This window comes from Janthinobacterium sp. BJB426 (genome assembly GCF_002735705.1).
Classification (GTDB): domain Bacteria; phylum Pseudomonadota; class Gammaproteobacteria; order Burkholderiales; family Burkholderiaceae_D; genus Janthinobacterium.
Genome location: NZ_PDZL01000006.1, coordinates 168,021 through 224,824, shown reverse-complemented (window position 1 = coordinate 224,824; position 56,804 = coordinate 168,021). Strand labels below are relative to the sequence as shown.

At 63.0% G+C, this 56,804-nt stretch carries 49 protein-coding genes and 1 riboswitch (2 of these 50 cut by a window edge); of the genes, 18 read left to right on the top strand and 31 right to left on the bottom strand.

Translation table 11 applies throughout. From position 1 onward, the window contains the following. Positions 1 to 1,617 carry the 5' portion of a DUF4153 domain-containing protein gene (locus CSQ93_RS12715; RefSeq protein WP_233516163.1) on the bottom strand. It extends 228 nt beyond the left edge of the window, so 1,617 of the gene's 1,845 nt are visible here — the first part of the coding sequence; its start codon is at positions 1,615 to 1,617; its stop codon lies off the left edge, out of view. A gap of 74 nt (positions 1,618 to 1,691) precedes the next feature. Continuing rightward, positions 1,692 to 2,129: a hypothetical protein gene (locus CSQ93_RS12710; protein WP_099378361.1), complete on the bottom strand. Its 438-nt coding sequence runs from the start codon at positions 2,127 to 2,129 to the stop codon at positions 1,692 to 1,694. 82 nt (positions 2,130 to 2,211) lie between these two features. On the opposite strand from CSQ93_RS12710, the gene CSQ93_RS12705 reads away from it, so the two are divergent. Continuing rightward, on the top strand, positions 2,212 to 2,601 hold the full coding sequence (locus CSQ93_RS12705; RefSeq protein ID WP_099378360.1) for a MerR family transcriptional regulator: 390 nt from the start codon (positions 2,212 to 2,214) through the stop codon (positions 2,599 to 2,601). Positions 2,602 to 2,660: 59 nt separating this feature from the next. Here CSQ93_RS12705 and CSQ93_RS12700 read toward each other — a convergent pair whose 3' ends face one another. The 3 genes from CSQ93_RS12700 to CSQ93_RS12690 form a co-directional block, all read right to left on the bottom strand. Beyond that, complete coding sequence (locus CSQ93_RS12700; RefSeq protein ID WP_233516162.1) at positions 2,661 to 3,302, bottom strand: choice-of-anchor C family PEP-CTERM protein; 642 nt, start codon at positions 3,300 to 3,302, stop codon at positions 2,661 to 2,663. A gap of 136 nt (positions 3,303 to 3,438) precedes the next feature. Then, positions 3,439 to 3,933: a ribonuclease E activity regulator RraA gene (gene rraA / locus CSQ93_RS12695; protein ID WP_099378358.1), complete on the bottom strand. Its 495-nt coding sequence runs from the start codon at positions 3,931 to 3,933 to the stop codon at positions 3,439 to 3,441. Between the two features lie 32 nt (positions 3,934 to 3,965). Then, the gene (locus tag CSQ93_RS12690; protein ID WP_099378357.1) at positions 3,966 to 5,201 is read right to left on the bottom strand and encodes an MFS transporter; all 1,236 of its coding nucleotides are present in this window, start codon (positions 5,199 to 5,201) and stop codon (positions 3,966 to 3,968) included. Positions 5,202 to 5,301: 100 nt separating this feature from the next. Between CSQ93_RS12690 and CSQ93_RS12685 the strand changes: the two genes are divergently transcribed. Beyond that, entirely contained in the window at positions 5,302 to 6,102 is an 801-nt protein-coding gene (locus CSQ93_RS12685) for an AraC family transcriptional regulator (RefSeq protein WP_199534385.1), read from the top strand. 103 nt (positions 6,103 to 6,205) lie between these two features. Here the strand turns inward: CSQ93_RS12685 and fliD are convergent, their stop codons facing one another. From fliD to alr, 4 genes are all read right to left on the bottom strand, one after another. Further along, the gene (gene fliD / locus CSQ93_RS12680) at positions 6,206 to 7,591 is read right to left on the bottom strand and encodes a flagellar filament capping protein FliD (RefSeq protein ID WP_099378356.1); all 1,386 of its coding nucleotides are present in this window, start codon (positions 7,589 to 7,591) and stop codon (positions 6,206 to 6,208) included. Positions 7,592 to 7,820: 229 nt separating this feature from the next. After that, positions 7,821 to 8,141 carry a PilZ domain-containing protein gene (locus CSQ93_RS12675; RefSeq protein WP_267891651.1) on the bottom strand — a complete coding sequence of 107 codons (321 nt, stop codon included), beginning with the start codon at positions 8,139 to 8,141 and terminating at the stop codon, positions 7,821 to 7,823. A 131-nt stretch (positions 8,142 to 8,272) separates the two neighbouring features. Then, positions 8,273 to 9,649, bottom strand: coding sequence for a DNA repair protein RadA (gene radA / locus CSQ93_RS12670; RefSeq protein ID WP_099378354.1), 1,377 nt, complete (start codon positions 9,647 to 9,649; stop codon positions 8,273 to 8,275). A 69-nt stretch (positions 9,650 to 9,718) separates the two neighbouring features. Beyond that, entirely contained in the window at positions 9,719 to 10,816 is a 1,098-nt protein-coding gene (gene alr, locus CSQ93_RS12665) for an alanine racemase (RefSeq protein WP_099378353.1), read from the bottom strand. Between the two features lie 246 nt (positions 10,817 to 11,062). Between alr and lplT the strand changes: the two genes are divergently transcribed. Beyond that, positions 11,063 to 12,325, top strand: coding sequence for a lysophospholipid transporter LplT (gene lplT / locus CSQ93_RS12660; protein ID WP_035820370.1), 1,263 nt, complete (start codon positions 11,063 to 11,065; stop codon positions 12,323 to 12,325). Positions 12,326 to 12,413: 88 nt separating this feature from the next. On the opposite strand, the gene CSQ93_RS12655 is transcribed toward lplT, so the two are convergent. The 4 genes from CSQ93_RS12655 to tsaB are packed head-to-tail and all read right to left on the bottom strand — an operon-like array spanning position 12,414 to position 15,433. Further along, on the bottom strand, positions 12,414 to 13,349 hold the full coding sequence (locus CSQ93_RS12655) for a DUF1853 family protein (protein ID WP_233516167.1): 936 nt from the start codon (positions 13,347 to 13,349) through the stop codon (positions 12,414 to 12,416). Beyond that, positions 13,345 to 14,223: a uracil-DNA glycosylase gene (locus CSQ93_RS12650; RefSeq protein ID WP_099378351.1), complete on the bottom strand. Its 879-nt coding sequence runs from the start codon at positions 14,221 to 14,223 to the stop codon at positions 13,345 to 13,347. The genes CSQ93_RS12655 and CSQ93_RS12650 overlap by 5 nt, the downstream gene beginning before the upstream one ends. Beyond that, complete coding sequence (rimI, locus tag CSQ93_RS12645; RefSeq protein ID WP_099378350.1) at positions 14,220 to 14,711, bottom strand: ribosomal protein S18-alanine N-acetyltransferase; 492 nt, start codon at positions 14,709 to 14,711, stop codon at positions 14,220 to 14,222. The genes CSQ93_RS12650 and rimI overlap by 4 nt, the downstream gene beginning before the upstream one ends. Then, complete coding sequence (tsaB, locus tag CSQ93_RS12640; RefSeq protein WP_099378349.1) at positions 14,708 to 15,433, bottom strand: tRNA (adenosine(37)-N6)-threonylcarbamoyltransferase complex dimerization subunit type 1 TsaB; 726 nt, start codon at positions 15,431 to 15,433, stop codon at positions 14,708 to 14,710. The genes rimI and tsaB overlap by 4 nt, the downstream gene beginning before the upstream one ends. 186 nt (positions 15,434 to 15,619) lie before the next feature. On the opposite strand from tsaB, the gene dapC reads away from it, so the two are divergent. From dapC to CSQ93_RS12600, 8 genes are all read left to right on the top strand, one after another. Next, positions 15,620 to 16,849, top strand: a complete 1,230-nt coding sequence (gene dapC / locus CSQ93_RS12635; RefSeq protein WP_099378348.1) for a succinyldiaminopimelate transaminase — start codon at positions 15,620 to 15,622, stop codon at positions 16,847 to 16,849. A gap of 17 nt (positions 16,850 to 16,866) precedes the next feature. Then, on the top strand, positions 16,867 to 17,694 hold the full coding sequence (gene dapD / locus CSQ93_RS12630) for a 2,3,4,5-tetrahydropyridine-2,6-dicarboxylate N-succinyltransferase (protein ID WP_035820379.1): 828 nt from the start codon (positions 16,867 to 16,869) through the stop codon (positions 17,692 to 17,694). A 99-nt stretch (positions 17,695 to 17,793) separates the two neighbouring features. Further along, entirely contained in the window at positions 17,794 to 18,234 is a 441-nt protein-coding gene (locus CSQ93_RS28830) for a toxin-antitoxin system YwqK family antitoxin (protein ID WP_158301211.1), read from the top strand. Between the two features lie 55 nt (positions 18,235 to 18,289). Further along, positions 18,290 to 19,837: an FAD-dependent oxidoreductase gene (locus CSQ93_RS12620; protein ID WP_099378346.1), complete on the top strand. Its 1,548-nt coding sequence runs from the start codon at positions 18,290 to 18,292 to the stop codon at positions 19,835 to 19,837. 133 nt (positions 19,838 to 19,970) lie between these two features. Further along, positions 19,971 to 20,327: an ArsC family reductase gene (locus CSQ93_RS12615; protein ID WP_035820383.1), complete on the top strand. Its 357-nt coding sequence runs from the start codon at positions 19,971 to 19,973 to the stop codon at positions 20,325 to 20,327. A 40-nt stretch (positions 20,328 to 20,367) separates the two neighbouring features. Continuing rightward, positions 20,368 to 21,504, top strand: coding sequence for a succinyl-diaminopimelate desuccinylase (dapE, locus tag CSQ93_RS12610; protein ID WP_099378345.1), 1,137 nt, complete (start codon positions 20,368 to 20,370; stop codon positions 21,502 to 21,504). A 56-nt stretch (positions 21,505 to 21,560) separates the two neighbouring features. Next, complete coding sequence (prmB, locus tag CSQ93_RS12605) at positions 21,561 to 22,451, top strand: 50S ribosomal protein L3 N(5)-glutamine methyltransferase (protein WP_099378344.1); 891 nt, start codon at positions 21,561 to 21,563, stop codon at positions 22,449 to 22,451. A 48-nt stretch (positions 22,452 to 22,499) separates the two neighbouring features. Then, entirely contained in the window at positions 22,500 to 24,491 is a 1,992-nt protein-coding gene (locus CSQ93_RS12600; RefSeq protein ID WP_035820391.1) for an ATP-binding cassette domain-containing protein, read from the top strand. A gap of 35 nt (positions 24,492 to 24,526) precedes the next feature. On the opposite strand, the gene CSQ93_RS12595 is transcribed toward CSQ93_RS12600, so the two are convergent. Continuing rightward, positions 24,527 to 25,009: a chemotaxis protein CheW gene (locus tag CSQ93_RS12595; RefSeq protein WP_099378343.1), complete on the bottom strand. Its 483-nt coding sequence runs from the start codon at positions 25,007 to 25,009 to the stop codon at positions 24,527 to 24,529. Between the two features lie 196 nt (positions 25,010 to 25,205). On the opposite strand from CSQ93_RS12595, the gene arfB reads away from it, so the two are divergent. Next, positions 25,206 to 25,604: an alternative ribosome rescue aminoacyl-tRNA hydrolase ArfB gene (gene arfB, locus CSQ93_RS12590; protein WP_034749850.1), complete on the top strand. Its 399-nt coding sequence runs from the start codon at positions 25,206 to 25,208 to the stop codon at positions 25,602 to 25,604. On the opposite strand, the gene CSQ93_RS12585 is transcribed toward arfB, so the two are convergent. Further along, the gene (locus CSQ93_RS12585; protein WP_233516160.1) at positions 25,605 to 27,464 is read right to left on the bottom strand and encodes a flagellar assembly protein A; all 1,860 of its coding nucleotides are present in this window, start codon (positions 27,462 to 27,464) and stop codon (positions 25,605 to 25,607) included. A gap of 152 nt (positions 27,465 to 27,616) precedes the next feature. Then, positions 27,617 to 28,006 carry a hypothetical protein gene (locus CSQ93_RS12580; RefSeq protein ID WP_099378341.1) on the bottom strand — a complete coding sequence of 130 codons (390 nt, stop codon included), beginning with the start codon at positions 28,004 to 28,006 and terminating at the stop codon, positions 27,617 to 27,619. A gap of 264 nt (positions 28,007 to 28,270) precedes the next feature. Between CSQ93_RS12580 and ompR the strand changes: the two genes are divergently transcribed. Further along, positions 28,271 to 28,972, top strand: coding sequence for an osmolarity response regulator transcription factor OmpR (ompR, locus tag CSQ93_RS12575; RefSeq protein ID WP_223278807.1), 702 nt, complete (start codon positions 28,271 to 28,273; stop codon positions 28,970 to 28,972). A 13-nt stretch (positions 28,973 to 28,985) separates the two neighbouring features. Beyond that, the gene (locus CSQ93_RS12570) at positions 28,986 to 30,344 is read left to right on the top strand and encodes a sensor histidine kinase (RefSeq protein ID WP_099378340.1); all 1,359 of its coding nucleotides are present in this window, start codon (positions 28,986 to 28,988) and stop codon (positions 30,342 to 30,344) included. Between the two features lie 44 nt (positions 30,345 to 30,388). Here CSQ93_RS12570 and CSQ93_RS12565 read toward each other — a convergent pair whose 3' ends face one another. After that, the gene (locus tag CSQ93_RS12565; protein WP_099378339.1) at positions 30,389 to 30,868 is read right to left on the bottom strand and encodes an Imm26 family immunity protein; all 480 of its coding nucleotides are present in this window, start codon (positions 30,866 to 30,868) and stop codon (positions 30,389 to 30,391) included. A 125-nt stretch (positions 30,869 to 30,993) separates the two neighbouring features. Next, positions 30,994 to 31,299 carry a ferritin family protein gene (locus tag CSQ93_RS12560; RefSeq protein ID WP_035827789.1) on the bottom strand — a complete coding sequence of 102 codons (306 nt, stop codon included), beginning with the start codon at positions 31,297 to 31,299 and terminating at the stop codon, positions 30,994 to 30,996. A 142-nt stretch (positions 31,300 to 31,441) separates the two neighbouring features. Between CSQ93_RS12560 and CSQ93_RS12555 the strand changes: the two genes are divergently transcribed. Both CSQ93_RS12555 and CSQ93_RS12550 read left to right on the top strand, forming a co-directional pair. Next, complete coding sequence (locus CSQ93_RS12555; protein WP_099378338.1) at positions 31,442 to 32,599, top strand: iron-containing alcohol dehydrogenase; 1,158 nt, start codon at positions 31,442 to 31,444, stop codon at positions 32,597 to 32,599. 66 nt (positions 32,600 to 32,665) lie between these two features. After that, a riboswitch (TPP riboswitch) is annotated at positions 32,666 to 32,763 on the top strand. Between the two features lie 85 nt (positions 32,764 to 32,848). Next, entirely contained in the window at positions 32,849 to 35,014 is a 2,166-nt protein-coding gene (locus CSQ93_RS12550) for a TonB-dependent siderophore receptor (protein WP_099378337.1), read from the top strand. Here the strand turns inward: CSQ93_RS12550 and CSQ93_RS12545 are convergent. The 3 genes from CSQ93_RS12545 to CSQ93_RS12535 all read right to left on the bottom strand — a co-directional run bounded on the left by CSQ93_RS12545 (position 35,011) and on the right by CSQ93_RS12535 (position 36,763). Then, a complete protein-coding gene (locus tag CSQ93_RS12545; RefSeq protein WP_099378336.1) occupies positions 35,011 to 35,559 on the bottom strand; it encodes an AAA family ATPase in 549 nt (182 codons plus the stop codon). The genes CSQ93_RS12550 and CSQ93_RS12545 overlap by 4 nt on opposite strands. Beyond that, positions 35,559 to 36,170, bottom strand: a complete 612-nt coding sequence (gene pnuC / locus CSQ93_RS12540; protein WP_099378335.1) for a nicotinamide riboside transporter PnuC — start codon at positions 36,168 to 36,170, stop codon at positions 35,559 to 35,561. The genes CSQ93_RS12545 and pnuC overlap by 1 nt, the downstream gene beginning before the upstream one ends. Before the next feature lie 74 nt (positions 36,171 to 36,244). Next, positions 36,245 to 36,763, bottom strand: coding sequence for a DUF2867 domain-containing protein (locus CSQ93_RS12535; RefSeq protein WP_099378334.1), 519 nt, complete (start codon positions 36,761 to 36,763; stop codon positions 36,245 to 36,247). A 67-nt stretch (positions 36,764 to 36,830) separates the two neighbouring features. On the opposite strand from CSQ93_RS12535, the gene CSQ93_RS12530 reads away from it, so the two are divergent. Continuing rightward, a complete protein-coding gene (locus CSQ93_RS12530) occupies positions 36,831 to 37,463 on the top strand; it encodes a TetR/AcrR family transcriptional regulator (protein WP_099378333.1) in 633 nt (210 codons plus the stop codon). Between the two features lie 64 nt (positions 37,464 to 37,527). Here the strand turns inward: CSQ93_RS12530 and CSQ93_RS12525 are convergent, their stop codons facing one another. Then, a complete protein-coding gene (locus CSQ93_RS12525; RefSeq protein ID WP_099378332.1) occupies positions 37,528 to 38,787 on the bottom strand; it encodes a hypothetical protein in 1,260 nt (419 codons plus the stop codon). 90 nt (positions 38,788 to 38,877) lie between these two features. Here CSQ93_RS12525 and CSQ93_RS12520 point away from each other — a divergent pair, with 90 nt between their 5' ends. Further along, positions 38,878 to 39,369 carry a hypothetical protein gene (locus CSQ93_RS12520; RefSeq protein WP_158301210.1) on the top strand — a complete coding sequence of 164 codons (492 nt, stop codon included), beginning with the start codon at positions 38,878 to 38,880 and terminating at the stop codon, positions 39,367 to 39,369. Positions 39,370 to 39,380: 11 nt separating this feature from the next. On the opposite strand, the gene CSQ93_RS12515 is transcribed toward CSQ93_RS12520, so the two are convergent. The 9 genes from CSQ93_RS12515 to CSQ93_RS12475 all read right to left on the bottom strand — a co-directional run. Next, on the bottom strand, positions 39,381 to 39,923 hold the full coding sequence (locus CSQ93_RS12515) for a hypothetical protein (protein WP_099378330.1): 543 nt from the start codon (positions 39,921 to 39,923) through the stop codon (positions 39,381 to 39,383). Between the two features lie 113 nt (positions 39,924 to 40,036). After that, positions 40,037 to 42,193, bottom strand: a complete 2,157-nt coding sequence (locus CSQ93_RS12510) for a S46 family peptidase (RefSeq protein WP_442778315.1) — start codon at positions 42,191 to 42,193, stop codon at positions 40,037 to 40,039. A gap of 87 nt (positions 42,194 to 42,280) precedes the next feature. Beyond that, positions 42,281 to 44,395 carry a sensor histidine kinase gene (locus CSQ93_RS12505; RefSeq protein ID WP_233516159.1) on the bottom strand — a complete coding sequence of 705 codons (2,115 nt, stop codon included), beginning with the start codon at positions 44,393 to 44,395 and terminating at the stop codon, positions 42,281 to 42,283. Then, complete coding sequence (locus CSQ93_RS12500) at positions 44,392 to 47,064, bottom strand: chemotaxis protein CheB (RefSeq protein WP_233516158.1); 2,673 nt, start codon at positions 47,062 to 47,064, stop codon at positions 44,392 to 44,394. The genes CSQ93_RS12505 and CSQ93_RS12500 overlap by 4 nt, the downstream gene beginning before the upstream one ends. 68 nt (positions 47,065 to 47,132) lie before the next feature. Continuing rightward, positions 47,133 to 48,563 carry an efflux transporter outer membrane subunit gene (locus CSQ93_RS12495; protein WP_233516157.1) on the bottom strand — a complete coding sequence of 477 codons (1,431 nt, stop codon included), beginning with the start codon at positions 48,561 to 48,563 and terminating at the stop codon, positions 47,133 to 47,135. Next, on the bottom strand, positions 48,560 to 51,805 hold the full coding sequence (locus CSQ93_RS12490) for an efflux RND transporter permease subunit (RefSeq protein WP_099378328.1): 3,246 nt from the start codon (positions 51,803 to 51,805) through the stop codon (positions 48,560 to 48,562). Before CSQ93_RS12490 ends, CSQ93_RS12495 begins: the two co-directional genes overlap by 4 nt. Next, a complete protein-coding gene (locus CSQ93_RS12485) occupies positions 51,802 to 54,921 on the bottom strand; it encodes an efflux RND transporter permease subunit (protein WP_099378327.1) in 3,120 nt (1,039 codons plus the stop codon). Before CSQ93_RS12485 ends, CSQ93_RS12490 begins: the two co-directional genes overlap by 4 nt. Continuing rightward, positions 54,918 to 56,273: an efflux RND transporter periplasmic adaptor subunit gene (locus CSQ93_RS12480; RefSeq protein WP_099378326.1), complete on the bottom strand. Its 1,356-nt coding sequence runs from the start codon at positions 56,271 to 56,273 to the stop codon at positions 54,918 to 54,920. Before CSQ93_RS12480 ends, CSQ93_RS12485 begins: the two co-directional genes overlap by 4 nt. 407 nt (positions 56,274 to 56,680) lie before the next feature. Then, a protein-coding gene (locus CSQ93_RS12475; RefSeq protein WP_099378422.1) for a GNAT family N-acetyltransferase crosses the window boundary here: on the bottom strand, positions 56,681 to 56,804 show its final stretch. It continues 416 nt past the right edge of the window; only the last 124 of its 540 coding nucleotides appear in the window; its start codon lies off the right edge, out of view; it ends in the stop codon at positions 56,681 to 56,683.

Sequence of the window (56,804 nt, the reverse complement as noted above, 5' to 3'; positions counted from 1 at the left end):
CGAGGCACGCGGGTCATTGCTGATCAGCAGCACGTCCTGCTTGCCATCGCCATCGAAATCGAGCAGGTAGGCATCGCACTGCGGCCCTGCCCGCTTCAGGCAGGCGGGCAGGCGCCAGGCCGGGCCCACTTGCGTCCAGTCCTGGCGCAGGAAGCTGTCCGGCAACTTCGCCGTGGCCGGGCGCAGGGTCAGGTTGATCGACACGTCGCTCAGCGCGCCCGTCTCGTCGAGGCGGTTCTGGCGCTTGAGCATGGCGTCGGCGCGGGCACGCACGATGGCCGCATCCGGCCCCGTCGTGCGTTTCGTCAATTCCTGCAGGGCCGCCTGGCCGTAGCGGGCGCCCTGGAAGCGCAGGTATTCGAAATCGAACTTGTCCACGCCGACCTTGCCGCTGTCCAGGCGCGCCATCTGGCTGGCCACGGAAATGCGCGCCGGGTCCGCCAGCGGAGAAAACAGGGCGAACAGCACCAGCAGGGTAACAAAGGCGGTGGCCACATTGACGTTGGCGATCAGGTGCAGCCAGTCGCCATACTTGCTGGCCGCCCAGGCATAGCCGGCGGCGTAGCAGGTGGCGATCAACAGACAGGCGGCAGCGATCAGACGGTCGGACGTCCAGCCATGCGACATCACGCGCAGGGTCAGCGCATAGATGGCGATGCCCACCACCCACGGCAGCAACAGGCAAGCCAGGCGCGTGCCGAGGCGGATGCCGCGCGCCACGCCATGGCCCACTTCGCCATTCTGGAAGGCGGCATTGATCAGCACCACCAGCACGCCGGCCATGCCCAGCAGCACGGACGCCGCATGGCGCGTGGCCCACAGGCGCTCGAAACCGATGAAGGGCAAGGTCAGCAGGAAACCGGAAACGAGCACAGCGGCGATCGGCATCAGCCACGACAGCAGCACCAGCAGCAAGGTACGGATGCCACGCACGATGGATGGGCGCACGTCCGTGATGTGGATGGCAAACGAAAACGCGAAACAGATGACGGGAATCACGAACCAGGCCTGGCCCAGCAGTTTTTTCAGGAAACTCAGCTTGATGAGCAGGAACAGCTGCCCGCCCAGCCACAGCACCAGCCACAGGCCCAGCACGAACAGCAGGGAAAACAGCAGCTGGATGCCGAGCTTCCAGGCGATTTCAAAGTAGGTGGGATAGCGGGCGATGCGCTGGCCATCCTGGGCGCTGGCCAGCACCAGCGCGTGGGCGATATAGAAGCCCACCACACAAAAACCGAACAGCTGGGCGGAAATGACGCGCAGGGGCGCGCCCGGCTTGTAGTTGCCCCAGATTACGTGCTCGGCGCCGCGCGCCACGTCATGCCAGGCCAGCACGGCCAGTACGACGGCGGCGCCCGCCATCCACAGCACGATGCGCTTCGCCGACATATGGCCCAGGCTGGATACCAGCAGGATCGGTAGCAGCAAGCTGATCAACATCAACGGACCCAGCAGATAGGCTTCCGTGGCGGGCCACACCTTGTCCTGGGCCGTGCTGTACAGCCAGTACAGCAGCAAGCCTTGCAGCAGGCCCGTCACCAGGCGCGTCACCGCGATGCGCGGCGCCACCACCGGATCGAGCAACGCCATGTTTTTTCCAGCGGCATCCTGCTGCATATTCATTCCCTTAGAGTCGTTCATTGCAGTCATTGTTGCACTGCGAGCACGGCCATTATTGCATTTCGTTATCGTCATCTCAACAGCGATTCGCGTGGATGCCCTTCCCGCACACCTTCGCTGCGGCGCAATGGCAAGCTTTGCGCGAGGCCCCAGGCCAGTTCCGGCACGAGGAACAGCCACAGCAGGGGCTGGCCCGTCATCAGCAAGGCCCACGCCATCCAGGTGGAAAACAGGTAGCGGGCCACCGCGTCGTAGCGGCCGAAGCGCGGCTGCGGATCGAGCATGCGCAGCACCGACCAGACCATCACCACGCTGCCCATCATGCTGCTGATGAGCAAATGCAAGGGTTCGAACACTGGCAGTGGCGCGCCGCCCAGGGCCAGGTTGAGGGCGTTCAAGTGCTCGCGCATGAGCAGGAACGTCCACGGCGTGACAAACGCGGCCGTCATGAGGACATCGTAAATGGCGCTGGCGCGCACCAGGCGGCGGAAAGCAACAACAGATAACATGGGAACTCCTGTGTATGGAAAGCGCCCATTCTCAAGGCTGGAGTACACTCCATGGTCAAGCATTTTATGAAGGAATATTTCCATGCAGATCGGCGAGATGGCGCAGGCGACGGGCTTGAGCCGCGATACCCTGCGCTTCTATGAAAAGCGGGGCTTGCTGCGCGCGCGGCGCGGCGCGAATGGCTACCGCGACTATCCGCCCGAGGCGGCGGACTGGCTGCGCTACTTGCGCACGGCGCAGCAGCTGGGTTTTACGCTGGCGGAAATCGAGGCCGACATGCCGCTGCTGGCCGGCGCAGGCGATCCGGCCATGGCGGACCTGCTGCGCGCGGCGCTGGCGCGCAAGCTGGCCGACATCGATGCGCGCATCGCGGGATTGACGCAGTTGCGCGGCGAGTTGGCGCGGCGGCTGGAACCGCAGGCGGCCGCCTGTCCGTTGCGGGGAGATGCCGAGGCAGCACCAGCCCCCTGAAAAACAAAAAACCGCCTGTGCAATGCAGCAGGCGGTTCTGACGTGGGGCGGAGCCGGGATTACCTGGCGGCCTTGCGGCGGCGCAGGAAACCCATCAGGCCCAGGCCGGCCAGCAGCATGGCGTAGGTTTCCGGTTCCGGCACGGCGGCCATCACGGAAACATTGTCGATCACGGCGCCCGAGTAATTGTCGAACGGCGTGCCGGCCTTGGCGGCGCTGGCAAACGACAGGGTTGCCAGGCCGGTGGAAGCGGCCGTGAAGCTCAGGGTATTGTTGTACAAGGTGTTCGAGGCGGCAGCCGTCGAGTAGAAATCCCCGACCACGCCGCCAAAATTGACGGCCACGCCCTGGCCTGCCGGGCCGCCGGAATTGCGCGCCATGTCAAAGCTCAGGCTGTAGGTCTGGCCAGCAACGACATTGAAACTTTGCGACAAGAAACCCGGACCTGGCGTACCCAGCAAATCGATGCTGTAGCCGTTGATGGCGTTATACGCGTTGCGGATCAGGTCGACGGAACTGGCGCCAACGGTCCAGCCTGTAATGGCCGACGAACCGCTGTTGACGACCTTAAAGCCGCTGTCGAAGGTGTAGCCGGCAGCGACCGTTTCAAAATTGCCATTCGTGATCAGGTTGACGGGACTGGCGCTGGCGGTGCCTGCAGCAAACAGGGCGACAACTGCGGCGATGGTGGCGATTTTCATGAGCTGATTTCCTTGCCTTATAGGCATTAAAGTTACCTTAAGTGAAATCATATCCCAGCCATGATAAAAATCAAAGAACTTTACAAAAATATATTTAATGTGGAAAATTTGTAACGCTCTTCCTGAGAGGGGCGGCTCAATCAAGTTCCTGGCGCGCCACCAGGATGCCATCCGCATCGGCGTAGATCCAGTCGCCCGGATGCACGGCCACGCCGCTGATCTGCACGCGCACGTCGCGCTGGCCGGCGCCCGTCTTGTTGCTCTTGCGCGGATGCGTGGCCAGGGCGCGCACGCCGATCTGGCAGACATTGATTTCCTCGCTGTCGCGGATGCAGCCATCGACGATGATGCCGGCCCAGCCGTTGTTTTCAGCCAGCACACCCAGCTGGCCGCCCACCAGCGCGCGGCGCAGGCTGCCGCCGCCATCGATCACCAGCACATGACCCTGGCCCGGCGTTTCCAGCGTGCTGCGCACCAGCGCGTTGTCTTCGAACACGTGCAAGGTGGTGGCGGGGCCGCTGAAACGCACGCGTTGGCCAAAGGCGCGGTACACGGGCGGCAGCACGGCCAGGGTGCCATCGTCCAGCATGGCTGCATAGTCGTCGCACAGGTCGGTGGTCGCAAAGGTCATGGGAATTCCTTTCGTGGCAGATGGCAACGATTCTATGCCTTTTGCAGCGCCGCAGCACGTGTTTTGCCGCCCACGCCCACGGCCGTGGCAATCGCCAGCGCCTGGAACACGCCGATGAAGACGAACAGCAGGGCCGGATGGTTGCCATCCATCAGCGCGCCAAAGAACAGGGGACCGACGGCCAGGCCGCTGTCGAGGCCCGAATACACGACGCCATACACGCGCCCGGTGGCATTCTTCGGTGCCGCCGCGCGTATCATCAGGTCGCGCGAAGGCCCCGCCACGCCCGACATCAGGCCGATGGCGCCCATCAGCACCACCGCGCCCCAGGCCGGCACGACGGCCATGGCCAGCAGCACGGCCAGCAGCGCGGCGGCGGAAAAAGCGATCGCCACGTTGCGGTCCGGCTGCTTGCTGCGCGCACCCACCACGCCGCCGGCCAGCATGCCCACGGCCGAGGCCAGCATATAGGCCGTGTAGGCGCTGGTAGCCAGCGCCAGGCTCATGCCGTACAGCTTGACGAGGGCCACGCTGGCAAAGCTCTGGATGCCGCCCAGGGCGATGGCGGTAATGAAAAAGAAGGCAAAGCACATCCACACGGCAGGCAGGCGCAGGAAGTCCAGCGTGCCTTCGCCGCCAGCCGCCTGGCCCGGCGCGGCCTTTTTCACGGGTTCGGGGCGGATGGCGTGGCGGTTCAGGAACAGGATCAGCAGCACGCCAAACGGCAGCACGGCCGCGCATTGCAGCGCCACCCGCCAGTCATAATGGGTGGCAACATACGTCATGAACAGGGGCGCCAGCGCCCAGCCGATATTGCCGCTGATGCCATGCACGGAAAAGCCGTAGGCCACGCGGGCCGCCGAGACGCGCTGGTTGAGGATGGTGTAGTCGGCCGGATGAAACACGCTGTTGCCCATGCCGGCCAGCATGGCGCCCAGCATCAGCGCCGCATAGCTGTGTGCGGTAGACAGGGCCAGCGCCGACACGCCCAGCAAGAAAATGCCGGAAAACAACACGGCACGGGCGCCGAAACGGTCGACGACAAAGCCGGCCAGCGCCTGTCCCACGCCCGAAATGATGAAGAACACCGTCATCAGCAGGCCCAGTTCCGCATACGACAGGTCGAAGGCGGGTTTCAGCCAGACGAACAGGGCCGCGAGGATCAGGTGATAGAAGTGCGACACGCCATGCGCCAGCCCCACCAGGCCGATGACGCGGGCGTCGCTGCGCAAGGTGGGAATTTCGGATGCCGAGTTAGTTGTTATCATGTCATACCCTGTCTTATACTGGTGAAGCTCAAGTGTATGCAAAATACCATCGTCTGTTTTCCGACAGAACGACATAATTTATCGAATGAAGGCCAAGCTGATGGGTGTACCTATCCTCCACCATACCCGCATGTGTCCGCCACGGGAAGCGCCGAGCGCGACCATCCCCGTGACCATGATCGCGCGCGACCTGCAACCCGATGAATTTCTCTCGCCACACACGCATCCCTGGGGCCAGGTCACCATGGCGCTCGAGGGCGTGCTGCGCATCACCGCCAACAACAGCAGCTGGGTACTGCCGCCCATGCGCGCCATCTGGATCGCGCCCAACGTGGAGCATGCCGTCACGATACTGGAAAAAACCCGTTTGCGCCCGCTGTGCATCCATGCCGCACGCGCACCGTTCGCCGGCCAGGACTGCAAGGTGCTGGAAGTATCGAACCTGCTGCGCCAGCTGATCATGGCGCTGGAACAGCTGGACCCTGGCCAGGAACCGGCGCGCGAGGCGCTGCTGGCCGAACTGATCCTCGATGAATTGAAACGCTCGGCCACGCGCCCCATCCGCGTGCCCTTGCCTGGCGATAAGCGCCTGAAGACCCTGTGCGACAGCCTGATCGAGAAACCGGGCTTGAACCAGACCCTGGAACACTGGGCGCAGCAAGTCGGCGCCTCGGAGCGTACCCTGGCGCGGCTGTTCGAACGGGAATTGGGCATGAGTTTTGGCCAGTGGCGCCAGCAAGTGCGCCTGGCGCACGCGGCGCCCCTGATCGCGCGCGGCGTGCCGCTGTCGCAGGTGGCCGAAGAACTGGGCTACGCCAGCCAGTCGGCCTTTTCCGCCATGTTCAAGAAGACTTTCGGCAGCTCGCCGTCAGCCTTCTTTGCCCAGGGCGACCGCATGTAACAAGCGCGCCGATACAGCGCTCAGGGCAAGGCGTAGCGCCGCAGACAGTACGCTATACGGCAAGGCGATGCAACGCCGCCATGGGCGCTTTAGCGGTGCGTCCTTAGGCCATGAAGTCGAAGAGCGAATTCTTGCCCGTATAACCCGGCAAGGCCGAGTTCGTTCCCATCTGTTCCTGCGCCGAATACGCTTTCACCAGCGCCTGCGCCTGGGCCGTCAGCGCCTTGGCCAGCACGGCTTTCTTGTTGGTCAGGGTGGTGATGTCCTTGCCGACCGTCTGCACTTCCTTGCGGATGATGCTCGTTTCGCCCGTCAGCTCGCCGATCTTGCTGGCGAACTGGTCCGCCACACCCTTGCCGTTATTCGTAAACATCTTGCTGACGGCTTCAGGATCGGCCGCGATGGCCGCCTTGAGCTTTTTATCGTCGAGCACCAGCTCGCCGCTCTTGCCCAGGGTGACGCCGGCGCTGCCCAGCACCGACGATGGCACGCCCGTGCTGGCCGTGCGCAGTACTTGCTCCATCTGCGAACGCACCTGGCCCAGGGCCGTATCGGACTTCAAATCGCCCTGCTGCAGGCTCTGCAGCTTGCTGTTGAGTTCATTGTAGGCCGTGACGAAGCTGGCCACGTTGGTCGCGATCTGGCTGCTGTCCTTGGCGATGACGAGGTCGGTCACACCCTTTTTCTTCAATTCAATGGTGGCGCCCTCGACAGCCGTCGTCAGGGTATTCGTGGCGCTCTTGATTTCCTTGCCGTCGACGGTCAGCAGCGCATCCTGCGCGGCGGCCGTCTGCTGCATGCCCTTGCCGGCGCCAGGCGCATAGCTGAGCAGATTGCTGACGGCCGCGTCGCCGGACACGCTGATGCGCATGCTGCTGTCGGCGCCGCTCTTGCCGTTCAAGGCCAGCGAGTAGCCGTCAGCGCCCTTCACCACGCTGGCGTCGATTCCCTGCTGCTTGAGCGCGGCGGCGATGCCGTCGAGGCTATTGTTGCTGCTGTCGATGGTCAGCGAAATGATCTTGCCGCTGCCGGGCGTAAATTGCTTGCCGTCGGCCGAGCCTACTTCGATCTTCACCAGCGCGGGCGCCCCCGTGCCGATCGCCGCGCTCGAGGATTTCTGCGCGCCGCTGAGCAAAGTCTGTCCCTGCGCCAGTTGCTTGACATTCAGTTCATGACTGCCGCTGACAGCCTTGTCGGTGGTGGTGGCGCTCAGCACATCCTTGCTGCTGGACGTGGCCGACGTGGCCAGGCCGCTGCCGGCCATGTTCTTGGCCACGGTCTGGAATTTCGCCAGCGCCGATTGCAGCTGGCCCAGGCCCGAGAACTTGGCCTGGTCGCGCGCCAGGCTGGCGTTGAGTTTGACGACGCCCGTGTTCTGCGACTGCATCTGGCGCTCCACCTTCGCATACACATCGGCCGAAATATTGCCCTGCGTCGTTTGCTGCGTGTTGTTGGTGTAGGCCCTGCTGTTGATGGTCGAATTAAACATGGTAGGCGTTCCCGTCGGGTGTAAGGTCATGGCACACGGTTCAGGTCGTGACCGTGCTGCGCTGGAAACGGACGGCAGGCGCGCGTAGCGCGGCAAGGTCCCTCTTCTGGTTGATAATTATGCAGTATTACTGGAATATCAAAACAGCGAACAGAACAGGTTTTTCCTGACTGCAAACCCATATGCACCATTTTAGCGCATTTCACCTGTCGCGCCCTCCAGGCTTGCCTCAGCGCATGAATTTCGAGATGGCGCTGCTGACGGCCATGTCCAACTGCAGGAAAGTGAGTCCCACCTTGAAACCTGCGCTGCTGAAAATGCAATGCGAGACGGACACGCGCGCCTCGATGATGTGCGCCGAGCCATCGTAAAACAATTCGAACAGCACCTTGCCCTTCTTACCTGTCGGCACCGGTTCCGCGATGACGGCTGCCATGCCGCCCGGCCCCACATCGAGGGTGCGCGCCGCCACGGGGCCCGCGCCATCCATTACCAACATTGCCTTGGCACGCAATATCTTGCGTGCGCCCTGCCTTTGCTCAACTGACACTATATTCCGCTTCTCTAACTATGCATTGTCGATGCGGATTCACTGGGTGAATCCATCGGACAAATATTATAGTTCTAAACGGAAATTTTGTTTGACTTGTCTCAAGCTTGGCATTTAAACCATACCAACTCTTACTCCAGGTCGCGCAGCTTATTGAATGCTTCGTCGATACGCTCGACGCCGATGACCTTGAGGCCTTCGATGACTTGCTTGGGCAAGTTCGACTTGGGCACCACAGCCAGGATAAAGCCCAGCTTGGCCGCTTCGCGCAAGCGCTCCTGGCCCCGTGGCGCGGGACGGATTTCGCCCGCCAGACCCACCTCGCCAAACACGACCAATCCCCGTGGCAGCGGCTTGTTGCGCATCGACGAGTTAATCGCCAGCAACACGGCCAGGTCGGCCGCCGGTTCCGTAATCTTGACGCCGCCGACGGCGTTGATGAACACATCCTGGTCGAACGCGGCGATGCCCGCGTGGCGGTGCGCCACGGCCAGCAGCATGGCCAGGCGGTTCTGCTCCAGGCCGACGGACAGGCGGCGCGCATTCGGCAAGTGGCTCGTGTCGACCAGGGCCTGGATTTCCACCAGCAAGGGGCGTGTGCCCTCCTGCGTCACCATCACGCAGGAACCGGGTACCTGGTTGTCGTGCTGCGACAGGAACAGCGCGGACGGGTTCGACACACCCTTCAGCCCCTTTTCCGTCATGGCGAACACGCCCAGTTCGTTGACGGCGCCGAAACGGTTCTTGATGGCGCGCACGAGACGGAAGCTGGAATGGGCGTCACCCTCGAAATACAGCACCGTGTCGACGATGTGCTCGAGCACGCGGGGACCGGCCAGCGCGCCCTCTTTCGTCACGTGCCCCACTAGAATGATGGTCACGCCCGTCTGCTTGGCCGCGCGCGTCAGCTGGGCCGCGCATTCGCGCACTTGCGCCACTGAACCGGGCGCCGAGCTGAGGGCGTCCGAATACACGGTCTGGATCGAATCGATCACCACCACTTCCGGTTTCAGGTCGTTCAAGGTGGAGAGTATCTTTTCCAGCTGGATCTCGGCCTGCAATTTGAGTTCCTTGGCGTCGATGACGAGACGCTTGGCGCGCAGGGCAATCTGCGCGCCCGATTCCTCGCCGCTGACATACAGCACGCGCTTGTGGTGCGACATGTTCGCCAGCGCCTGCAGCAGCAGGGTCGACTTGCCGATGCCGGGGTCGCCGCCGATCAGCACGACGCCGCCCGCGACCATGCCGCCGCCCAGCACGCGGTCGAATTCCTCGATGCCCGTGCCGAAACGGGGCACGTCGATGGCGTCGATATCGTCGAGCGACAGCACGGGCGCCGTCTGCGCCAGCGACATGTGCTGCGGATTCGAATAACGGTTGTTGCCGCCCGTTTCGGGCAGGGTTTCCACCATGGTATTCCACTGGTTGCACGAGGTGCATTGCCCCATCCATTTGTTGCTGATGGCGCCGCAGTCGCTGCAGGTGTAGATGGTCTTGACTTTTGCCATGGTGTACTTTGCCCGGGTAAGGTGAAACTGCTGTCTATATATACAGTATATACAAACAGCGGGCCGCCGTCACTGTGTCGCTTCGACCACGGGCACACGCGGCGCCAGTGCGCACATCAGCTCGTAGCCGATGGTGCCGGCAGCCAGGGCCACCTCGTCGATCGGCATGCCCTGGCCCCACAAGGTCACGGCGCTGCCAACTTTAGCGCCCGGCACGTGCGTCAGGTCGACCATCAGCATGTCCATCGACACCCTGCCGATGAGGCCCGTGCGCACGCCATCGACCAGCACGGGCGTGCCTTCGGGCGCGTGGCGCGGGTAGCCATCCGCATAACCGCACGCCACCACGCCCACCTTGATATTGCCGGCCGCTTCATAACGGCTGCCATAGCCGACCACTTCGCCAGCGGCGATATCCTGGATGCCGATGATACTGCTGCGCAAGGTCATGGTGGGCAGCAAGCCGAACGCCTGGGCGGACGTGCCGCCGGGAGCGCCGCTGGGCGTGCCGCCGTACAGCATGATGCCGGGGCGCACCCAGTCACTGTCCAGATGATGCAGCAGCACGCCGGCCGAATTGCACAGGCTGCGCGGCAAGGCAGCACCAATGCTGGCCGCGCCCGCTTCGAAACGCAGCATCTGCTGGGCCAAAGGCAAGCGCGTGGCCCCCGCCTCGTCCGCATTGGCGAAATGCGTCATCAAGGTGATCGTGCCGACATGCGGGATGGCCCGCAGGCGCGCATACGCGGCGGCCACGGCGCCCGGCGTGAAACCCAAGCGATTCATGCCCGTATTCATTTTCAGGTGCACATCGATGGCGTGCGGCAGGCGCGCCGCTTCCAGCAGGGCGATCTGTTCTTCGCAATGCACGCTGCCGTTCAAGCCATGTTGCGCCATGACAGGCAAATCGCTGGCGTCGAAAAAACCTTCCAGCAGCAAGATGGGCTTGGTCCAGCCCAGTTCGCGCAGACGCACGGCGTAGTCGACCTCGACCAGTGCCAGACCATCGGCCTCGGCAAAGCCCCGCATGGCCCGTTCCAGGCCGTGGCCATAGGCATTTGCCTTGACGACGGCCCACACGTTGGCGCCGCGGGCGCCGGCACGGGCGCGCGCCAGATTGTGTTGCATGGCATCGAGATGGATGGTGGCGATGAGGGGCCTGGGCATATGCGTCGTTCACGGCGGGTGGGAAAGCCGTATTTTACCGGATGGGTCGCAAGCTGGTCCGTCGCCGCGCACCAGACCGGCGCACAGGACACCATGTATAAAATGCTCACATGTGATGTATTTTTCTACGGCAGAAAAATTAAGCTTCGCTTAGACAAGACTATGCAAAGCAGCCCCTTCCAAACTTGGGGTTTGCCGTTTTTTCGTGGTATAAAGCAAGCCAGATATGATTTCAGGCATTCCAGAATGAATCGTGGTTTTTATACCATCATGGCGGCGCAGTTCTTTTCCTCGCTGGCAGATAACGCCCTCTTTTTTGTCGCCGTCGATTTATTGGTGTCCATGAAATCACCGGCGTGGATCACGCCGCTGCTCAAACTGTCATTCGTCCTGTTTTACGTGCTGTTAGCCGCTTTTGTCGGCGCCTTCGCAGATGCATTGCCAAAAGGCAAGGTCATGTTCATCGCCAACATGGTCAAGATTTTCGGCTGCGCCCTCGTCTTCTTCCACGTACACCCGCTGCTGGCTTACGCCGTCGTCGGTTTTGGCGCGGCCGTGTACTCGCCCGCCAAGTACGGCATCCTGACGGAACTGCTGCCGCCGGAAAAACTCGTGGCGGCGAATGGCTGGATCGAAGGCTTGACCGTCACCTCCATCATCCTCGGCACCGTCATGGGCGGCGCACTCGTCAGCGGCCACGTGTCCGACATGCTGCTGTCCTTCGACTTCCCCCTGATCGACACGGGCATCACCAACAAGACGGAAGCGGCCCTGTGCGTGGTGGTCGGCATCTATGTGCTGGCAACCCTGGCCAACCTGAAGATTCCCGACACGGGCTGCGTGTATCCGCACCAGGAACGCAATCCTATCAAACTGATTACCGATTTTGCCAATTGCTATTCCATCCTGTGGAAAGACAAGCTGGGCCAGATCACCCTGGCCGTGACGACCCTGTTCTGGGGCGCTGGCGCCACCTTGCAACTGATCGTGCTGGAATGGGCCAAGCAATCCTTGAACATGCCATTCGACAAGGCGACCAGCCTGGTGGGCGTGGTCGCCATCGGCGTGGCCGCCGGCGCCGTGCTGTCGGCCCGCTTCATTCCGCTGCGCAAATCGCTGACTGTCATTCCGCTGGGCATCGCCATGGGCGTGATCGTCATGATGATGACGCAAGTGCATTCTGTGTGGATCGCCTACCCGCTGCTGATACTGATCGGCGCCCTGTCCGGCTTTTTCGTCGTGCCAATGAATGCTCTGCTGCAACACCGCGGCCACGTGCTGATGAGCGCAGGCCATTCCATCGCCGTGCAGAACTTCAATGAGAACCTGTCGATTCTCACCATGCTGGCCGTGTATTCCATCATGATCCGTCTGCACCTGCCGCTGAACATCATCATCACCCTGTTCGGCCTGTTCGTCGCCGGCACCATGTACATGATCATGCGCAGGCACAAGCTGAACCAGGCGGAGCACGACAATCTGTCCTTGATTGGCGAGCAGAAACATTAATTTTGGGGTCAGACGGGGACGCCGAGTCCCGGCGGGGGAACGTATCCCAATGGGATACATTCCGATCGCAAAGCGACTGACCCCAGCATTACGCTGGCAGCGTACCTAACAGCCGCCGCGCGGCAGCCTGCTCCGTCCAGTCATGCGGCACGACAAAACCGCGCGTACGCTCCACTTCCCAACCTTCGACAGTATCCACCGTGGCCACCATCACCGGTTGCGCCAGATCAAACAACTTCGCGCACAAGGCCTCCACGTCCAGCACCTCCACCTCGCAGCCCTTGAACGGCGCCAGCCATTGCAGGCGCGGCAGCACGACATAGCGCTGCTGCGGTAATTGTGTTGGCGTGCACCAGAAGCCGTGTCCATGTTCAGGGGAAATACCGTCCAGGGCAGGCGTGGCGCCTGCCGCATAAAACAGCCAGCCCTTGACCAGCGCCTGCGCCGCGCGCACGGGCTGTGCCAGCAGGGTTTGCGCGGCCGGGTGGCGGGACAGGGCCAGTTGTTTGTCGAGAATCTTGCGCATCTTCAAGCCCAGAGTGTCGGCCAGGTTGGGGCCGATCAAGTGGTTGAAGACGCCCGGATCGGGCGCGCCTTCGAGCAGGTAGAACTTGGTGGCGAATTCCCAGTGCAGCAAGTCGTTACCGTCACGCAGCAGAAAATCGAACTCGCCTACCGTGTCGTTGCGGTTCACCTGCACTTGCAAACCATGCGCCTGCAATACCCCGTGCTGTTCAAAATAAAAGGCCAGCAGCTTTTCAGCGTACAGGCCCAGGCGGGAATAGAATTTCGGCCCCAGCGCCGCATCGAGCGGTGAGGGGTCTGCCTGCAGCCCTTCCAGCCAGGCAGCCACGGCAGGCGTGACGGGCGCGAGACTTGCAATGCGCCCGCCCCAGTGGCGGCTGGACGGATCGAGCAGATCGGGCGAGTCGAGCAGCCAGGCCAGCGCCCGCACGCGCGGGTGCGTCAGATGCCCCCAGCGCTGCTCGAAACGGGCCTGGAAGGTGCCGACGGCAGTCTCAATCACCGTGCGTGCTTTTCGCCAGGCACAGGTCGGCCCAGGCGCGCGCCTTGGCCTTGCCCGTCCCATCCTGCAGCAGCATTTCCGGGTGGAAGGTGGCCACGACGGACGCATTGCCCAACTGGCGCACCGTGCCGCGCACGGGTTTTTCACCGGGATTGATGCCGGCGGCTGCCATCGAACCGAGGGTGACGATGGTGCGCGGCTGCAGCAGGGCCAGTTCGCGGTCAAAATAGGGACGGCAGGCGGCCGACTCCGATTCGGTGGGCAAGCGTTCCTGCCCCGCCTCGTCGAGCGGACGGCATTTCAGCAAGTGCGTGATGTACACGCCGCTGCCCGCATCGATATCGATGGCTTTCAGCATATTGTCGAGCAACTTGCCCTGCTCGCCCGGCAAGGCACGCCCTTCGCGCTCTTCCAGCCGCGACGGGCTGCTGGCCAGCATCAGCCAATTACCCTGGCGGTCGCCACGGCCCATGACGACGCCCTTGCGCGTCTTGCACAAGTCGCAGCGCGCGCACTTGGCCACGGCGGCCGTCAAGCCATCCCAGTCGAGGGCGGCGATATCGGCATCGCTCAGCTGTTTGGCCGGTGGCGGTGGCGGCGCATCATCGAACCAGGCCGTGTCGTCCGGCTCGGCGGCAGGAGCTGGCGTAGCGGCAACAGCAACGGGCGCTTCGACCTGCACCTCGGCGACCGCCTCAGCAACCACCTCGATCACGGCTTCTATGGCTTCTGCCACAGGCGCCGCCACGACGGCTTCCATCTCCACGGGGGCCTCGGCGGCGACGTCAACCGGTTCGGGTGCAACACCCTGGCGCAAGCGCCACAGGGGGCCGACGCCCATTTCATCGAGGAAAACGGCGCTGCGGCTCATAAGGTATAACGCATCACGATGGCGTCCTCACGTTGCGAGTTACTGGCCGGATAATATCCCTTGCGCCGGCCGATCTGTTCAAATCCATAGCGCTGGTAGATGTCGAGCGCGCGCACGTTCGACGGGCGCACTTCCAGCAGCATCGATTCCATGCCCAGCTGGCGCGCGCAGGCGCAGGACTGGTTCAGCAGGAAGCGGCCCAATCCCTGACCCTGGATGGCACCCTCGACGGCCACGTTGAGCAAGTGCGCCTCGTCGACGACCAGCATCAGCAAGAAGTAACCAAGCAAGGTGCCATCCACGTCGCGCAGCACCCAGGCCGGATAGCCGCTCTTGAGCGAATCGACAAAGTTGCCATGCGTCCAGGGATGCGGATACACGCACTGCTCCAGCGCCAGCACCTCCAACAGATCCGCTTCCTGCATCGGCTGATAGTCGAGGCGCAGCAAGTCCCAGCCGGCAGCACGATCTTGGCCCGCTACACTCATTGTGCTGGCTCCGCAGCGGCCTTGGCCAGTTGCATCTGCTGCCGTTCCGCGCTCGTGTAAGCGATCTTGTTGCGCAAGTACAAAGGCTGCGCCTCGGCCGCCGTCACGAACTGACCGGCCGCAAAGGCGATGCGCGCCAGCTGCGCCACTTGCACGGCGTGCGGCATGATGGCGGCGTCAGCCTTGGCGGCGCACGGCAGCGCTGCCAGCGCCTCGGCATACGCCGTAAAGCCGTTGCCACAGCCGGCAACGTCGCCTTGCGGCGCCACGCCGGCCGGCGCGCTCAGGGCCGGTGGCGAAACAATCTGCAAGCCATCCTGGTAATCGTATTGCGCCCAGTACACTTCGCCCATGCGGGCGTCGAGCACGGTCACGATGCGTGGCGCGCCATGCTGCTGGTGGCACGCGAGGGCCATGGCGTCAAGCGTCACGACGGGCACGACGGGCAAATTGGCGCCGTAGGCCAGGCCTTGCGCGATGCCGCAAGCCGTGCGCACGCCCGTAAACGAGCCGGGACCGGAGCCGTAGGCGATGGCATCGACGTCGGCCAGGGTCACGCCCGCTTCAGCCAGCAATTCCTGCACCATCGGCAAGATGGACTGGGAATGGGTGCGCACGCCCGACGAGGCGCGCGACAGGACGACATCGCCGCGCAACAAGGCGCAGGAGGCGAGTTCGGACGAGGTTTCAATAGCAAGCAGGGTGGGAAGTAAGGTAGACATAGCGTATTTTACCTTGCCAGGCCCGGAAGCGGCATGCCGTGCAGGTCGACAACAGCCTACTTGCACAGCCCGTGCGCGAGGACGGCTATAATAAAAGGCTAAGCTGATTGCTTGACCGGCGTCATTGCGCCATGCCCGGCAATCCATACGCGACACTATCACCCCACTCTTGCCCTGGTCCGCTCCGTGAATCCACTTCTTGCCAAACTGCAACCATATCCATTCGAAAAGCTGCGCCAGCTGTTTGCCGGCGTGACGGTCAATCCCGAGTATGCGCCCATCAGCTTGGGCATGGGCGAACCCAAGCACCCGACGCCGCCGTTCATCGAGCAGGCATTGGTCGACAATATCCATGGCCTGGCCAGCTATCCGACCACCATCGGTTCGGAAGCCTTGCGTACCGCCATCGCCGGCTGGCTCGAACGCCGCTACGACATCCCAAAGCTCAATCCTGCCACGCAAATCCTGCCCGTGAACGGTTCGCGCGAAGCGCTGTTTGCGCTGGCGCAAACGGTGATCGATCCGTCGGCCGGTTCGCTCGTGATCAGCCCGAATCCGTTTTACCAGATCTATGAAGGCGCGGCCTATCTGGCCGGCGCCGAACCGTATTTCGTCAATTCCGACCCGGCGCGCAATTTCGGCTGCGACTACGACAGCGTGCCTGCGTCCGTGTGGGAAAAGGTCAAGCTGCTGTTCCTGTGTTCGCCCGGCAACCCGACTGGCGCCGTGCTGACTCTGACGGACTGGGAACACCTGTTCGCCCTGTCCGAACGCTATGACTTCGTCATCGCCGCCGACGAGTGCTATTCCGAGATTTACCACGGCGACACGCCGCCGCTTGGCACGCTGCAGGCGGCGCACATGCTGGGCCTGTCCACCATCGAGCGCCCGTATGCGCGCCTGGTGGTGTTTTCCAGCCTGTCGAAGCGCTCGAACGTGCCGGGCATGCGCTCGGGCTTTGTTGCCGGCGATGCCGAAGTATTGAAAAAATTCCTGCTCTACCGAACCTACCACGGCGGCGCCATGAGCCCCGCCGTGCAGGCGGCCTCCGTCGCGGCCTGGAACGACGAAACCCATGTCGAGGAAAATCGCGCCAAGTACCGCGCCAAGTTCGACGCCATCACGCCGCTGCTGCAATCGGTGATGGACGTGCAGTTGCCGGACGCCGGCTTCTACCTGTGGGCCGACGTCAGCCGCACGGGACTGTCCGACACCGAATTCGCGCAACGCCTGTACGCCGAATATAATGTGACGGTATTGCCTGGCAGTTACCTGGCGCGCGACGCACACGGCATCAATCCGGGCCGCAACCGCATCCGCATGGCCCTGGTGGCCGAAACGGCCGAAGGGCTGGAAGCCGCACTGCGCATAGTAAAATTCTGCCAGCAGCTTTCCGCATCCGCATCAACCAACTAAATAAACAAGACATCATCATGAGCCAACAACTGCAAACCATCATCGACCAGGCCTGGGAAAACCGCGCCGAGATCAATCCGGGCAACGGCACGGCCGAACTGCGCGATGCCGTTTCCCACGTCATCAATGGCCTGGACAACGGCAGCATCCGCGTGGCGGAAAAAACCACGGGCGACTGGGTGGTCAACCAGTGGGTCAAGAAAGCCGTGCTGCTGTCGTTCCGCCTGGAAGACAATGTCGTCCTGCCGTCCGACGGCACGATGCAGTTCTACGACAAGGTGCCGACCAAGTTCGCCAACTACACCAAGGAAGACTTCGTCAAAGGCGGTTTCCGCGTGGTGCCGCCAGCCGTCGCCCGCCGCGGCAGCTTCATCGCCAAGAACGTCGTGCTGATGCCGTCCTACGTCAACATCGGCGCCTACGTCGATGAAGGCGCCATGGTCGACACCTGGGCCACCGTCGGCTCCTGCGCGCAGATCGGCAAGAACGTCCACCTGTCCGGCGGCGTCGGCATCGGCGGCGTGCTGGAGCCTATGCAAGCGAACCCGACCATCATCGAAGACAACTGCTTCATCGGCGCCCGTTCGGAAATCGTCGAAGGCGTGATCGTCGAAGAAAACTCCGTCATCTCGATGGGTGTGTACATCGGCCAGTCGACCAAGATCTACGACCGCGCCACGGGCGAAGTCACCTACGGCCGCGTGCCTGCCGGTTCCGTCGTGGTCTCGGGCAACCTGCCTTCGGAAGACGGCAAGTACTCGCTGTACTGCGCCGTGATCGTCAAGCGCGTGGATGCAAAAACCCGCGCCAAGACCGGCATCAACGAGTTGCTGCGCGGCATTTGATCACTGCGCTGTGAAGCATCAGTAACATCCGAATGTCCCGCCCCGGCGGGACATTGTCGTTTCTGTCCACGCCAGTGCAACACTTGTTGAAGGTAAAGCATGTCCAGAGTCGATTACGAAGCGTTGGAGCCATCAGAGGATTACCTGCTAATGTGCTACGCAGGCATACCGTTTAGCGGCATAGCATTTGAAAACGATACGGATGGCGTATTGATAACAGAAACGAGTTTTATTGATGGCCAGAAAAACGGTATTTCCCGGCAATGGTCGGTTGCGAGCAGACTTATTCGCGAAGAATGGTTTGCCCTGAACGCGTTACATGGCCCGGCGCATGAATGGCACGACAATGGCGCGCGCAAATCCGATGGACGCTATGAACTCGGAATATGCATCCTGGAACAAGTGTGGGACGCGCAGGGCACTCTGCTCAAAGACTATCGGATAGATGAAGACGGTGCGCAATTTGCCACACTGAAAAAACTGCGCAACAGTCAAATTGGCACAATGGCCAGCACCGCACATCTCCCGCACCGCATCTGAATACCATCTTCAATTGTCCCGTTGTCCGCTCCCATCCTGCCCTATACTGGATGGCATGAATACTCCTCCCGTCCTGATCGTCGGCGCCGGTCCTACCGGCCTCATGTTGGCCTTGCGCCTGGCGCGCCATGGTGTCGATTGCCGCATCATCGACAAGAACAGCGGCCCGGGCCAGGCGTCGCGGGCCATGGCCGTGCATGCGCGCACCCTGGAGTTTTACCAGCAACTGGGCTTTGCCGACGAGCTCGTCAGCCTGGGCATCAAGATCAATGCCATGCACATCCACGAGGGCGGCGAGGAGCTGGTGAAACTGGCGCTGGGCGAGATCGGCGAAGGGCTGAGCCCCTACCCTTTCGTGCTGAGCCTGCCGCAGGACGAGCATGAGCGCTTCCTGATCAGCAAGCTGGCGGCGGCCGGCGTGCATGTGGAATGGAACGTCGCGCTGGATCTGTGGACGCAGGACGATAGCGAAGTGCAAGCCATCCTGCTCAACCATGGCGAACGACAATATTGCACGTTTAACTATATCTGCGGCTGCGACGGCGCCCGCAGCAAGGTGCGCGAGATCGCCGGTTTCGACTTTTCCGGCGGCACCTACGATCACCTGTACTACGTGGCAGATGCGCAAGTGGCCGGCAAGAATACGGATTTGCATGCCCATCTGGGCGCGAACTCGTTTGCGCTGATGTTGCCCGTGCGCACCAGTGGCATGCAGCGCCTGATCGGCATCCTGCCCGACCGCCCGGAAGGCGCGCCCGCGCCCGTCTTCGACGACGTGCGGGAACAGGTGGAAAGTTTGCTGAATATCCAGGTCGAGCACGTGAACTGGTTTTCCACGTATAAAGTGCACCACCGGGTGGCCGCGCAATTTCGCGAACGGCGCTGCTTCATCCTCGGCGATGCCGCGCACCTGCACAGCCCCGTGGGCGGCCAAGGCATGAACACGGGCCTGGGCGACGCCGTCAACCTGGCCTGGAAACTGGCGCAAAAGCTGCGGGGACAAAGCAACGACGCCCTGCTCGACACCTATGAAAGCGAGCGCATCGTGTTTGCCCGCAAGCTCGTCGCCACCACCGACCGCGCCTTCCAGGCCATCGTCGCGCAAGGCATGGCCGGGCAATTCCTGCGCCGCTGGCTGGTGCCGCACGCGCTGCCCTTCCTCTCCGGCTTCGGGCGGGCACGCCGTTTGCTGTTCCAGACCGTTTCGCAAATCCGGATCAGCTATGAAGACAGCGCCCTCTCCGCGGGCCACGCGGAATACCTGCGCGGCGGCGACCGCCTGCCGTGGTTCTCGGACGGCACGCAAGACAATTTCACAACCTTGCGCAGCATGGATTGGCAATTGCACATCTATGGCGAGCCTGCGCCCGAACTGCTCGACGAAGCGCGCGTGCTGAAACTGCCCGTGCATTGCTACACCTTCAATGTCGCCGCCAAACTGGCCGGCCTGGGCCGCGACGCGGCCTATCTGGTGCGCCCCGACGGCCATATCGCGCTGGCCCTGCACCAGCAGGAAAGCGGCGCCCTGCGCGCCCTGGCCTTGCGGCTGGGCCTGCATTTCGGTCCGGCGGAGTCGGGCAAGGCGGCGCCGCGGCCTGTGTAGGGGAAATCACCGGGCCGTGTTGCACTGCCGCATCGACAGCGCATCGACTGTATAATGTCGGCTACCATCGCATTTTTCCCTGGCGCAAGCGCCGCGATCAAGCGAACCGCATTCATTCCCCTTTGCCCTACCCATGACGACCATTACACTCTACGGTATCCCCAACTGCGATACCGTCAAAAAGGCCCGCACCTGGCTGGCCGCGCAGCAACTCGATTTCACCTTCCACGACTTCAAGAAGCAGGGCCTGGAACGCGCCACCGTGGAAGCGTGGCTGCAGCAATTGCCGTGGGATGTGCTGGTCAACAAGAAAGGCACGACCTGGCGCGCCCTGTCCGACGAGCGCAAGGCGTCCACCGTCGACGCGGCCAGCGCCCTGGAGCTGATGCTGGAAAACCCGTCCATCATCAAGCGCCCTGTGCTGGACAAGGATGGCCAGTTCAGCGTGGCGTTTTCGGATGCGCAGTACAAGACCATTTTCTCGCTGTAACCCCCTAGTTGACCACGATGTTGCCGGCACGACCATACCCATGACCACCTCCAAAACCCTCGCCCTGACCGAAAAACTGATCGCCCTGTCCTCGGTCACGCCCGACGACAAGGGCTGCCAGCAGCACCTGATCGACCTCCTCACGCCGCTGGGCTTTGTCTGCGAAACGATACAGTCGAACGACGTCACCAATCTGTGGGCGCGCCGCGGCACCACGTCGCCCGTGTTCGTCTTTGCCGGCCATACGGACGTGGTGCCCACCGGTCCCGTCGAACAATGGCGTTCGCTGCCCTTCATTCCCACGCACCGCGACGGCAAGCTGTATGGCCGTGGCGCGGCCGACATGAAGACCTCGATCGCCGCCATGGTGGTCGCCTGCGAGGAGTTCATCGCCGCCACGCCCGGGCACACGGGTTCGATCGCCTTTTTGATCACCAGCGACGAAGAAGGCCCGGCCACGGACGGCACCGTCATCGTGTGCGATAAATTGAAAGAGCGCGGCGAGCAGATCGACTATTGCCTGGTGGGCGAGCCGACGTCGAGCGCGCAGCTGGGCGACATGATCAAGAACGGCCGCCGCGGTTCGCTGTCGGGCCGGCTGACGATCAAGGGCGTGCAAGGCCATATCGCCTACCCGCACCTGGCAAAGAATCCGATTCACGAAGCGGCGCAGGCGCTGGCCGACCTGGTCGAGGAAAAATGGGATGCCGGCAACGAGTACTATTTGCCGACCTCGTGGCAAATGTCGAATATCAACGCGGGCACGGGCGCGAATAACGTGATTCCGGGCGACATGGTGATCGATTTCAATTTCCGCTTTTCCACGGCCAGCACGGCGGAAAACCTGCAGGAGCGGGTGCACGCCATCCTCGACAAGCATGATTTGCAATACGCTTTGCAATGGACCCTGAGCGGCCTGCCCTTCCTCACGCCGCGCGGCACCTTGAGCGATGCGCTGTCCGCCGCGATCCTCGAAGAAACGGGTATCGCGACGGAGCTGTCGACCACGGGCGGCACCTCGGATGGCCGGTTTATCGCGCAAATCTGCCCCCAAGTGATAGAATTCGGGCCGCCCAATGCCAGTATTCACAAGATCGACGAGCACATCGAACTGCGCCACATCGATCCTCTGAAGAATATTTACCGGCGCACGCTGGAGCATTTGCTGCCCGTCTGAACCAGAATACCGAGGCCCGTCACGGCGGGCCAGAACACCGTCTTTTCGAGAATGCCATGACCCCGAACCCGTTTTCCACGCCACGCGACCTGCTGCGCTACGCCGTTACCCGTTTCAATACCGCCAAGCTGTTTTTCGGCCACGGCAGCGCCGAAGCGTTCGACGAAGCGGCCTACCTGATCCTGCACACCTTGAAGTTGCCGCTCGACAAGCTCGAACCCTTCCTCGACGCCAAGCTGCTGCCGTCGGAAGTGGCCAGCGTGATGAGCGTCATCGACCGCCGCAGCATCGACCGCGTGCCGGCCGCCTACATCACCAAGGAAGGCTGGCTGGGCACGTATAACTTCTACGTCGACGAGCGCGTGATCGTGCCCCGCTCCTTCATCGCAGAACTGATCCCTGAATACTTCTCGCCATGGGTGGCGGAACCGGAAGCCGTGGAAAACATCCTGGAACTGTGCACCGGCTCGGGCTGCCTATCCATCATGATGGCCGATGCCTTCCCGAACGCCGCCGTCGATGCCGTGGACATTTCCGCCGACGCGCTGGCCGTGGCCAAGCGCAACGTCGACACCTACAAATTGCAGGACCGCGTCACCCTGATCGAATCGGACCTGTACGCCAACGTGCCGGCCAAGAAATATGATTTGATCATCAGCAATCCGCCATACGTGAATTCCGCCTCGATGGGCGCCCTGCCCCAGGAATACCTGGCGGAACCGCAAATCGCCCTCGACGGGGGCAGCGACGGCATGGACCTGGTGCGCAAGATCATCGCCGGCGCGGCCGAGCGCCTGACGGACGACGGCATCCTGATGATTGAAATCGGCAACGAACGCGCATATGCCGAAGCGGCCTTCGGCGAGCTGGGCCTGACCTGGCTGACGACGAGCGCCGGCGACGACATGGTCTTCCTGCTGACGGCCGAGCAGCTCAAGCTGGCGTAAGCGCAGGCTTCAGCACGCAGCGCCTTAATTTACAACACAAAGAAAAAAATGATACGTTTCCTACAAGTAAGCCTGATGCGCGGCATCAAACCGTTGCTCGAACAAGTCGATGTCACCCTCAATCCGGGCGACAAGATCGGCCTGATCGGCGCCAATGGCGCGGGCAAATCGAGCCTGTTCGCCATGATGCGTGGCGAATTGCACCCTGACCAGGGCGAGATCGATTTCCCGGCCAAGTGGCGCGTGGCTTACGTGGCGCAGGAAACGCCGCCGCTGGACCGTGCCGCGCTCGACTACGCGATCGATGGCGACATCACCCTGCGCAAACTGGAAGCGGAACTGGCGCGCCTGGAATCGGAGCCGGCCACGTCGGAAAACGGTATCGCCATCGGCGAAATCTACAGCGCCATGGCCGATGCGGACGCGTACACGGTGCAGTCGCGCGGCGAGCAATTGCTGCTGGGCCTGGGTTTCACCCTGGACCAGATGCAGCAACCGGTGGCCAGTTTCTCCGGCGGCTGGCGCATGCGTCTGAACCTGGCGCAAGCGCTGATGTGCCCGTCCGACCTGCTGCTGCTCGATGAACCGACCAATCACTTGGATCTGGACGCCATCATCTGGCTGGAAGACTGGCTCAAGCGCTACGCCGGCACCTTGCTGATCATTTCCCATGACCGCGACTTCCTCGATGAAGTGGTCAACGTGGTCGTGCATATCGACGAGCGCAAGCTGAAACGCTACTCGGGCAACTATTCGAGCTTCGAACGCCAACGCGCGGCGCAGATGATCCTGGCCGCAGGCGCGCTGGAAAAGCAGCAGCGCAAGCGTGCCCACCTGGAATCGTTCGTCAACCGCTTCAAGGCGCAAGCATCGAAGGCCCGCCAGGCGCAAAGCCGCATGAAGGCGCTGGCGAAGATGGAAGAACTGGCGCCGTTGCGCGCCGCCGCCGAATTCTCGTTCGAATTCCGCGAGCCGCTGTCGGCTCCAAATCCGCTGCTGGTGATGGAAGACGTCGATGCGGGCTACAAGATCGAGAACGAAGCGACGGGCGAAATCACGCATAAAACCATCGTCAACGGCATCAAGTTTTCGCTGCAGATCGGCCAGCGCATCGGCCTGCTGGGCCAGAACGGCGCCGGCAAATCGACCCTGATCAAGACCATCGCCGGCGAACTGATGCCGCTGACAGGCGACGCCACCATGGGCAAGGGCCTCAACATCGGCTACTTCGCCCAGCACCAGGTGGAAATGCTGCGCCACGACGAATCGCCGCTGTGGCATCTGGCGAAGATCGCCCCGACTGTGCGCGAGCAGGAACTGCGCAACTTCCTGGGCGGCTTCAACTTCCCCGGCAACATGGTGACCGCGTCCATCGCCCCGTTCTCGGGCGGTGAAAAAGCCCGTCTGGCGCTGGCCCTGATCGTCTGGCAGCGTCCGAACCTGCTGCTGCTCGATGAACCGACCAACCACTTGGATCTGGAAACGCGCGAAGCACTGACGGAAGCGCTGGCCCAGTTCGAAGGCACCTTGGTCGTCGTGTCCCATGATCGCCACTTGCTGCGCGCCACCACCGACGAATTCATCATCGTTGCCGACGGCAAGCTGCAACCGTTCGACGGCGACCTGGACGACTACAAGGACTGGCTGTTCAAGACCAAGCTGGGCAAAGGTACCGATGTGCTGCCAGCCGCCGGCAAGGCCAACAAGACCGATTTCCCCGTGGTCTCGCCCGTCGTTGCCGCAGCAGCCCCTGCCGCGCCCGTGCGCGACAAGCGCAAGGAAGCGGAGGAGCGCCAGAAAACGGCCGCCCTGCGCAAGCCGATCGAAAACAAGATCAAGCGCCAGGAAGAGCAGATCGCCAAGCGCAATGCGCAAAAGGCGGAAACCGACGCCAAGCTGGGCGAGCCGACCATCTATGACGCCGCCAACAAGGCGAAATTGAAGCAATTGCTGGCCGACCAGACCTTCTTTACCAAGGACCTGGCGCAGCTGGAAGCGGAATGGCTGGACTTGCAGGATCAGTTAGAGAAACTCGGCTAACGCAAGACACAAGACGACCTTCGGGTCGTCTTTTTTTATGCCGCCTGCATGGGGCTGGGGCTGCGGATCGCCATCAGGCGGTCGATATCGACGAGGATCAGGCGGCGCCCCGCCACCGTGCCCAGGCCCAGCAGGTAATCGGCTTCCGCCTCGCCCAGGCCGGGCACGGCGGCGATGTCGCCGGGCGCCAGGCTGACGATATCGGTGACGCCATCGACCACCATGCCCATCACGCCATTGCTCAACTGCAAGATGATCACGTCGGTGGCCGGATCGGGCGCGCCGTGGGCGCTGCCGAACGCGGCGCGCATGTCGACGATGGGGATGATCACGCCGCGCGAGACGGCCACGCTGTGCAGCACTTCCCCTTCCGAGGAAAAACGGTCGAGTTCCTTCAGCGGACGCAATTCCCGCACGCAGCGGTAGTCGAGGCCGTATTCCAGGCCGCCCAGCCGGAAGCTCAAGTACCGCGTCAGGTATTGCGCGGTTGCGGCGCCAGGCGTGGTCGTGGGCTGCATGGTGTTCCTTTCATCCGGTAAGCGCTGCCAGGATGCGCAGTGGCGCAATGTTGGCCCCATGCTAACCAGCATCGCCGCGAACGGCGTTGAGAAACATCAACTTTCCCGGAAGACATCATCGGCTGACCGCCCCGGCATTGCGCCGGCGCAGCCATCTTCCCTTACAATACCCCCATCATTCCCCAACAGGCAGGCCATGCAACACCTCGTCAATCCCGCTGAAGTTGAATTTTCCGCCATCCGCGCCCAGGGCCCGGGCGGGCAGAACGTCAACAAGGTGTCCAGCGCCATCCATTTGCGCTTTCCCATCGCCGCCTCGTCGCTGCCGGAAGCGTATAAGGAGCGGTTGCTGGCCCTGCGCGACAGCCGCATCAGCAAGGATGGCGTGCTGGTGCTCAAGGCGCAGCAGTCGCGCAGCCAGGAGCAGAACAAGGAAGAAGCGTTGCGGCGCTTGCAGGAAATCATCGACAGCGTGACCTTCCTGCCCGCCGTGCGCCGCGCCACCAAGCCCACGCGCAGCTCGCAGCGGCGCCGCCTCGACAGCAAGAGCACGCACAGCGTGCTGAAACAATCACGCGGCAAAGTTACCGACTGATTAAGGCGGTGGCTGGTACGTCCAGTCCAGGCTGCCCGTGCTGTCCGCGAACACGGGCTGGGTGGCCGGCGTGGCGCTGCGCAGCAAGGCCTTGATTTCCTTCGGCGGCCGGTCGTAGACCTTGGCCGGTCCGGGCGGCACGACCAGGGCGCGCACCGTCGTCTCGCCATCGATCAGGCCCAGGGTGCAGCGCGACTGGCCCGCCGTTGCCTGCCGTTCCTGGCGCAGCTGCGCCACCAGCGCCAGCATCTGCGCATGCAGGATTTCCGACTGTTTCACCTCCACGCGCAGGCGCGCCACCTCTTTCAGGACGGGAGCGATGCGCGCGGCCAGCTTGTCGTACTGCACCTGCTGCGTTGCTTGCAGTTGCAATTCGCCGCGCCGCAGCTGGCCCGCCAGGGTCAGGTAATTGCGCACCTCGGGCAATTGCGCGATGGCATCGATTTCCTGCTGGCGCTTGTGCTGCACTTGCTGATACTGCGTTGCCTTCGCCAGGCTCTCGGCAATCTTTTGCTCCAGCGCGCTGAGGTCGGGCACGAGGGGAAACAGCAGCATTTCCACCTGCCTGCGGGGGCCGGCGCTGCCGATGCGGATGGTGCGCGCCGCCACGGCGCAGCCTTCGGCCAGTTCGATGACGACCTCGTCGGCGATGATCTCGCAATTGCTGGCGCTGTCGATCACCACGCGCGTGCCGGCGATGACGCAGCTTTCGGCCCGCTTCACATGCACTTCGCCGCTCAGCGCCTGCAGCACGGAGCCGGACGCGACGCCCTCGACGCGCACGTCGCCGTGTTCATTGAAGGCCGTGCCGCCCACCAGATTGCGCCGTAGCCATATTAATCCGCCATGCGAGTGCAAATGGCCATACACATCGCCATGGATGGTGATGTCGCTGCCGTCGAGCTGGCGCTGCTCCTGCACTTCACCGTACTCCTCGTAGGCGGCGCGCAGCTTCAGATTGCCCGTCGTGCGGCTGCTGACGCCTTCGCGGCTGACGATCTTGTTTTCGATCGACATCTTGCCGTGCTCGTCGACATTCACGTAGCCATCCTGGGTGGCGACGAGGAAAGCGCCATCGCTGAAATACTCGACCGCCGTGCCTGGCCCCGCCACCGTGGCCAAGTCCAGTTCCAGCGGCGCGGGCGGCGGCAGCGCCTTGCCGGCCAGGTCGTAGCCGGGCAAGCCGGGCGTACCAGGCAGCAGGCGCAGCAGGCGCGCATGTTTTTTCACTTGCGGAAAGCGGTTCTTGAAGCTGAGCAAATCCAGGCGGCCATCGGAGCGTTCGCGCGGCGCATCGTCGCGGTGGATGCCTTGCGACACTTCCACCAGCTGGGCGTCGCGCCCCGGCTGCGGCGGCAGCACCCGCGCCACCGTGATGCGCTCGGCCTTGCCGCTGGCGAGCATGGCGCGCACGGCCGTGCCATCGATGCCGTAGTGCACGCCCTTGCACCACAAGTCCGCCACCAGCTCGTCAAACTCGCGGCGCGCCGGCACCTGGCCATCAGTGTCAGCCGGCAAGGTTTCAAAGTAAAACTCGGCGCTGTCGCCACGGATCTTGATTTGTTTATACAGCGCGCGGCGCGGCGGCGGGAATGGCGCCACGCGCACGGCGATGCGCAGCAAGGCGTCGCCCTTGGGCGCGGCGCGGGGTGCGGGGGCATGGAACAGGGTCAGCAGGAACAAACCGTAATCGAGACCGGCCAGCAACTGGCCCGACTGGAACAGCTGGTCGACGGCGGCGCGCAGTTGCGCCGGCGCCAGCGACAGATCCAGGAACACGCCCTCGTCGCGCTGGACCAGGCCGTGCGGCAAGCCGCCTGCGGGGGCCGCATCCGGAACGGGTGTGTCGTCGTCGCTCACCTCTTGCCTCCCCAAAAACCGAGAATTGCCTCATTGCGTTAGAACAATATCACGGGGCGGGGCCGTGTGCCTGACTGAGCAACAATGTTGGCGGCCAGATGCAAACAGGGCCATGTCTTGCGAGATGGCCCTGTCGGAGGGGGGACGGCTGCCTAGCGGCGCGGCGGATTCGAGTAAATGTCCTGGCCCACTTCGTTGATCTGGCGGCGCAGGTCGCGCCGTTCGTCGGGCGTCATGCGGCCCGTGCGGCGCGAAGCATCCGCGCCTTCGTTGGCGCGGCGCTGCTCTTCGGCACGCGTGTCGAAACTGCGTGCGTCACGCTGTTCGCGCAGTCGCGTATCATTGCTGCTGGTGCGCTGTACCTGTTCATACCGCTGGGCCTGCATTTGCTGCTGGTCGTCACGGCGTGGCGGCGGCTGGTTTTGCGCTGACGCCAGGCTGGCGGCAAACACGGAGCAAACGGCAAATGCGGACAGCACAGTCGTACGTGCGGCAATAGCTGCGCTGGGAGCGGCGTGAATTTTTTTAGTAAAGATATTCATTGAGTTCCTCTTCCGCGATGCCGTATAAACTTAAAGCTGATTTCCACTGTGGCCCCAGTGTATGATGCTTTACACGGTGCAGTAAGAGTAATTGGGTAAAGTTTGTAACACTTTGTAATGGGTCGCCACAGCCCCTTGCCGACGCCGCGCGAGGCGTTACTATAGCAACTAATATAAGATAACACGACACCCTAAATGACCACAACCTCCACTTCCGGCAGCAATACAACAACGCAATCGATCCACGGCCACCAGGCAAAAATCATGGTGGTCGATGACGATGTGCGCCTGCGCGACCTGCTGCGCCGCTACCTGACCGAACAGGGCTTCAATGTCTTCACGGCAGAGAGCGCAACGGCCATGAACAAGCTGTGGCTGCGCGAACGCTACGACCTGCTGGTGCTCGACCTGATGCTGCCGGGCGAAGACGGCCTGTCGATCTGCCGCCGCCTGCGCGGCGCGGGCGACCAGACGCCGATCATCATGCTGACGGCAAAGGGCGAGGACGTGGACCGCATCGTGGGCCTGGAAATGGGTGCCGACGATTACCTGCCGAAACCGTTCAATCCGCGCGAGCTGGTGGCCCGCATCGGCGCCGTGCTGCGCCGCAAGGGTCCCGATGAAATCCCGGGCGCGCCGTCGGAAACGCCGCAAACCTTCGAGTTCGGCGACTTCGTGCTGGACCTGGGCACGCGTACCCTGAAAAAGAATGGCGAAACGGTGCCGCTGACCACGGGCGAGTTTTCTGTGCTGAAAGTGTTTGCCCGCCATGCGCGCCAGCCGCTGTCACGCGAGAAACTGATGGAACTGGCGCGCGGCCGCGAATACGAAGTGTTCGACCGCAGCCTGGACGTGCAAATTTCGCGCCTGCGTAAACTCATCGAGCCAGATCCGTCGAGTCCGCTGTTCATCCAGACCGTGTGGGGCCTCGGCTACGTCTTCATCCCGGACGGACAGCCGCGCTGATCGCTGGCGAGGCATGATGAAGCTTTTTCCCGATATCAGCCTGGCGCGGCTGAAAAGCGGCTTGTTCTGGCGCACCTTTTTGCTGCTCGGCACCTTGACCACGGTCAGCATGATCGCCTGGTTCAGCATGATTTCCTTCATCCAGCGCGAGCCGCAGGCGCAGCAGATTTCCGCCCAGATCATTTCCGTCGTCACCATCACGCATGCGGCACTGACGCACTCGGCTCCCGAGCTGCGGCGCGAGCTGCTGTTCGACCTTGTCAGCAATGAAGGCATCCGCATCTTCTCGCTGGAAGAGGACGACCGCATCGAGCCGCCGCCCGACAACTACCTGATGCCCGACATTGAGGCGCTGGTGAAGGCCAAGCTGGGCAAGGACACGCGCTTTTCCGCGCGCGTCAACGGCGTGGCCGGCTTCTGGGTCAGCTTCAAGATCGACGACGACGAGTACTGGCTGATGCTGGACCGCGAGCGCCTGCGCGGCCTGACGGGCTTCCAATGGCTGGGCTGGGCCAGCCTGGTATCCCTGCTGTCCCTGCTGGGCGCGGCCATCATTTCCAGCCTGATCAATCTGCCGCTGTCGCGTCTGACGGCGGCCGCGCGCGACATCGCCAAGGGCAAGCAGCCGGCACCGCTGCCGGAAAAGGGCCCGATCGAAATCATCGAGGCGAACCGCAGCTTCAACCAGATGGTCGATGATCTGAAACAGGTGGAATCGGACCGCGCCGTGATTTTGGCCGGTATCTCGCACGATTTGCGCACGCCGCTGGCGCGCATGCAGCTGGAAGTGGAAATGGCGAACCTGTCGGACGAGGCGCGTGAAGGCATCCAGTCCGACATCGGGCAAATGGACGCCATCATCAGCCAGTTCCTCGACTATGCCAAGCCGACGGAAGCGTCGAGCTTTACGGACGTCGACCTCAGTGGCTTGCTGACTGACATGACGCGCGAAGCGATGCGCCTGCCGGACGTGAAGATCAACGCCAGCATCGCCGACGGCGCGCATGCGATGGGCAACCCCACCGACCTGCGCCGCGTGCTGAACAACCTGATCGAAAATGCGCGCCGCTATGGCAAGACGCCGGGCAGCGACGTGACGGAAATCGACATCGCCTGCCAGGTGCGCACCAGCCACGGCGCGAAAAAGGTCATCATCGAGGTACAGGACCATGGCACGGGCGTGCCGGCGGAAAAAATCGAGCAGCTGATGAAGCCGTTCACCCGCCTCGACACGGCGCGCGGGCAGGCAAACGGCGCCGGCCTGGGCCTGGCCATCGTCGACCGCGTTCTGCTGCGCCATGGCGCCGAATTGCAAGTGCGCAACCGCGAAGGCGGCGGCCTGGCATTCCAGATCAGCTTGCCAGCGGCGTGACTTGACATGCCGGGGTCAGTCCCGTCGGGACTGGCCCCGTGTCATCAGGCCGACGCCTGCTCCTGCGCCAGCAATTTATTCATCAGCAATTCCGTCGCCCCGTAGCCGTACAGGGAATCGCTTTCCATGCCCGGCGTATCGAAGGGGATCGATTCCTCACGGTTCAGCTTGGCAGGGTCGGCGTCCGCATAGCTGGCGCGCCAAGCGCGCTGCAGGGATTCGTTGCGGCGGATAAAGGCCGGCATGGGCCAGGCGTCGCGCTCCCAGTGGAGGCTATCACCCAGCAGGGGCCAGCGCTCGTTGAGCAGGGCCATGTCGCCCGTGCGCAGGCGGCGCACGGCCTGTTCCGGCCGCAAGCCTTCCAGCTCGTCCAGCGTGGGCAAGCTGTCGCGCTTCGGCCCGAACATATACGCCAGCATGATGCGCCCGGCAGGCGCCCTGCGCGCCACCACGCCGACGGCATAGCCGCCGCCCGGCAAGGGCACGGCAAACCAGCTGCCTTCTCGGTATGGTAATGATTTCATTTCTTAAAGCCCCCTGGAATACACCGGACAGCCGCTGCTATCCGACGTTAAATTTAATTAGGGGCACAGTCTACGCGAAGCAAGGCGAAAGTGGCGCATGGTACGCCACAGCAACAAACCAATAGTTACAATATTTTCTCGTCATAGTGATACTGGGCAACTATCGGCCCCGCCTTGAACAGCGCTTCCTTCATGGCCGTGTCCAGGCGCGCATCGCGGCGGCGCATCCATTCGAGCAGCATGGCCGCTTCCTTGCGGCTGGTGTCGCCCGCATGCGCCAGCACGCGGCGCAGTTCCGGGTCCGTGCACGCCTCGAAGCGCTGGCTGTTCAAATCCAGCGCCTGCAGTGCGGCGATGGTGGCGCCGATGGCGCGGTGCATGTCGAGCGCGGTGGCCGGCAAGCCGGATTCTTCCAGTGGGACGTTGGTCATGCGCATTCCTTTTCGCGTGGTGGTGACATCGGCTGCATTCTCCACCGCGCGGACGAAAAGCTCAAGCGTCCACGACACGTTTCCACCTGTTCGGCCATAATCATGGCTCAGCAACAGCCTAAACCCCAGCGGCAGGAGCCCCATGTTCAATTTCGACTTTTACAATCCGACGCAAATCCTTTTCGGCCAGGGCCAGATCGCCGCCATCGCCAGCCTGATCCCGCCGCAGGCGCGGGTCCTGATGACCTACGGCGGCGGCAGCATCAAGCAGAACGGCGTCTACGATGAAGTCAAGGCGGCGCTGGTCGGCCATACGGTGCTGGAATTTGCCGGCATCGAACCCAATCCCAGCTATGAAACCCTGATGCTGGCCGTGGCCATGGTGAAAAGCGAGCGCATCGATTTCCTGCTGGCCGTCGGCGGCGGTTCCGTGGTCGATGGCACCAAGTTCATCGCCGCGGCCGCCCTGCACGAAGGCGTGGCGTGGGACATCCTGGCGAAAGGCGGCAAGATCGTCGAGGCCGCCCTGCCCTTCGGCACCGTATTGACCTTGCCGGCCACGGGTTCCGAAATGAATGGTTCGGCCGTGATCACGCGCAAGGCCACGCAGGAAAAGCGCTCGTTCATGAGCCGCAAGGTATATCCTAAATTCTCCGTGCTGGACCCGTCGAAAACGTTCACCTTGCCGCTGCGCCAGGTGGGCAATGGCGTCGTCGATGCGTTTGCGCATGTGATGGAACAGTATCTGACCTACCCTGTGAACGCATCCGTGCAGGACCGCTTCGCCGAAGGCATTTTATTGACCCTGATCGAGGAAGGCCCGAAGGCGCTGTCGCACCCGGACGACTACGACGTGCGCGCCAACGTGATGTGGAGCGCCACCCTGGCCTTGAACGGCCTGATCGGCGTGGGCGTGCCACAGGACTGGTCCACGCACGCCATCGGCCACGAATTGACGGCCTTGTACGAGCTTGACCATGCGCAGACCTTGGCCATCATCCTGCCCAGCATGTTGCGCGTGCGCAAGCAGGCCAAGCGCGCCAAGCTGCTGCAGTACGCGGCCCGCGTCTGGGGCCTCGACGGCGGCGACGAGGATGGCCGCATCGAGGCGGCCATTGCGCGCACGGAATTCTTCTTCCGCCACATGGGCGTCAAGACGCGCCTGGCCGACTACGGCCTGAATCACGCCAGCGTGGACGCCGTCGTCTCCGCCCTCGAAGCGCACGGCATGACGGCGCTGGGCGAACAGCGTGAAGTGACGCCGACCGTCAGCCGCAAGGTGCTGGAACTCAGTTTATAGATTCCAGCCACACTGTTGTAAAACGGTCAGCCAGCGGGACAGCTGGCCGTGGTTCATGCTAAGCTGTCATTTCGCTAGGGGTCCTGGAGCAGTCATCCGGGTGAGAGATACCCTTCGTACCTGATCTGGATAATGCCAGCGAAGGAAAGCGCAAAGTACCTCCCTCCTTTGATAGCTCCTGCGTTGGCGCCAGCCGAACAAGCAGCCTGCCGTGCTCTTTACCGAGTCGGCTTGAACCACGAGCAATCTATGTCCACACCGAATTTATCTGTTTCTGTACTGACCCTGGCGATCCTGCACGCATTTGCCGCGCCCGCCCTGGCCGCAAATGACACCGCCGAAGCCGTAGACCCGCAGGCCCAAAGCATGGCCGAAGTCGTCGTCACGGCCAGCAAGGCGCCAGCCGCCAAGCGCGCCTCCGTGGGCGGTTTTTCCGACGCGCCGCTGCTGCAGACGCCGGCGTCTGTCACCGTCATTTCGCAAAAAGACATGCAGGACTTGCAAATTCGCAATCTCAGCGATGCCGTCAAGCTCGACACCAGCATCAATGACGCCTACAACGCCGTCGGCTATGCGGAACAATTTTCCATCCGCGGCTTCAAGCTCGACAACAATTCCAGCTACCGCAAGGATGGCGTGGCCATTCCCGGCGACACGCAAATTCCGCTGGAAAACAAGGAACGCATCGAAGTGCTGAAGGGCCTGGCCGGCTTGCAGGCAGGCGTGGCCGCGCCGGGCGGCGTGATCGACTTCATTGTCAAGCGCCCGACCGCCGCGCCATTGCGCACCGTCACCGTCGAAGCGCGCGAGCGGGGCACCCTGTATGGCGCCATCGACCTGGGCGGCCGCCTGGAAGACACGCGCTTCGGCTACCGCGTCAACGTGGCGGCCGAGCGCCTGCGCTCCTACATCAAGGGCGCGGACGGCAACCGCAAATTTATTTCCGGCGCCTTCGACTGGCAGATTTCGCCGCAGGCCCTGCTGCAACTCGATGCCGACTACCAGGACAAGGCGCAGGCGACGGCGCCCGGCTTCCAGCTGCTGAACAATACAACTTTGCCAACCGGCATCAGCGCCGATGCCATGCTCAACCTGCAGCCATGGACGCGCCCCGTGGAAACCGTCACCAGCAATATCGGCCTGCGCTTCCAGTACGCCTTCAATGACGACTGGCACGCCACCCTGTCGGCCAACCAGCACTCGTTCAAGCGCGACGACTACACGGCCTTCCCGTACGGCTGCAGCGCACAAGACCTGTACCCGGGCTTCTGCGGCAATGGCGACTACGACGTGTATGACTACCGCAGCCTGGGCGAGACGAAAAAGCCGCTGAGCGCGCAAGCCATGATCCAGGGCAAATTCGCCACCGGCTCGCTGCGCCATGAATTCACGGCCGGCGTCTCAACCTTCCGCCGCAAGGACCGCGCCGGCCTGTACGTGTACGACTGGGCTGGCGTGAGCAATATCTACCGCCCGCAGATCGTCGACATGTCGACAGGCGTGCAAGGCCCCGTGCGCCTGGTGCGCAAGGATACGGAAAACTCCGTCTTCGTGCAGGATATCGTCAGCCTGGCGCCAAACTGGAAGTTGCATGGCGGCTTGCGCCATATCAATGTCGATGGCTACCAGTATGTGCTGAAGGCCGACACGGAAATCCGCGCCAAGCACGATTTCCTGCTGCCCAACGTTTCGCTCGTCTACACCCCGCTTGACAATCTGTCCGTGTATGCGGCCTATTCGCAGGGCATGGAACATGGCGGCACGGCCGACCGCAAGGCGGAGAACGCCAACGTGGAATTGTCGCCCAGCCGTTCGAAGCAAATCGAACTCGGCGTGAAAATGGATGTGACGCCGGACTTCATGGTGGCGGCCAGCCTGTTCCAGATCCGCAAGGGCCTGGAATTCAACCAGCCGCTGGCATTGCAGCCAAAAAAATATAACTTCGTGCGCGAAGGCCAGGCCCAGCACCGTGGCCTGGAATTGTCGGCCCAGGGCAAGGCATCGTCCAACCTGAGCCTGGGCGCTTCCGTGACGGCCCTGAACAGCCAGCAGTCAGGCACGGGCAATGCGGACCTCGACGGCAAGCGCGTGCCCAACGTGCCGGCCTTCAAGGCGGCCGTGCATGCGGACTACGCCGTGCAACAGGTGGCGGGCTTGAGCGTGAATGGCAGCTGGGAATTTGCGGGCAAGAAAGCGTTTGAGTACAACAACACGACCTTCGTGCCGTCGTACAACGTGTTCAACCTGGGCGCCGCCTGGGCCACGCGCATCGCCGGCACGCGCGCCGTGCTGCGCGCCAGCGTCAACAACGTGGCCGACAAGTTCTACTGGCGCGACGTGACGCCGGAATCGGATGGCTATCTGTATCCGGGCGCCAGCCGCACGTTCAAGGTTTCGGCGCAGTTTGACTTTTAATTGAGGGAAATAGCAGGCGCTGCAGCGAGCGCCTGTTGCAGCAAAGGCGCCGCCTGTGCCAGGCGCGCCTCCAGGCTGTCGTGCAGCACGTGGTAGGCGATGCCGCGCGCGTCGAGCTCATCAAGCAGGTAGCGGTAGATCAGCTGGCGCACGGCTTCCGACTCGCGCTGCAAGCCGTCGGCCACCCACGGGCTGTCGGGCGCCGTCACCAGGGTCAGATCGTAGCGCGTGGCATCGGCCAGCGCCGCCAGCGGCGCATCGGCGCCATGGAAATAATGGCGGCTGTAGACTACCGTCATCAACGGCGTCGTGTCGCAAAACAGGAAATTATGCGCTTGCGCAGTGGCTGCCGCTTCGCGTTCGACTTGCGTTCGCGCAATACCAAACTGGTCAGCCGCGACGGGCACCCTGCCCTGCGTCTCGACAAATTCGCGCAAATACTCGGGCACCCAGACGCTGCCGTAGCGTTCGGCCAGGGCGGCCGCCAGGGTCGACTTGCCCGACGATTCCGCGCCCAGGATGGCCACGCGCACGCAGTGCCCCATCACTTGAGGACCATCGCGCCGGGGGCGGCCGGGGCCGATTTTTTCCACGCCAGCAAGCCGATGATGGCCATCACGACGAAGAAGGCGTACAGCACGGCCGTCAGGGTCAGGCCCTTGTGCACATACAGCCACACGTACAGCACGTCGACGATGATCCAGGCGATCCAGTTTTCCAGCTTCTTGCGCGACAACAGGAATTGTCCCACCAGGCTTCCTGCCGTAAGGAAACCATCCGCATGCGGCACGTCCGTGTCCGTCGTCGTCAGCAGCCAGGCGATCAGCAGGAAGCCGACCAGCCAGCCCATGCCGCAGGCCAGCCAGCCCCGTCCGTTCAGGCGCGTCACGGGCAGGACCTTGCCGCCGCTGGCCGGATGCAGCCACTGGTACCAGCCCCAGAACGAGACGCTGATGAACAGCAGTTGCAAGGCCATGTCGCCATACAGGCGCGACTCGAAAAACACGAAACCGTAGGCGGCCGAGGAAATGATGGCGAACAGCCACGCCCAGTGATTCTGGCGGATGTTCAGCGCAACGGTTGTCAATGCCAGGACAAAGGAAATCAGTTCAAGCGGCGTGGTGGCAAAACCCAGCAGGAGAAGCGTATCGTTCATGGGAATCGTGATGAGGCTGGTGGTGCAGTATGCAATATCAGCCCTGAATAAGCAAGATTGCCTGCTCAGTGCGCTTAGGCGAAGCCGCCCTTGACGGCGCGCGCCAGCGAGCGCTGCACGATCAGCTTGTGGAAAGGCCGGATCACCAGAATGTAGGCGCGCCCCACCCCATTATGGCAATGCACGACGCTGGACATGGTGACGCTGCCATGCGGCCCCGCATCGCGGTTGCGCAGCACCGACAGGCGGAAATCCAGGTGGCTGTCATCCTCGCCCACGATGATTTCATCGTCACTGACGGCAAAGATGCGGAAGATACCGATGCGCTTGCCTGGCCGGGCTTCCATCTGCCTGGCCGTGCGGATGCCGAAGCGCGCCACGATGGCGTCGCGCACCACCATCAGCTTGCGCGCCCAGCCCGGCTGGCTGCCCAGCAGCACGCGCGCCAGGCTTTCCATGTCCATCTGGCGCGCCTGCGCGGTCGGCAGGTCGACGGCATAAGCGTCGGCCAGGTTGCTGCCTGGGTACAGGGGGGCGATGCTGGCGCCGGGCGGCAAGGCCACGGCGCGTACCACGTTGCTTATCTCTTGCATGTGCTCTCCATGTGTTCAGTGATAACATGAGCATCATACACGACAATGTGAACAGCGATAACATAGAATGACAAGCACAAGTACTTACCATCACGGCAACCTGCGCGACACCCTGGTCGCCGCCACCATCGCGCAACTGGCGCAGCAGCACGACGCCACCCTATCGCTGCGCGAACTGGCGCGCACGGTGGGCGTGTCGATCGCCGCCGTGTACCGTCACTTTCCCAGCAAGGAAGCCTTGCTGGCCGACGTGGCGGCGGCCGGTTTCGCCAGCCTGATCGCCAAGTGGGAGGCAGAACTGCCACCGCCGGGCAGCCTGCCCTCCGAACAGCGTTTCCAGCTGCTGGGCCAGCAATATATCGAATTCGCCCTGGCTGCACCGGCCCACTACCGGCTGATGTTCGAACACCAGGACGTGCGCCAGTTCCCCGCCCTGCTGGAAGCGGCGCAGGCGTGCTTCCAGTACGTGCTGCAGACGGCCGGCGCCGCCGTGCGCGAAGCGGGCCTCGATGCGCGCTGGGACAAGGCAGCCGCCAGCGCCGGCTGGTCGCTGGGCCACGGCTACGTGATGCTGCTGCTGAGTGGCCGCCTGGCCATGGCGGACGGCGGCGACGATCTATCGCCCGCGATGGTGCCGCGCTTTTTCCAGTTGCCGGTGGAGGCATTAATGCAGGCGAAGAATACAATCGGACAGGAATAATATTGCAAGCCCCACCTCTTCACGCTGCGTCGCTGCCATCGACGCAGCAGGCAAGAAGCCGACGCTAACACTTCAGCGTCTTCCCACCAACAATCATCCTCTTACCTTGAGTCAGGGCAACAAAGTCATTGATGAAGTTACGCAGCGAATTTTCAAAGATACCGCTATGCCCAATCACCAGCTTGTTATCCGTGTAGGCGACAATGAAGGGATTGTAGGGACGGTGTGGCTCTATCGGCCGGAAATCAACATTGCCATATTTCTTGGCCGCAGACAGATCGCGCCGGGCGACCTCGCATGGACTGTGCTCATATTCGCCCGGATCGAAATTTTGCTCGACAACTGGTTCGTCCAACTTCACGCTCATTACGTGAGTTCGCTGCGGCCCATATTCGCCAAGCGCCTTGCCCCACAACAGCCATCTGTCATCGTCAGGCTTGCCGTTGATAGTCGAGCCGAGTATGCGGCCGATGGGAAACGCCCACTTGCGAGCCCAATCACCCTGGGATGAAATCACCAACATGACTGGCGCCTGCGATTTGTCATAGCCGCGGCGCGATGCCATCTGGTGGATATTTTCATACTGCGCCGCTTCAAGTGCGGGATTCACCAGCACAGTCAAGTCGCCAAAACCCTGCAACGGCCCTGCCTTGTCAGCCGCCAGTTCTTTTTCGATTGTTTCAGCGACAGCTTTGAAGACGACCTGCCCTCCAAAGCTGTGCCCAAACGCAACCAACCCCATGAAAGGCGTGTTTTCCGAATCGAGCCGGGCTTTGCTGCGGTCGCGATAAATGCCATTGAGCGCGAGAAGGAAGTGATGCAATTCGCCTTGCCCCACCCTTTCCGCCGCGCGTTTACGGCCCCAGAAAGTGCAGAAACTGAGCGGCATCGGTAGCGAGCGACCGCGCCAGCCGACATACACTCCGATGACATTCACGTCCCCGCTACTGGTCAGATTCATCCGCGAACGCGTATAGGGACCAGCAACGCCAAGCGGAGCATCATTCAGGACGGCCCGGGTCTTGGCAAGCGAACGAGAAAAATCAAATGCATTGGTATCGTCTGGATCGGCATTGTGATGCCATCCATGGACGAAAACTACTACAATTGTATTCTTGCTCTTCGCTGAATAGCGAATGATATCAAGTGTGCGGTCGGCCCCCTCCTTATCCCAGAATCGTCCATCATCGTCGACCTGGATGACAAAATCGTTCGGTTCATGGAATAGACCACTATCCTGCTTTATGGAGGTAATGCGATAGGCGAACGAGGGCATCAATGATTTCAACGCAACGGCTGAAAAAACCTTGCTGGACAGTGTCATGGGATGACTCTCCACAGATACTTTAATTGAACTTATATACGCAATACTCACTCATTATTAATAAATAAACAATCAGAAATTTAATTAAATATGCATGAGATATCGATAGCCACGCTCTCCGTGATTGCCAGGCAATGCATTGCGCTCACGTGCCTGCAACGCTTTTGCCAGCAGCATGCCCTTCACCATCCGGCCCTGTCCGCGTTCACCGAACACGTGTGGAAAGTGGCGCAGGTCGCGCCTGGGGATTTTGCAGCCTGGGAACGCGGCTTTGCTTCCCTGGCTGTGAACGGCATGGGCGATCCCTGGCCGGACGACCTCCGCATGGCATTGCCGGGCCACCTGCTCGGCACACTGGAGGAACTTGTTCAGCATGTGCTGGAAACGAGCGCCTGTAGCTGGTATGGCGACGACCTTCCGGCCAGCCAGCTGCAGCTGGAAGCCGTCCTTGATATCTGTGCCAGGCATGACGTGGCCGTGCCGCAGCTTGCGCACTATGCACAGCACGATGCGGCGCTGCGCGGCGGCTGGGGGCCGGTGCTCACGGACGCGGAAGTCAGGGCCTGGAAAGCCCTGATATAGCAGTCAGCCCGTCATGCATGGCTGCTCAATGCCGCCAGCCGCACCTGGTCGAGCAGCCGCTCCTCTTCATCCGTATCGGCATCGACTTGCGTGACCACGGTCCAGAATCGCGCACAGGTCTTGATTTGCTCGAAAGCATGGCTCGTTTCAAGCCGCACCATCGTTTTCCTCAGGCTGTGCAGATAGCCCTCTTCGATGGCGTCGAGCTGCTCGTCCCCGGCAGCGTCGATCAGCTCGCTCAGCGCAGCTTCGATGCTGGCATGGCCCTCTTCCCACAGCTGGCCGATTGCCGGCACGTCGACTTCCATGCACTCGTTCGACCAGTCCGGAGGGTAAGCATCGTGTTCCTTGTTGTCGGGATCGGTGTCAAAGCTCAGCGAAAGGGACGGGAATGAAACGGCGTTGAAGGCAAAGGCTGAAAATGCCTGACCCTTGAATGGGGAGGCGCCCAGCACTGCCAGCGATGCGCTGGCTAGCTTGAACCAGGTTTCTTCGACAGCGTATGCCGTTTCAAACGTTTGCCAGTCAAGTGGTGAAGCGGGAGTCAGGGGCATGGCGGGCCTGTCGGAAAAGAATAAAGAGGGATAGGAATTATACGTGGCGCCGCCGCAAAAAAGCCGCATCGGCCGTGCGGCGGATGCGGCTTTGCGCTAGCGCAAATTCAAGCTTACTTCTTCGCAGCTTTCGCTGGCTTCGGATACTTGATCGTCATTTCCTGCAGCAAATTATCCGCGTGGTCCACCTCCTTCATCACCCACAGCATGTAGCGGATGTCGAGGTGGATGGCGCGCGTGATGGCTGTGTCGAAGTACCAGTCCTTGGTGATCGATTCATACGTCGAATCGAAGTTCAGGCCGATCAGTTCGCCACGCTTGTTCATCACGGCCGAGCCGGAATTGCCGCCCGTGGTGTCGGCGCTGGTGAGGAAGTTGACGGGTACCGTGCCCAGGGCCGGATCGCGGAACTGACCGTAGCGCTTTTGCTTGACGGCGTCGATCAAGCCTTGCGGGGCTTCGAACGGGGCCTTGCCAGTGACTTTCTCGACGATGCCTTCCACGGTCGTGAACGGTCCCTTGCTGAGACCGTCGCGCGGCGAGTACGGCGAGACCGTGCCGTAGGTGACGCGCAGGGTCGAGTTGGCGTCAGGATAGACGGGCTTGCCTTGCGATTTCTTCCACGCGATCACGGCTTGCATGTATTGCGGAATCACGCGTTCGAGGTTGCCGTCGATTTCCTTGCGGCGCTCTTCCAGCGCCGCCTCGACCGGCTGCAGCTTGATGGCCAGCGCCATGAAGGCGTCGTCGGACTGGGCAACGGCGGCCTGGTCCTTTTCCAGCCAGGCCAGGCGCTTGGCCGTATCAGCCAGCTGCGTCTGCTGGTACAGGGCCGCCACGGCCGCTGGTGCCGGCAGCAGCGCGTCCAGGCCTTGCGGATGGCTCTTCGCCGCCAGTTGCGCGTAACGCTTCAGGCCGGCTTCAAAACGTGCCTGGTCGACCTTGTTGACGTACGACTGCTCCAGGCGGGTCAGGCGGGCCTTGATGAAGGCCAGGTCGCGCTGCTGGAAGCCCGATTCGCGCTCGGCGTCCGCTTTCTGGCGCTCCAGCGACAAACGGTAGAGGGTGCGCGCGCTTTTCAGCAAGTCGCTGTTGGTGGCGACCGACCAGGCGAACTCTTCTTCGCTCAAGGCCATGTCGCTGGCGATCGCCGCGTCCAGTTCGGCCAGCAGGGTCGGCGACACGTTCGGCTGCTTGGCGTACCAGGCGCGGAACTCGGCATCCTGCACATCCTTGATGGCGGCGATATCCTTGCGCGCGAAACCGTCGAGCAAGCCCTGGGTTTTCTTCAGCACGTTGTTGATGCTTTTCACGACACTCGCATAGCGCACGGCAGCGGCCGCGTCGCCATTCGTCGCGTCAGCCATCACGGCCAGGTCCGCTTGCAGTTCCGACACTTTCAGGGGGAAGGCCGTATCGCGCGCGAAACGGATTTCCGCCGGCAGCTTGTAGCGGCTGGTACGGCCGGGGTAGCCCGCCAGCAAGATGCCGTCACCGGCTTTCAAGCCTTCGGCCGAGACCACCAGGAAATCCTTCGATTTGTACGGCACGTTGTCGGGCGACGGGTCGGCCGGACGGCCATCCTTGCCCACGTAGGCGCGCAGGAACGAGTAATCGCCCGTATGGCGCGGCCATTCGTAGTTGTCGATGTCGCCGCCGAAGTTGCCGATCTTGTCCGATGGCGCGTACACGAGGCGCACGTCGCGTATCATCATCTGGCGGATGCGGTAGTACTCGAGGCCGCGGTGGAAGGCGGGCACGGAGCAGCGGTACATCTTGTCCGTTTCGCATTCGGCGATCAGGTCCTTGACGCGCTTTTCCACGGCTTCGTGGCGCGCGCGGCCGCTCATGTCGTCCGTCAAGCCTTTCAGCACGCGCTCGCTGACGTTTTCCACTTTGTCCGTCACATACACGAGGCTGTTCGGACCGCCCGGCAGCTCTGCGGCGCGCGTCTTGGCCAGGAAGCCGTTGGTGATGTAATTGTGTTCCGGCGTGGAATTGCGCTGCACGGCGCCATACGCGCAATGGTGGTTCGTCACCACCAGGCCGGCGTCGGAAACGAAAGCGGCCGAGCAGCCGCCCAGCGACACGATGGCGCTCATCGGGTGCTTGCTCAGGTCAGCCAGTTTTTCTGCAGGAATTTCGATGCCGACCCGTTTCAGTTCGGCTTTCAGCTGTGGCAGCTGGTGTGGTTGCCACTGCCCTTCGTCGGCGTGTGCGCCGGCGAACGCGCCCATCAAGGCGACTGGTAAAACGATTGTCTTGAACAAGATTTGCTCCTCCATAAAAAGCAGGCGAAAGTATAGCCTGTCCAGCCGGCATGAGTCGGCAAAAATTAACCCATTGCAATTTCTGTATCAGGCAACCGGCCGGCCCGTCCCCTGCAAGGGTATCTGCAGGGACAGCCGGCAACCGGCGCCCGATGCCGGCATGCCCACCTCGAACTGGCCGCCCAGCGCCGTCACCCGCTCGGCGATGCCGATCAGGCCAAAGCACTGTTTCTTGCGCTGCTGCTGCGGCGTGATGCCGATGCCATTGTCGCTGATGGCCACATACACGGCGCAGGCATCCGAACTGAGTTCGATCGCGACTTGGCTGGCCTGGGCGTGGCGCATGACGTTGCTGAGCGCTTCCTGCACGATGCGGAACAGCACGATCTCGACCTGGCTGCCGATGGTGGAAAACAGCGCCTCATCGCGTATCAGCAGCTGGCAAGCGACGCCGCTGCGCTTGCGGAAGTCGCCCACCTGCCACTCGATGGCCGCTTGCAAGCCCAGGTCCAGCGCCATCGGACGCAGCTCGTTCATGATGCCGCGCACGCTCTTGATGGTGGTGTCGACATTGCTGAGCACGGCGCCGACCCGGCGGTGCAGGCGCGGATGCGAGCCTTCCGTGCGCGCGCTGAGCATGGAAATATCGATGCGCAGCGCCAGCAGGTTTTGCCCCAGTTCATCGTGGATATCGCGCGAGATGCGCTTGCGCTCGTCTTCCTTGGCCGTTTCCAGGTGCAGGGCCAGCTGGCGCAGCTGCGCGTGCGACTGGCGCAGGGCGCCATCCATCAGCTTGCGTTCGGTAATGTCCGTGTGCGCCACCACCACGCGCAGCGGCCCTTCACCGAGAAAACGGCTGATCCTGGCCTGCGACCAGCGGGGGCCGGCCCGCGTGGAAAACTCGTACTCGAGCGCAAACGTGTCCGCATTGCCGGCAATCACGGCGCGGATGCCGGCAGCCAGCTCGCGCCCGGCGCTGCGCTGCCAGCGCGGGTCCGTTTCGCAAAATTCCAGGTACTGCAGCGGCTGCGGCGTTTGCCCGACGAAGGCCAGGCAAGCCTGGTTGGCATGCACGACGCGGCCGGCCCGGTCCAGCACCAGCACCCGGTCCGTCAGGGAATCGATGGTGGCGTGAAAGAAGCGCTCGGCATCGCGCAAGGCTTCCTGCGCCCGCTCGCGCTGGTGCACTTCCAGCTGCAGGTGCTGGTTGGCCCGCAGCAATTCGGCAGTGCGGTCGACCACCCGCTGGTCCAGCTCGCGGTGCAGTTCGCGCAAGTCCGCCTCGGCCAGCTTGCGCTCGGTGATATCGGAAAACACGCCGACAAAATGGCTGATCGCGCCATCCGGGCTGCGCATGGGCGTGATCGACAGCGATTCGACGAAACGCTCGCCATTCTTGCGCCGGTTTACCAGTTCGCCATACCAACTGCCATCCTGGTGCAGGCTGCGCCACATGGCTTCATAAAAATGCGGCAAATGCGTGCCGCCGCCGAGGAAGGACGGATCGCGCCCGATGGCTTCCTCCGCCTGGTAGCCGGTGATGGTGGTGAAGGCGGGGTTGACGGAAATGATGCGGTTGGCGCTGTCCGTCACCAGCACGCCTTCGCGGATGCTGTCGAGAATGACAAATGCGCGCCGCAAGGCCGATTCGCGCGCGTGCTCGTCGCCCAGGTCCGTCACCAGCATGCGCGCCGTGGCGCTGTCCACATCGAAATTGGCCTCGATGCGCACCATGCCGCCCGCCATGCCCTCGAACAATTGCGCTTCGAGCACCTGCCGCGTGCCGCTGGTGAAGACGGCGTCGAGAAAGCGCCGGAAGCCGCCCTGCGCCTGGGGCGCGACGAATTGTTCGAAACGCCGCCCCAGCAGCCGGTTCTTGTCGCGTTGCAACAAGCCGCAGGCCGCCACGTTGACACGCGTGATGACGCCTTCGCGCGCCAGCGAAAAATAGCTGACGGGCGCCTGTTCATACAGCTGCGCATAACGGTCGCGGCTGCTTTCATATTCATTTTTCAGCTGCTCCAGTTCGGCCAGGGCCGCGCTCTGCATTTCCAGCTCGATCTGGCTGACCTGCAACTCATGCAACTGGCGCATCACCTCTTCATTCGACTGCGGCAAGGGCTGGCGCTGCTGCGCCGCCAATTGCTCGGCCTGTTCTCGCAATCTGGCCGGCACGTTCTCCTCGTCGAATGGTTCGTTCATGACACGTTCTCGCCGCTATTGCCTGCCGCCGCAGCGCCGGACTGGATCTGGCGCAACTGGGCTTCCAGTACCTTCGACTCGGTAATATTAATAAAGGTCACCACCACGCCATCGATGACATTTTCCACCGTGCGGTACGGCATGATGCGCACGTTGTACCAGCGCCCATTCTTGGTCTGCACTTGCCGCTCGCAAAACACGAGGCTGCGGATAACTTCCAGCGCGTCCGCCTCCAGGTTCGGGTAGGCGAGGTCGTTGACGATGTCGCTGAGCGGGCGGCGCAAGTCCGTCTGGATCAGCTTGTAGATTTGCGTGGCCGGCGCCGTGAAGCGGCGGATGCGCAGGTCGCTGTCGAGGAAGATGGTGGCGATATCGGTACTATTAAGCAGATTTTTCATGTCGCTATTGACCAGCGACAAATCATCGACCTTCGATTGCAGCTCGGCATTGACGGTGTACAACTCCTCATTGAGCGACTGCATTTCTTCCTTCGACGTGGTCAGCTCTTCGTTCGCCGATTGCAACTCTTCATTGGTCGACTGCAATTCCTCGTTGGCCGATTTGAGCTCTTCGCGCGAGGTCTGCATTTCGTCGCGCACGGCCTGGATTTCATTGCGCGCCTGGATCAGCTGCTGCTCCAGTTCCAGCACCTTGGGATTCGGCGAGCGGCCGCGGCGCGCCTCGGCCACCAAAGGCACGCTGGAAAACGTGACGAAGACCATGCCGCGCAAGGATTCAGGCTGGCTCAGCGCTTCCGCGCTCAAGTCCACGCCCAGCGACTGCCCCAGATGGTCCTTGACCACCAGCCCCTTCAGGCGCACCACGCTTTCGCTTTGCAGCGCCTGCTTGATCAGGCTGGCCAGCTCGTAGCGCAAGCCCTCGCGCGCCATGGCGTGGATATTCCAGTTGGCCTTGCCGGCCGCCGGCTCCAGGAAGGCGCCCGTGCGGCCATTGATATACAGGATGTCCCCATCCTGGTTCAGCAGCACGGCCGCAGGCGAATATTTCTGGAGCAATAATTGCTCGACATGGGATTGGATTTTTCCGGGCATGCTGACTTCTCTCGTGTCGCTGGGGGTAGGAGGAGTGGCCGACGACACCTTGGTGGGGAAGTACGTCAGCAGGCGCTGGCGCGCCAGGTTGTCGAGACGGCGGTACAACCGGGTCGATGTCGTCAGCGGCGAAAACAGGTCGGAAAAATGACCGGGCGTGTCGGCGCTGCCCAACAGCAAAACGCCGTCGCGGTTCAAGGCGTAATGAAACAGGGGAATCAAACGCTGCTGCAGCTTGGCATTGAGATAAATCAACAGATTGCGGCAGCACAGGATGTCGAGCTTGGTAAACGGCGGGTCCGAAATGATGTTTTGCTGGGCAAAGATGATCATGTTGCGGATCTCTTTCCGGACCAGGTAATCGTTCTTGTCCTGCAAGAAAAACCGTTCCAGACGCTCGGCCGACACATCGCTGCTGATCGTTGGCGGAAAACGGCCCTGGCGCGCGCGGTCGATGGCGTCGGCCGACAGGTCGGTGGCAAAAATCTGCAGGCTGTATTTCGCCGGCGGGTTGCTGCCGGCCACCACTTCATGGAAGACCATGGCCAGCGAATACGCTTCCTCACCCGTGGAACAGGCAGGAATCCAGGCCTTGAACGCGCGCCCGTCCGGGTGAGCCGCCAGCATTTGCGGCAAGACCACCATCTTCAGGTATTCCCACACTTTCGGATCGCGGAAAAAATTCGTCACGCCGATCAGCAATTCCTTGAACAGCAAGTCGATTTCCGCGGGATTGTTACGCAGATAGGGAATGTACTCTTCCATCGACGTCATCTGGTACAGGCTCATGCGGCGTTCGATGCGGCGCAGCACCGTATTGATCTTGTAGTCCGAGAAGCTGTTGCCCGTATGTTCGGACAGCAAGGCGACAATTTCCTGCAATGCATTGCGTCCGCTCGGCTCCCTGCCCGGCAACTCCAGGAAGCTGCTGCGAAACAGGTAACTGACGATCTTTTCCGGCATCTTGTCGGGAAAATCGACGAGGTCCACGGCGTCGGCAGCGATAGCGCTTTGCGGCATCATGTCGAACTTGGCCGTATCGGGATGCTGGGCCAGGGTCAGGCCGCCCGCCTGCTTGATGGCCTGCAAGCCGCGCGTGCCGTCGCTGCCCATGCCGGACAGAATCACGCCCACGGCCAGTTCGCCCAGCTCGGCCGCCAGGCTTTCCAAGAAAGCATTGATGGGCAAGCGGTGTCCGCGCAGCTGCAGCGGTTCGCTGAGCAGGAAACGCCCCTTCGACAGGCCGAGGTCGGCATTCGACGGGATCACGTAAATATGGTTGGGCCGCAATGCGGTCTGATGCGTGATTTCCGTGACGGGAATGCTGGTGGCCCGCTGCAGCAGTTCCGGCAACAGGGCTTTTTGCGTGGGATCAAGGTGCTGGATCACCACATAGGCGATGCCGCTTTCCGGCGGCACATGGGTCAGGAAAGCGACAATAGGGTCGAGTCCGCCGGCGGAAGCGCCGATGGCCACCACGGGAAACCCGATGGTGGGCGCTTCCGTAACAGTAGGCAGGCTGGCCAGACTGGTTTTGCTGCGTTTGCGGGTTATCATCGTCTGCAAGAAACCAGCCTCGGCAAACCTTGCCATGGCCGGCAATTGATAATCTTGCATTCTAGCACTCAAGCAGCGCGTAAAAACGCGAATTTGGCGCAGGGGTTTTCCTGCGCCTGATTACCCCGTTATTGCGCCTGCGGCACGTGCCAGCCGCCGCCCAGCGACTGGATCAGGGCCACGGCCGTCGTCTGGCGGTCCGCCTGCGCCTGCACCAGCGAACGGCGCGCCGACAGGGCCGTCACTTGCGCCGTCACCACGTCCGTATAGCCGACCTGGCCCGCATTGTAGCGGTTCAGCATCTGCTGCTCGACCTGGTCGGCGGCGGACGATGCCTGCTGGCGCAAGGCCAGCTGCTCTGCCAGCGCGCGCGTGGCCGACAACTGGTCTTCCACGGCGCCAAAGGCACTGAGTACCGTCTGACGGTAGCGCGCCACAGCCGCCTCATGACCTGCCTTGGCCGCATCCACGCTGGCCGTGGTGGCGCCCGCGTTGAACAGGGTTTGCGCGGCCGACACGCCCAGCGACCACAGGCTCGACGACGCATTGAACAGGTCGCCCACACGGCTGGCGCCCGAGCCATACGATCCCGTCAGGTTCAGGCTTGGATAGTAGGCCGAACGGGCGATGCCGATCTGCTCGTTGGCCACAGCCACCCGGCGTTCGGCGGCCGCGATGTCGGGACGGCGCTGCAGCAGGGTCGATGGCACGCCCAGCGGCACCTCGGGCACGGTCAGCGTCCATGGCGCCACGGCCAGGCTGAAGTCGGACGGGGCACGACCCAAAAGTATCGCGATCGCGTGTTCCAGCTGCGCGCGCGCCCGCGTCTGGCTGGACAGGTCGATCTGCGCATTGGCCAGCTGCGTCTGCGCCTGCAGCAGATCGGACTTGGCGGCGATACCGGAGTTGAAGCGGTTGCCGGTGATCTCCAGCACGCGCTTGTAGCCGTCGATCGTGGCAGTGAGCAGCGCGATCTGCGCATCGCTCTGGCGCAGCGAAAAGTAATTGGTGGCCAGCTCGCCCTGCGCCGACAGGCGGGCGGCAGCCAGGTCGGCCGCACTGGCGCTGGCGCTGGCGTCCGCCCCCGTCACACCGGCGCGCAGCTTGCCCCACACGTCCGGTTCCCACGAGGCGCCGATGGCCGCCTTGAAGTTGTTGTTCGTCTGCTGCTCGCCCCCGCCGCCGGAACGGGCACCGCTGCCCGTCAGGTTCACTGTCGGGAACAGCGAGGCGCGCTGTTCCCGCACCAGCGCGCGCGCCTGTTCATACGAGGCGATGGCGGCAGCCACGTTCTGGTTCGAGATGTCAATGCCTTCGGCCAGCTGGTTCAGCTGCGCGTCGCCGAACAGGGTCCACCAGGGGCCCCGCTCCAGGGTATCGGCCGGCGCGGCGGGCTGCCAGCCGGCCGCCTCCTTGAACGTTTGCGGCGCGGCCGCCGTCGGCGTTTCATACGCGGGGCTGACGGCGCAGCCGGCCAGCAGCAGGAAAGCGGTGGCAGCGGCCAGTGCCGGCAGGTGGCGTGCGGGGACGGCGGATGGAATAGGTTTTACTTGCTTCATGATTGTGTGCTCGGGTTATCTGGCCCAGGAATGCGGCTCAATTGCTGCTCGTCGGCGCTGCGCGTGCGCAGCTTGTCGAGCAGGATGTAGACCACCGGGGTGGTCAGCAATGTGAGTAACTGGCTGGCAATCAGGCCGCCGATGATGGCGACCCCCAAGGGCTGGCGTAGCTCTGACCCCTCGCCGAAACCGATCGCCAGCGGCAAGGCGCCAAGCGCCGCCGCCAGGGTGGTCATCAGAATGGGGCGGAAACGCAGCAAACATGCCTCGCGCACCGCTTCCACAGCTGTCAGCCCGCGCGAACGCTCGGCCTCCAGCGCGAAGTCGATGATCAATATAGCATTTTTCTTGACAATACCGATCAACAGGAACACCCCGATCAGGGCGATGATGGAAAACTCCATGCGGAACAGCAGCAAGGCCAGCACGGCGCCCACGCCTGCCGAGGGCAAAGTCGACAGCACGGTGATCGGGTGGATCAGGCTTTCGTACAGGATGCCCAGCACGATGTAGATCACCACGATGGCCGCCAGGATCAACAGCGGCTGCTCCTTGTTGCTGTCCTGCGCGCTCTTCGCCGAACCCTGGAAGCTGCCGCGCACATTGACGGGCATGCCGATTTCCGACTCTGCCTGGGCCACGGCAGCCTGCCCGTCGCTGAGCGGATAGCCGTCGGCCAGGTTGAACGACACGGTGGTCGCCAGCTCCCCGCCCTGGTGATTGATCGAGGTGGCCGTCGAGCTTTCCGCGAAGGTGCTGAACGACGACAGCGGCACCATGTGCGCCAGGGTCGTGGACAGGGCCGAGCCGCTGGACGGGTCGCGCGCCGCCGTCGTATTCGACGGCGCCACGCTGGTGGTGGCGGTGCTGGTGGTTGCTGTCGTGGCGCTGGCTGCGACGGCCGCCGCATTCGACGCCGGCACGTACACGGAGCGCAGCGCTTCCGGACTTTGCGCATAGCGCGGCGCCACTTCCATGATCACGTGGTACTGGTTCAGCTCATCGTAGATGGTCGCCACCTGGCGCTGGCCGAAGCTGTTGTACAGCGCATTGTCGATATCCTTGACTTGCACGCCCAGCTGCGTGGCGCGGTCCTTGTCGATGCTGACAAAGGTTTCCACGCCGTTTTCCGCCTGGTCCGTGTCGACATCGATCAGGGCCGGCTGCAGCTTCATCTGGTCGGCCAGCTTGGCCGCCCACTTCTTCAGGTCCGCCTGGTTGTCGCTGATCAGGGTGTACTGGTAGGTCGAATTGCTTGAACGCCCGCCCATGCGCAAATCCTGCACGGGGTTGAGGAACAGCGAAATGCCCGTCACCTTGGCCAGCTGCGGGCGCAGGCGGGCGATCACGGCCTGGCCCTTGTCCGTGCGCTGCGACGCGGGTTTGAGGTCGATGAACATGAAGCCGCCCCCTGCCCGTCCGCCGCCCGTGAATCCGACGACGGTGGCGACGGCCGGATCATCCTTGATGATGTCGACCAGCTGGCGCAATTTACTCTGCATGGCCTGGAACGAGATGCTCTGGTCGGCGCGCATGCCGCCATTGATCTGGCCCGTATCCTGCTGCGGGAAGAAGCCCTTGGGCGCGGCCGCGAACAGGTACACGTTCAGGCCGACGACGAAGACGAGGATGGTCATCACGAGAGCGGCACTCGACAAGGCCCAGTCCAGGCAGTGCTCATAGACTGTCAGCATGCGCTCGAACCCGCGTTCGAACCAGCGCGCGACACGGCCAGGCGGCTTGTGCTGCGCGCCGCTTTTCAGCAGCCAGGCGCACATCATCGGCGTGGTCGTCAGTGAAATGACGAGCGAAATCATCACGGCGGCAGACAGGGTCACGGCGAACTCGCGGAACAGCCGTCCCACCTGCCCGCCCATGAACAGCAGCGGGATGAAGACGGCCACCAGCGACAGGCTGATCGACAGCACCGTAAAGCCCACTTCGCGCGCGCCCAGCAGGGCCGCCTTGAACCGGTCCATGCCCGCCTCGATGTGGCGCTGCGTATTTTCCAGCACCACGATGGCATCATCGACGACAAAGCCCGTGGCCACCGTGAGCGCCATCAAGGAAAGGTTATTCAGGCTGAAACCCAGCATGTACATCACGCCGAAAGTGCCCAGCAGCGAGACGATGGTGGCGACAGCCGGGATGATGGTGGCGCGCACGCTGCGCAAAAAGGCGCTGACCACCAGCACGACCAGCACGATGGACAGGATCAGGGTGAACTCGATCTCGTGCAGGGACGAGCGGATGGAATTGGTGCTGTCGGACGCCACCTGCAGCTTGATGTCGCCCGGCAGCTGCGCCTGCAGTTGCGGCAGCAGCGCGCGCACGCCGTCCACCGTGGCGATGACGTTGGCGCCCGGCTGGCGCGTGATCAGCACGATGACGGCCGGGTCGCCATTGAACAGGCCCAGGGTATTGTTGTTCTCCACGCCGTCGATCACTTCGGCCACGTCGTCGAGGCGGATGGCGGCGCCGTCGCGCCAGGCCACGACCAGGCTGCGGTAATCGGCGGCGCTGCGCCCGCCCGACGCCGTCGCCGCGCCCGAATAGATTTGCAGGCTGCGTTCGTCGCCGGAAATCGCCCCTTTCGGGCGGTTGGCGTTGCTGGCCTGGATGGCGGCGCGCACGTCTTCCATCGACACGGCATAGTGATTGAGTTGATATGGCACCAGTTCCACGCGCACGGCCGGCAGCGAGCCGCCACCCAGTTCCACGTCGCCCACGCCCTTCACTTGCGCCACTTTTTGCTGCACCAGGTTCGACACGGCGTCGTAGATCTGGCCCGGTGTGCGCGTTTTCGACGTCAGCGCCAGGATGATGACAGGTGCATCGGACGGATTGGCCTTGCGGTAGGTGGGATTGCTGCGCAAGGTGGCCGGCAAGTCCACGCGCGCAGCGGCAATCGCGGCCTGCACTTCGCGCGCGGCCGAATCGATCTTGCGGTTCAAGTCGAACTGCAGGTTGATGCGCGCCGAACCCGTACCCGACGACGACGTCATCTCGTTCACGCCCGAGATCACGCCCAGGCGCCGTTCCAACGGCGTGGCCACCGAGGTGGCCATGGTCGCGGGGCTGGCGCCGGGCAGGCTGGCGCTGACGGAAATGGTCGGATAATCGACCTGCGGCAGCGGCGAGACGGGCAGCACGAAGAAGGCGCCGATACCCGCCAGCGCGATGCCGATGGTCAGCAGCACGGTGGCGATGGGACGCTTGACGAACGGTTCGGACAGGTTCACGCGGCGCTCCCCGCGTTATCGGCCGGCTTGTCCAGGTTCACCCCAGCTGTCTTGCGCGCGAAGCGCTGGCCCAGGCGGTCGAAGGCCAGGTAGATGACGGGCGTGGTAAACAGGGTCAGCACCTGGCTGACGATCAGGCCGCCGAAGATGGCCAGGCCCAGCGGACGGCGCAACTCGGCGCCCTCGCCCCAGCCCAGCATCAGCGGCACGGCCGCGAACAGGGCCGCCAGGGTCGTCATCAAGATAGGGCGGAAGCGCAGCAGCGCCGCCTGGTGGATGGCTTCCTGCGGGCTTTTCCCCTCGTCACGCTCGGCCTCGATGGCAAAGTCGATCATCATGATGGCGTTCTTCTTGACGATGCCGATCAGCAGGATGATGCCGATGATGCCGATCACGCCCAGGTCCTGCCCGGAAATCATCAACGCCAGCAAGGCGCCCACGCCGGCCGACGGCAGGGTCGACAGAATCGTCAGCGGGTGGATGTAGCTTTCGTACAGCACGCCCAGCACGATGTAGACGCAGACGACGGCGGCCAGAATCAGCCACAGCTGGTTCGACAGCGAGTTTTCATATGCGCCGGCCGCGCCGAGGAAGGTCAAGGTCACCGATGGCGGCAAGGCGATATCCTTTGCGGCCTGGCGGATGGCGTCGACGGCGCTGCCCAGCGCCACGCCCTGCGTCGTATCGAAACCCAGGGTGGTGGCCGGATACTGCGCCACGTGCGTGATTTGCAGCGGCGCCTGTTTTTCGCTGACGCTGGCAAAGGCGGACAGCGGCGTCGACTTGCCGGAACCCGTGCGCACCTGCAGGTCAGACAGGTCGGACGGCGTGGTGACGATGCCCGGTTGCGCTTCGAGGATGACGCGGTACTGGTTGGTTTCCGTGAAAATCGTCGAAATGATGCGCTGGCCGAAGGCGTTGTACAGCGCGTCGTCGACGGTAGCCGTGGTGACTGACATGCGCGCGGCGCTGTCGCGGTCAATCGCCACGGTGACGGCGGCGCCCGTGGCGCCCGCATCCGTGACGACGTTGCGCAGCTGCGATTTTTCACGCATGCGCGCGGCCAGCTTGCCGGCCCACTCGGTGACGGTGGCCGTGTCGGCCCCTTCGAGCGAGACGCGGTACTGCGTCGGGCCCGATTCCGCATCGATGGTGAGATCCTGCGTCGGCTGCAGATACAGGGTCACGCCGGCCACCTTGGCCACGCGGTTGCGCAGGCGCTCCATGACCTCGTCCTGGCTGCCGCTGCGCGGACGCTTCAGGTTGATCAGCATGCTACCCGTGTGCAGCATGGTGTTGTTGGCCGCATCGACGCCAACGAGGGAACTCAGGGTATCGACAGCGGGGTCTTCCAACAGCGCGCTGGCAGCGGCCTGCTGCAAGGTGGCCATGCGTTCGTACGAGACGGCTTGCGAGGTTTCGATGCGCGCCTGCAGCTGCCCCGTGTCCTGCGTGGGGAACAGGCCTTTCGGGATGGTGATATACAGGATGACGGTCAGCAGCAAGGTGGCCAGGGCCACCAGCAAGGTCAGGCCCTGGCGTTTCAAGACCCATACGAGCGCATGGTCGTACTGCACAATCACGCGGTCGAGGAAAGCCTGGATGCGCTGGCCCGTGGCGCTGACCTTTTCGTCGGCGTGGCTTTTCAGCCAGCGCGCCGACATCATCGGCACCAGGGTCAGCGAGACCACGGCGGAAATCAGAATCGTGATGGCCAGGGTCATGGCAAACTCGCGGAACAGCCGGCCCACCACGTCGCCCATGAACAGCAGGGGAATCAGCACGGCGATCAATGACACCGTCAGCGAGATGATGGTAAAGCCGATCTGCGACGCGCCTTTCAGGGCGGCGGCCATCGGCGTTTCGCCCTCTTCGATGTAGCGGGCGATGTTTTCGATCATGACGATGGCGTCATCGACGACAAAGCCCGTGGCAATCGTCAAGGCCATCAGCGACAGGTTGTTCAAGCTGTAGCCGAGCAAATACATGACGCCGCAGGCGCCGATCAGGGAAATGGGCACGGACAGGCTGGCGATCACCGTGGCGCGCATGCTGTGCAAAAAGGCGAAGATCACCAGCACCACCAGCAGCACGGACAACAGCAGTTCCATTTCCACGTGTTCGACCGAGGCGCGGATACCCGTCGTGCGGTCGCTCAGCACGTCGAGCTTCATGGCCGCCGGCAGGCTGGCCTGCAGGTCGGGCAGCAGGGCCTTGATGGCGTCGACCGTCTTGATGACGTTGGCGCCGGGCTGGCGCTGCACATTCAGGATGATGGCCGGCTGCTTGCCCGACCAGGCGCCCAGGCGCGTGTTTTCCGCGCTGTCGACGACGTTGGCCACGTCGGACAGGCGCACGGGTGCGCCGTTTTTATAGGTGATGATCAGGCGCTTGTAGTCTTCCGCCGTCACCAGCTGGTCGTTGGCGTTGATGGTAAACGAGCGCGTGGGGCCGTCGAAACTGCCCTTGGCGCTGTTGACGTTGGCCGCCGCGATGGCCGTGCGCAAGCTGTCGAGGCCCAGGCCATACGACGCCAGCAATTTGGTGTCGCCCTGGATGCGCACGGCCGGACGCTGGCCGCCCGACAGCGAGACGAGGCCCACGCCATTGACCTGGCTGATCTTCAGCGCCAGACGCGTGTTGACGATGTTCTGCACCTGCGTCAGCGGCATCGTGTCCGACGTGATGGCCAGGGTCAGCACGGGCGCGTCGGCCGGGTTGATCTTCGCGTACACGGGCGGCGCCGGCAAGTCCGTCGGCAGCAGCGAGCCGCCCGCGTTGATGGCCGCCTGCACTTCCTGCTCGGCCACGTCCAGGGTCTGGCCCAGGGTGAACTGCAGGGTGATGATGGAGACGCCGGCCGCGCTGGTGGAACTCATGCGCTGCAAGCCCGACATCTGCCCGAACTGGCGCTCCAGCGGCGCCGTGACAGTCTGCCCCATGACTTCCGGACTGGCGCCCGGGTACAGGGTCTGTACCTGGATGGTGGGGAAGTCCACCTGCGGCAAGGCCGCCAGCGGCAGGAACTTGAAGCCGACCAGCCCCGCCAGCACGATGGCCAGCATCAGCAGCGCCGTGGCGACGGGGCGCTGGATGAATGGCGTCGATGGACTCATTGCGCTGCGCCCTTCGCTGGTGCCGATGCGGCAGCCGATGCGGCCGGCGCGCTGGCCGCGCCCTCAGCGTGCTGGCGGCGGTGGCGGCGTTCGCCGTTGGCGGCTCCCGCGCCGCCTGCGCCGCCCATGGCAGGCTTGTCGCCGGCCAGGGTGACTTTCGCGCCTTCCTTCAGACGGTCGGCGCCTTCCGTGATGACTTGCTCGCCCGCTTCCAGGCCGGCGCGGATTTCCACCATGTCGGTGGTGGCCTGGCCGCGCGTGACCATGCGCACGGTGACGGTTTTATCCGCTTTCAGCACGTAGACGAAGTCGCCGTTATTGCTGTGACGCAGGGCCGTCACGGGTACCAGCACGGCACCCGTGATATTGCCCAGCTCCAGGCGCACGTTGACGAACTGGCTGGGGAACAGCGCCATCTTGTCATTCGTGTAGCGGGCCTTGGCGCGCACGGTGCCCGTCTGCACGTCGACCTGGTTGTCCAGCGCGCTCAAGCTGCCCTTGTCCAGGGTATGCGTGCGCGTGCGGTCCAGCGCCAGCGCCGCCAGGGCCGAACCCGCGTTCAGGCGCTCCTGGATGGTTTGCACCTTATCCTGTGGCACGGAGAATTCCACGTCGATGGGCGAGAGCTGCGTCACCACCACCACGCCGCCCGTATCGCTGGTGCTCACCAGATTGCCGATATCGACCACTTTCAGGCCGGCGCGCCCGCTGATCGGCGAGACCACCTTGGTGTAGCCGAGGTTCAACCTGGCCGTGCCTTCGGCCGCGCGGTCCGTCATGACCGTGCCTTCCAGCTGTTTGACCAGTGCGGCCTGCGTGTCGACGTCCTGGCGCGCGATGGAATCCTGGCCCAGCAAGGTCTGATAGCGTTTCAGGGTCAGGCGCGCGTTTTCCAGCTGCGCTTCATCGCGCTGGCGCTGGCCCGTGGCCTGCATCAGCGCCATCTCGAACTGCGCCGGGTCGATCTGCGCCACCACCTGGCCCGCCTTGACCATGCCGCCTTCCTTGAATTTCAATTCCTTCAAAATGCCCGACACTTGCGGGCGCACCGTCACCGTGGACGCCGCCGTCACCGTGCCCAGCGCATCGAGCACCACGGGCAGGTCGGACTTGACGGCCGTGGCCACGCCGACGGTGGTCGAAGGGCCGCCGCGGCGCCCGCCGGGGCCACCTGGCCCGCCAGCACCGCCAGGGCCGCCCATGCCGGGGCCGCCCTGGGCGCTGGTGCCGGAGTGGGTCAGGTACCAGGCACCGCCCCCCAGCGCAGCCATCACGGCCAGCGCGATGACCGTGCCGACGATTTTCGAACGGCGGCTGCGCCGCGGGGTGTTGGGTGTTGTCTGCGAATCCATCGCTTATCCTTGTCTAGGCCGCTGGCACGGCGAGTCTGTGGCGCCGGCCGAGGTGGGACACACTCAGGCCGGACGACCGTTTTTCGGGGTTGTTTCGGTACAAAGCCGGGGGAGTCAAGAGCTGAAAGTCAGCTGAAAAAACATCGCTCCCTAGCGTGAAACGACTCTAGCATAGTCATGTAACTGTTTCATTTCTACTTGAAACAATTACACACAGCCAGGCAGGCATGGGCGGATCAGGCGCGCCGGCAGGCACGCCGCCCCTGTGGGGGAACGGTGGAAAAATCAGGCTTGGCGGGTGTCGCCCCCCGGCTCCAGCGGCGCGCGGGCGACTCGCATGCAGATACAAACTCGCTACAAATCTCCCGCCAGCCGGCTTGACCTGGCGCCACGCGGGCCGTTTGCGCTTACAGCGTCATGCCGAGGATGACATCCTGGTAGTCGGTGCGGCCCACGCGGAAGGTGCGCCGGCCCACCTGCGCAAAGCCGCAGCGCGCATAGAACGCCAGCGCATCGTGGTTTTCCGCATAG

What these genes read in the sequence shown, in the direction of transcription:
- CSQ93_RS12710 (WP_099378361.1), bottom strand. Translation starts at nt 2,129, where the DNA reads ATGTTATCTGTTGTTGCTTTCCGCCGCCTGGTGCGCGCCAGCGCCATT.
- CSQ93_RS12705 (WP_099378360.1), top strand. Translation starts at nt 2,212, where the DNA reads ATGCAGATCGGCGAGATGGCGCAGGCGACGGGCTTGAGCCGCGATACC.
- CSQ93_RS12700 (WP_233516162.1), bottom strand. Translation starts at nt 3,302, where the DNA reads ATGAAAATCGCCACCATCGCCGCAGTTGTCGCCCTGTTTGCTGCAGGC.
- rraA (WP_099378358.1), bottom strand. Translation starts at nt 3,933, where the DNA reads ATGACCTTTGCGACCACCGACCTGTGCGACGACTATGCAGCCATGCTG.
- CSQ93_RS12690 (WP_099378357.1), bottom strand. Translation starts at nt 5,201, where the DNA reads ATGATAACAACTAACTCGGCATCCGAAATTCCCACCTTGCGCAGCGAC.
- CSQ93_RS12685 (WP_199534385.1), top strand. Translation starts at nt 5,302, where the DNA reads ATGGGTGTACCTATCCTCCACCATACCCGCATGTGTCCGCCACGGGAA.
- fliD (WP_099378356.1), bottom strand. Translation starts at nt 7,591, where the DNA reads ATGTTTAATTCGACCATCAACAGCAGGGCCTACACCAACAACACGCAG.
- radA (WP_099378354.1), bottom strand. Translation starts at nt 9,649, where the DNA reads ATGGCAAAAGTCAAGACCATCTACACCTGCAGCGACTGCGGCGCCATC.
- alr (WP_099378353.1), bottom strand. Translation starts at nt 10,816, where the DNA reads ATGCCCAGGCCCCTCATCGCCACCATCCATCTCGATGCCATGCAACAC.
- lplT (WP_035820370.1), top strand. Translation starts at nt 11,063, where the DNA reads ATGAATCGTGGTTTTTATACCATCATGGCGGCGCAGTTCTTTTCCTCG.
- CSQ93_RS12650 (WP_099378351.1), bottom strand. Translation starts at nt 14,223, where the DNA reads ATGAGCCGCAGCGCCGTTTTCCTCGATGAAATGGGCGTCGGCCCCCTG.
- rimI (WP_099378350.1), bottom strand. Translation starts at nt 14,711, where the DNA reads ATGAGTGTAGCGGGCCAAGATCGTGCTGCCGGCTGGGACTTGCTGCGC.
- tsaB (WP_099378349.1), bottom strand. Translation starts at nt 15,433, where the DNA reads ATGTCTACCTTACTTCCCACCCTGCTTGCTATTGAAACCTCGTCCGAA.
- dapD (WP_035820379.1), top strand. Translation starts at nt 16,867, where the DNA reads ATGAGCCAACAACTGCAAACCATCATCGACCAGGCCTGGGAAAACCGC.
- CSQ93_RS28830 (WP_158301211.1), top strand. Translation starts at nt 17,794, where the DNA reads ATGTCCAGAGTCGATTACGAAGCGTTGGAGCCATCAGAGGATTACCTG.
- CSQ93_RS12620 (WP_099378346.1), top strand. Translation starts at nt 18,290, where the DNA reads ATGAATACTCCTCCCGTCCTGATCGTCGGCGCCGGTCCTACCGGCCTC.
- CSQ93_RS12615 (WP_035820383.1), top strand. Translation starts at nt 19,971, where the DNA reads ATGACGACCATTACACTCTACGGTATCCCCAACTGCGATACCGTCAAA.
- dapE (WP_099378345.1), top strand. Translation starts at nt 20,368, where the DNA reads ATGACCACCTCCAAAACCCTCGCCCTGACCGAAAAACTGATCGCCCTG.
- prmB (WP_099378344.1), top strand. Translation starts at nt 21,561, where the DNA reads ATGACCCCGAACCCGTTTTCCACGCCACGCGACCTGCTGCGCTACGCC.
- CSQ93_RS12600 (WP_035820391.1), top strand. Translation starts at nt 22,500, where the DNA reads ATGATACGTTTCCTACAAGTAAGCCTGATGCGCGGCATCAAACCGTTG.
- CSQ93_RS12595 (WP_099378343.1), bottom strand. Translation starts at nt 25,009, where the DNA reads ATGCAGCCCACGACCACGCCTGGCGCCGCAACCGCGCAATACCTGACG.
- arfB (WP_034749850.1), top strand. Translation starts at nt 25,206, where the DNA reads ATGCAACACCTCGTCAATCCCGCTGAAGTTGAATTTTCCGCCATCCGC.
- CSQ93_RS12580 (WP_099378341.1), bottom strand. Translation starts at nt 28,006, where the DNA reads ATGAATATCTTTACTAAAAAAATTCACGCCGCTCCCAGCGCAGCTATT.
- ompR (WP_223278807.1), top strand. Translation starts at nt 28,271, where the DNA reads ATGGTGGTCGATGACGATGTGCGCCTGCGCGACCTGCTGCGCCGCTAC.
- CSQ93_RS12570 (WP_099378340.1), top strand. Translation starts at nt 28,986, where the DNA reads ATGATGAAGCTTTTTCCCGATATCAGCCTGGCGCGGCTGAAAAGCGGC.
- CSQ93_RS12565 (WP_099378339.1), bottom strand. Translation starts at nt 30,868, where the DNA reads ATGAAATCATTACCATACCGAGAAGGCAGCTGGTTTGCCGTGCCCTTG.
- CSQ93_RS12560 (WP_035827789.1), bottom strand. Translation starts at nt 31,299, where the DNA reads ATGACCAACGTCCCACTGGAAGAATCCGGCTTGCCGGCCACCGCGCTC.
- CSQ93_RS12555 (WP_099378338.1), top strand. Translation starts at nt 31,442, where the DNA reads ATGTTCAATTTCGACTTTTACAATCCGACGCAAATCCTTTTCGGCCAG.
- CSQ93_RS12550 (WP_099378337.1), top strand. Translation starts at nt 32,849, where the DNA reads ATGTCCACACCGAATTTATCTGTTTCTGTACTGACCCTGGCGATCCTG.
- CSQ93_RS12545 (WP_099378336.1), bottom strand. Translation starts at nt 35,559, where the DNA reads ATGGGGCACTGCGTGCGCGTGGCCATCCTGGGCGCGGAATCGTCGGGC.
- pnuC (WP_099378335.1), bottom strand. Translation starts at nt 36,170, where the DNA reads ATGAACGATACGCTTCTCCTGCTGGGTTTTGCCACCACGCCGCTTGAA.
- CSQ93_RS12535 (WP_099378334.1), bottom strand. Translation starts at nt 36,763, where the DNA reads ATGCAAGAGATAAGCAACGTGGTACGCGCCGTGGCCTTGCCGCCCGGC.
- CSQ93_RS12530 (WP_099378333.1), top strand. Translation starts at nt 36,831, where the DNA reads ATGACAAGCACAAGTACTTACCATCACGGCAACCTGCGCGACACCCTG.
- CSQ93_RS12525 (WP_099378332.1), bottom strand. Translation starts at nt 38,787, where the DNA reads ATGACACTGTCCAGCAAGGTTTTTTCAGCCGTTGCGTTGAAATCATTG.
- CSQ93_RS12520 (WP_158301210.1), top strand. Translation starts at nt 38,878, where the DNA reads ATGCATGAGATATCGATAGCCACGCTCTCCGTGATTGCCAGGCAATGC.
- CSQ93_RS12515 (WP_099378330.1), bottom strand. Translation starts at nt 39,923, where the DNA reads ATGCCCCTGACTCCCGCTTCACCACTTGACTGGCAAACGTTTGAAACG.
- CSQ93_RS12505 (WP_233516159.1), bottom strand. Translation starts at nt 44,395, where the DNA reads ATGAACGAACCATTCGACGAGGAGAACGTGCCGGCCAGATTGCGAGAA.
- CSQ93_RS12500 (WP_233516158.1), bottom strand. Translation starts at nt 47,064, where the DNA reads ATGCAAGATTATCAATTGCCGGCCATGGCAAGGTTTGCCGAGGCTGGT.
- CSQ93_RS12495 (WP_233516157.1), bottom strand. Translation starts at nt 48,563, where the DNA reads ATGAAGCAAGTAAAACCTATTCCATCCGCCGTCCCCGCACGCCACCTG.
- CSQ93_RS12485 (WP_099378327.1), bottom strand. Translation starts at nt 54,921, where the DNA reads ATGAGTCCATCGACGCCATTCATCCAGCGCCCCGTCGCCACGGCGCTG.
- CSQ93_RS12480 (WP_099378326.1), bottom strand. Translation starts at nt 56,273, where the DNA reads ATGGATTCGCAGACAACACCCAACACCCCGCGGCGCAGCCGCCGTTCG.